This window comes from Cupriavidus sp. 05T42 (assembly GCF_056396345.1).
In genome coordinates, this window is record NZ_JBFTLH010000011.1 from 114,732 (window position 1) to 171,311 (window position 56,580).

Annotated in this window: 50 protein-coding genes (2 of these 50 running past the window's edge); 17 read left to right on the forward strand and 33 right to left on the reverse strand. The window is 68.7% G+C overall.

The window, feature by feature from the left end:
* A protein-coding gene (locus tag AC1EJR_RS16695) for a GlxA family transcriptional regulator (protein ID WP_092297267.1) crosses the window boundary here: on the forward strand, positions 1-521 show its 3' portion. It extends 466 nt beyond the left edge of the window; only the last 521 of its 987 coding nucleotides appear in the window; the start codon falls outside the window, past its left edge; the stop codon is at positions 519-521.
* On the opposite strand, the gene AC1EJR_RS16700 is transcribed toward AC1EJR_RS16695, so the two are convergent.
* From AC1EJR_RS16700 to AC1EJR_RS16735, 8 genes are all read right to left on the reverse strand, one after another.
* The gene (locus AC1EJR_RS16700; protein ID WP_477113412.1) at positions 457-1,701 is read right to left on the reverse strand and encodes an MFS transporter; all 1,245 of its coding nucleotides are present in this window, start codon (positions 1,699-1,701) and stop codon (positions 457-459) included. The genes AC1EJR_RS16695 and AC1EJR_RS16700 overlap by 65 nt on opposite strands.
* A 32-nt stretch (positions 1,702-1,733) precedes the next feature.
* Positions 1,734-2,474 (reverse strand): SDR family NAD(P)-dependent oxidoreductase, encoded by a 741-nt coding sequence (locus AC1EJR_RS16705; protein WP_441592908.1) that lies wholly within the window; start codon positions 2,472-2,474, stop codon positions 1,734-1,736.
* Positions 2,475-2,591: 117 nt separating this feature from the next.
* The gene (locus AC1EJR_RS16710; RefSeq protein ID WP_477105663.1) at positions 2,592-3,521 is read right to left on the reverse strand and encodes a LysR family transcriptional regulator; all 930 of its coding nucleotides are present in this window, start codon (positions 3,519-3,521) and stop codon (positions 2,592-2,594) included.
* A 24-nt stretch (positions 3,522-3,545) separates the two neighbouring features.
* Positions 3,546-5,378, reverse strand: coding sequence for a dihydrolipoyl dehydrogenase (gene lpdA / locus AC1EJR_RS16715; RefSeq protein WP_477113413.1), 1,833 nt, complete (start codon positions 5,376-5,378; stop codon positions 3,546-3,548).
* Positions 5,379-5,481: 103 nt separating this feature from the next.
* Positions 5,482-6,393, reverse strand: coding sequence for a substrate binding domain-containing protein (locus AC1EJR_RS16720; RefSeq protein WP_441592911.1), 912 nt, complete (start codon positions 6,391-6,393; stop codon positions 5,482-5,484).
* A 30-nt stretch (positions 6,394-6,423) separates the two neighbouring features.
* Positions 6,424-7,290, reverse strand: coding sequence for an alpha/beta fold hydrolase (locus tag AC1EJR_RS16725; RefSeq protein WP_477113414.1), 867 nt, complete (start codon positions 7,288-7,290; stop codon positions 6,424-6,426).
* Positions 7,291-7,422: 132 nt separating this feature from the next.
* Complete coding sequence (locus AC1EJR_RS16730) at positions 7,423-8,064, reverse strand: CGNR zinc finger domain-containing protein (protein ID WP_477113415.1); 642 nt, start codon at positions 8,062-8,064, stop codon at positions 7,423-7,425.
* Between the two features lie 57 nt (positions 8,065-8,121).
* Positions 8,122-9,087 carry a LysR substrate-binding domain-containing protein gene (locus AC1EJR_RS16735; RefSeq protein WP_454757702.1) on the reverse strand — a complete coding sequence of 322 codons (966 nt, stop codon included), beginning with the start codon at positions 9,085-9,087 and terminating at the stop codon, positions 8,122-8,124.
* Positions 9,088-9,177: 90 nt separating this feature from the next.
* Between AC1EJR_RS16735 and AC1EJR_RS16740 the strand changes: the two genes are divergently transcribed.
* Positions 9,178-10,506, forward strand: coding sequence for a D-serine ammonia-lyase (locus AC1EJR_RS16740; RefSeq protein ID WP_092297290.1), 1,329 nt, complete (start codon positions 9,178-9,180; stop codon positions 10,504-10,506).
* Here the strand turns inward: AC1EJR_RS16740 and AC1EJR_RS16745 are convergent.
* The 5 genes from AC1EJR_RS16745 to AC1EJR_RS16765 form a co-directional block, all read right to left on the reverse strand.
* A complete protein-coding gene (locus AC1EJR_RS16745; protein ID WP_441644251.1) occupies positions 10,494-11,477 on the reverse strand; it encodes a Bug family tripartite tricarboxylate transporter substrate binding protein in 984 nt (327 codons plus the stop codon). The two genes, AC1EJR_RS16740 and AC1EJR_RS16745, sit on opposite strands and share 13 nt — an antisense overlap.
* Before the next feature lie 162 nt (positions 11,478-11,639).
* Entirely contained in the window at positions 11,640-13,961 is a 2,322-nt protein-coding gene (locus tag AC1EJR_RS16750; RefSeq protein ID WP_441644250.1) for a caspase family protein, read from the reverse strand.
* 17 nt (positions 13,962-13,978) lie between these two features.
* Positions 13,979-14,653, reverse strand: coding sequence for a matrixin family metalloprotease (locus AC1EJR_RS16755; RefSeq protein WP_218158043.1), 675 nt, complete (start codon positions 14,651-14,653; stop codon positions 13,979-13,981).
* Positions 14,654-14,673: 20 nt separating this feature from the next.
* Positions 14,674-15,462 (reverse strand): hypothetical protein, encoded by a 789-nt coding sequence (locus AC1EJR_RS16760; protein ID WP_454757704.1) that lies wholly within the window; start codon positions 15,460-15,462, stop codon positions 14,674-14,676.
* 12 nt (positions 15,463-15,474) lie between these two features.
* A complete protein-coding gene (locus tag AC1EJR_RS16765; protein WP_092297299.1) occupies positions 15,475-16,419 on the reverse strand; it encodes a hypothetical protein in 945 nt (314 codons plus the stop codon).
* Between the two features lie 235 nt (positions 16,420-16,654).
* Between AC1EJR_RS16765 and AC1EJR_RS16770 the strand changes: the two genes are divergently transcribed.
* On the forward strand, positions 16,655-17,119 hold the full coding sequence (locus tag AC1EJR_RS16770) for a RidA family protein (RefSeq protein ID WP_092297302.1): 465 nt from the start codon (positions 16,655-16,657) through the stop codon (positions 17,117-17,119).
* A gap of 23 nt (positions 17,120-17,142) precedes the next feature.
* Here AC1EJR_RS16770 and AC1EJR_RS16775 read toward each other — a convergent pair whose 3' ends face one another.
* The 5 genes from AC1EJR_RS16775 to AC1EJR_RS16795 all read right to left on the reverse strand — a co-directional run bounded on the left by AC1EJR_RS16775 (position 17,143) and on the right by AC1EJR_RS16795 (position 23,223).
* Positions 17,143-18,438, reverse strand: a complete 1,296-nt coding sequence (locus AC1EJR_RS16775) for a CaiB/BaiF CoA transferase family protein (RefSeq protein ID WP_477113416.1) — start codon at positions 18,436-18,438, stop codon at positions 17,143-17,145.
* Between the two features lie 5 nt (positions 18,439-18,443).
* Positions 18,444-19,601, reverse strand: coding sequence for an acyl-CoA dehydrogenase family protein (locus AC1EJR_RS16780; protein WP_092297308.1), 1,158 nt, complete (start codon positions 19,599-19,601; stop codon positions 18,444-18,446).
* 27 nt (positions 19,602-19,628) lie between these two features.
* Entirely contained in the window at positions 19,629-20,609 is a 981-nt protein-coding gene (locus AC1EJR_RS16785; protein ID WP_477113417.1) for a Bug family tripartite tricarboxylate transporter substrate binding protein, read from the reverse strand.
* 26 nt (positions 20,610-20,635) lie between these two features.
* Positions 20,636-21,844: an acetyl-CoA C-acetyltransferase gene (locus AC1EJR_RS16790; protein ID WP_441644246.1), complete on the reverse strand. Its 1,209-nt coding sequence runs from the start codon at positions 21,842-21,844 to the stop codon at positions 20,636-20,638.
* 65 nt (positions 21,845-21,909) lie between these two features.
* Positions 21,910-23,223 carry an acetyl-CoA hydrolase/transferase family protein gene (locus AC1EJR_RS16795; RefSeq protein WP_477113418.1) on the reverse strand — a complete coding sequence of 438 codons (1,314 nt, stop codon included), beginning with the start codon at positions 23,221-23,223 and terminating at the stop codon, positions 21,910-21,912.
* Positions 23,224-23,471: 248 nt separating this feature from the next.
* Here AC1EJR_RS16795 and AC1EJR_RS16800 point away from each other — a divergent pair, with 248 nt between their 5' ends.
* Both AC1EJR_RS16800 and AC1EJR_RS16805 read left to right on the forward strand, forming a co-directional pair.
* On the forward strand, positions 23,472-24,638 hold the full coding sequence (locus AC1EJR_RS16800) for an acyl-CoA dehydrogenase family protein (RefSeq protein ID WP_441592924.1): 1,167 nt from the start codon (positions 23,472-23,474) through the stop codon (positions 24,636-24,638).
* 99 nt (positions 24,639-24,737) lie between these two features.
* Entirely contained in the window at positions 24,738-26,270 is a 1,533-nt protein-coding gene (locus AC1EJR_RS16805; RefSeq protein ID WP_441592925.1) for a class I adenylate-forming enzyme family protein, read from the forward strand.
* Between the two features lie 15 nt (positions 26,271-26,285).
* Here the strand turns inward: AC1EJR_RS16805 and AC1EJR_RS16810 are convergent, their stop codons facing one another.
* Entirely contained in the window at positions 26,286-27,188 is a 903-nt protein-coding gene (locus tag AC1EJR_RS16810; protein ID WP_092297325.1) for a LysR family transcriptional regulator, read from the reverse strand.
* A 428-nt stretch (positions 27,189-27,616) separates the two neighbouring features.
* On the opposite strand from AC1EJR_RS16810, the gene AC1EJR_RS16815 reads away from it, so the two are divergent.
* Positions 27,617-28,387 carry an alpha/beta fold hydrolase gene (locus AC1EJR_RS16815; RefSeq protein ID WP_092297328.1) on the forward strand — a complete coding sequence of 257 codons (771 nt, stop codon included), beginning with the start codon at positions 27,617-27,619 and terminating at the stop codon, positions 28,385-28,387.
* Positions 28,388-28,460: 73 nt separating this feature from the next.
* The gene (locus AC1EJR_RS16820; RefSeq protein ID WP_454757711.1) at positions 28,461-29,363 is read left to right on the forward strand and encodes a ketopantoate reductase family protein; all 903 of its coding nucleotides are present in this window, start codon (positions 28,461-28,463) and stop codon (positions 29,361-29,363) included.
* 40 nt (positions 29,364-29,403) lie between these two features.
* Here the strand turns inward: AC1EJR_RS16820 and AC1EJR_RS16825 are convergent, their stop codons facing one another.
* From AC1EJR_RS16825 to AC1EJR_RS16835, 3 genes are all read right to left on the reverse strand, one after another.
* On the reverse strand, positions 29,404-30,906 hold the full coding sequence (locus AC1EJR_RS16825) for a tripartite tricarboxylate transporter permease (RefSeq protein ID WP_092297334.1): 1,503 nt from the start codon (positions 30,904-30,906) through the stop codon (positions 29,404-29,406).
* A gap of 10 nt (positions 30,907-30,916) precedes the next feature.
* Positions 30,917-31,378 carry a tripartite tricarboxylate transporter TctB family protein gene (locus AC1EJR_RS16830; protein ID WP_092297337.1) on the reverse strand — a complete coding sequence of 154 codons (462 nt, stop codon included), beginning with the start codon at positions 31,376-31,378 and terminating at the stop codon, positions 30,917-30,919.
* A gap of 258 nt (positions 31,379-31,636) precedes the next feature.
* Complete coding sequence (locus AC1EJR_RS16835; RefSeq protein ID WP_477113419.1) at positions 31,637-32,608, reverse strand: Bug family tripartite tricarboxylate transporter substrate binding protein; 972 nt, start codon at positions 32,606-32,608, stop codon at positions 31,637-31,639.
* A gap of 176 nt (positions 32,609-32,784) precedes the next feature.
* On the opposite strand from AC1EJR_RS16835, the gene yddG reads away from it, so the two are divergent.
* A complete protein-coding gene (yddG, locus tag AC1EJR_RS16840; protein ID WP_477113420.1) occupies positions 32,785-33,690 on the forward strand; it encodes an aromatic amino acid DMT transporter YddG in 906 nt (301 codons plus the stop codon).
* Between the two features lie 14 nt (positions 33,691-33,704).
* Here yddG and AC1EJR_RS16845 read toward each other — a convergent pair whose 3' ends face one another.
* The 10 genes from AC1EJR_RS16845 to AC1EJR_RS16890 all read right to left on the reverse strand — a co-directional run bounded on the left by AC1EJR_RS16845 (position 33,705) and on the right by AC1EJR_RS16890 (position 46,180).
* A complete protein-coding gene (locus AC1EJR_RS16845; RefSeq protein WP_092297346.1) occupies positions 33,705-34,682 on the reverse strand; it encodes a Bug family tripartite tricarboxylate transporter substrate binding protein in 978 nt (325 codons plus the stop codon).
* A complete protein-coding gene (locus AC1EJR_RS16850; RefSeq protein ID WP_454757712.1) occupies positions 34,679-35,995 on the reverse strand; it encodes a DUF1254 domain-containing protein in 1,317 nt (438 codons plus the stop codon). The genes AC1EJR_RS16845 and AC1EJR_RS16850 overlap by 4 nt, the downstream gene beginning before the upstream one ends.
* Positions 35,996-36,025: 30 nt before the next feature.
* Positions 36,026-37,345, reverse strand: coding sequence for a DUF1254 domain-containing protein (locus AC1EJR_RS16855; protein WP_477113421.1), 1,320 nt, complete (start codon positions 37,343-37,345; stop codon positions 36,026-36,028).
* A gap of 24 nt (positions 37,346-37,369) precedes the next feature.
* Positions 37,370-39,523: an acetate--CoA ligase family protein gene (locus AC1EJR_RS16860; protein ID WP_477113422.1), complete on the reverse strand. Its 2,154-nt coding sequence runs from the start codon at positions 39,521-39,523 to the stop codon at positions 37,370-37,372.
* Between the two features lie 100 nt (positions 39,524-39,623).
* The gene (locus AC1EJR_RS16865) at positions 39,624-40,697 is read right to left on the reverse strand and encodes a porin (protein WP_441592933.1); all 1,074 of its coding nucleotides are present in this window, start codon (positions 40,695-40,697) and stop codon (positions 39,624-39,626) included.
* Positions 40,698-40,743: 46 nt separating this feature from the next.
* Positions 40,744-41,760 carry a Bug family tripartite tricarboxylate transporter substrate binding protein gene (locus AC1EJR_RS16870; RefSeq protein ID WP_441592948.1) on the reverse strand — a complete coding sequence of 339 codons (1,017 nt, stop codon included), beginning with the start codon at positions 41,758-41,760 and terminating at the stop codon, positions 40,744-40,746.
* A gap of 97 nt (positions 41,761-41,857) precedes the next feature.
* A complete protein-coding gene (locus tag AC1EJR_RS16875) occupies positions 41,858-43,015 on the reverse strand; it encodes an acyl-CoA dehydrogenase family protein (protein WP_477113423.1) in 1,158 nt (385 codons plus the stop codon).
* Positions 43,016-43,054: 39 nt separating this feature from the next.
* On the reverse strand, positions 43,055-44,251 hold the full coding sequence (locus AC1EJR_RS16880) for an acyl-CoA dehydrogenase family protein (protein WP_441592934.1): 1,197 nt from the start codon (positions 44,249-44,251) through the stop codon (positions 43,055-43,057).
* Positions 44,244-44,954, reverse strand: a complete 711-nt coding sequence (locus tag AC1EJR_RS16885) for an enoyl-CoA hydratase/isomerase family protein (protein WP_092297361.1) — start codon at positions 44,952-44,954, stop codon at positions 44,244-44,246. Before AC1EJR_RS16885 ends, AC1EJR_RS16880 begins: the two co-directional genes overlap by 8 nt.
* A complete protein-coding gene (locus tag AC1EJR_RS16890) occupies positions 44,951-46,180 on the reverse strand; it encodes a CaiB/BaiF CoA transferase family protein (protein WP_441592935.1) in 1,230 nt (409 codons plus the stop codon). Before AC1EJR_RS16890 ends, AC1EJR_RS16885 begins: the two co-directional genes overlap by 4 nt.
* A 195-nt stretch (positions 46,181-46,375) precedes the next feature.
* Here AC1EJR_RS16890 and AC1EJR_RS16895 point away from each other — a divergent pair, with 195 nt between their 5' ends.
* From AC1EJR_RS16895 to AC1EJR_RS16915, 5 genes are all read left to right on the forward strand, one after another.
* On the forward strand, positions 46,376-47,395 hold the full coding sequence (locus AC1EJR_RS16895; protein WP_477113424.1) for a LysR family transcriptional regulator: 1,020 nt from the start codon (positions 46,376-46,378) through the stop codon (positions 47,393-47,395).
* A 199-nt stretch (positions 47,396-47,594) separates the two neighbouring features.
* Positions 47,595-48,857, forward strand: coding sequence for an alkyl sulfatase dimerization domain-containing protein (locus AC1EJR_RS16900; RefSeq protein WP_477113425.1), 1,263 nt, complete (start codon positions 47,595-47,597; stop codon positions 48,855-48,857).
* A gap of 9 nt (positions 48,858-48,866) precedes the next feature.
* Positions 48,867-49,895 carry a Bug family tripartite tricarboxylate transporter substrate binding protein gene (locus AC1EJR_RS16905; protein WP_477113426.1) on the forward strand — a complete coding sequence of 343 codons (1,029 nt, stop codon included), beginning with the start codon at positions 48,867-48,869 and terminating at the stop codon, positions 49,893-49,895.
* A gap of 119 nt (positions 49,896-50,014) precedes the next feature.
* Entirely contained in the window at positions 50,015-50,632 is a 618-nt protein-coding gene (locus AC1EJR_RS16910; RefSeq protein WP_477113427.1) for an ABC transporter ATP-binding protein, read from the forward strand.
* Positions 50,629-51,426 (forward strand): ABC transporter permease, encoded by a 798-nt coding sequence (locus tag AC1EJR_RS16915; RefSeq protein WP_477113428.1) that lies wholly within the window; start codon positions 50,629-50,631, stop codon positions 51,424-51,426. The genes AC1EJR_RS16910 and AC1EJR_RS16915 overlap by 4 nt, the downstream gene beginning before the upstream one ends.
* Positions 51,427-51,524: 98 nt before the next feature.
* On the opposite strand, the gene AC1EJR_RS16920 is transcribed toward AC1EJR_RS16915, so the two are convergent.
* Complete coding sequence (locus AC1EJR_RS16920) at positions 51,525-52,244, reverse strand: GntR family transcriptional regulator (RefSeq protein ID WP_092297376.1); 720 nt, start codon at positions 52,242-52,244, stop codon at positions 51,525-51,527.
* Positions 52,245-52,437: 193 nt separating this feature from the next.
* On the opposite strand from AC1EJR_RS16920, the gene AC1EJR_RS16925 reads away from it, so the two are divergent.
* From AC1EJR_RS16925 to hydA, 4 genes are all read left to right on the forward strand, one after another.
* Positions 52,438-53,739: an MFS transporter gene (locus tag AC1EJR_RS16925; protein ID WP_092297379.1), complete on the forward strand. Its 1,302-nt coding sequence runs from the start codon at positions 52,438-52,440 to the stop codon at positions 53,737-53,739.
* A 25-nt stretch (positions 53,740-53,764) separates the two neighbouring features.
* Complete coding sequence (locus AC1EJR_RS16930; protein WP_477105680.1) at positions 53,765-54,958, forward strand: serine hydrolase domain-containing protein; 1,194 nt, start codon at positions 53,765-53,767, stop codon at positions 54,956-54,958.
* Positions 54,959-55,021: 63 nt separating this feature from the next.
* On the forward strand, positions 55,022-55,750 hold the full coding sequence (locus tag AC1EJR_RS16935) for a maleate cis-trans isomerase family protein (RefSeq protein ID WP_477113429.1): 729 nt from the start codon (positions 55,022-55,024) through the stop codon (positions 55,748-55,750).
* A gap of 27 nt (positions 55,751-55,777) precedes the next feature.
* A protein-coding gene (hydA, locus tag AC1EJR_RS16940; protein WP_477113430.1) for a dihydropyrimidinase crosses the window boundary here: on the forward strand, positions 55,778-56,580 show its 5' portion. It continues 616 nt past the right edge of the window; 803 of the gene's 1,419 nt are visible here — the first part of the coding sequence; it begins with the start codon at positions 55,778-55,780; its stop codon lies beyond the right edge, outside the window.

The following is a 56,580-nucleotide window of genomic DNA, read 5'->3' on the forward strand; positions in this document are numbered from 1 at the left end:
TCCACGTGCGCGACGGCAAGCTGCGCACGGCGGCCGGCGTGACGGCGGGGCTGGACCTTGCGCTGGCGCTGGTCGAAGAGGATCTCGGGCGCGAACTCGCCATGCGCGTGGCCAGCCAGTTGGTGATGTTCTTCAAGCGGCCCGGCGGGCAGGCGCAGTTCCGCCGCAGTGCGGCGCCCGCGCTGGCCAACCGCTCGGCCTTGCAGGAACTCCAGCGCTGGGTGGCCGCGCATCCGGCGGATTCCCACGATGTGCCCAGCCTCGCCGCGCGCGTCGGCGTGAGTCCGCGCCACCTGACGCGGCTGTTCCGCGAGGAAGTCGGCGTCACGCCGGCCAGCTGGGTAGAAGCAGCACGCGTGACTGCCGCGCGGCAACTGCTGGAGGCCGGCCACCTCGCGCCCAAGCAGGTAGCGGGTGAGTGCGGCTTTTCGAGTGTCGATACGCTGCGCCGCGCGTTCATGCGCGTGGTGGGGGTGACGCCTGCGGACTATCGCAAGCGTCACGCCTCGACCGCCGATTGACGGCAGGCGCGGTCGGTCGCCCCAGCAACCGCCACGCCAGCACCGCCGACCCCGCCACCACGACTGCCGCCGCCACGCCGATCCATGCGATGCCGGGCCCGTCGATCACGCGCCCGCCCAGGATGGCCCCGATGCCGATGCCCGCGTTCGCGCCCGAGATATTGAGCGCGGAGCCCAGCGCCTGTGCCGAGGGTGCCGCCTGCATCAGCCGGACGTTATTGACGATAAACAGCGCCGATTGCGCGATGCCCCAGACCGCCAGCACCGCGAACAGGGCGGGCGACCACGGCGCGGCCCACGCCACCAGCGCCAGGCTGAGTGCCAGCCAGCCGCTGAACACCAGCGTCGCGCGCAGGGCGCTGCGGTCCACCAGCCGGCCGCCGAAATGGTTGCCGACCAGCCCCATCGCGCCGAACGCCATCAGCGTCCAGCCCACCGCCGGCCCGGACAGCCCGCCCAGCCGCTCCAGGAAATCGGCCAGATAGGTGTAGGCGATGAACATCCCCGTGAACGACAGCACCGACAGCGCCACGTGCCCGAGGATGGCCGGCTGCCGCGCCAGCCGTAGCTGCGCCGCGAACGGCAGCGGCGGGGTGGCGGCGGCGGTGGGCGGCAGGCGCGTCAGCAGCAGCGCCTTGACCAGCGCCAGCGCGGCCAGCACGCCGAAGGCGGTGCGCCAGCCGAAGGCATCGCCGATCAGCGTGCCGAGCGGAATGCCGAACACGGTGGCACCGACCATGCCATAGGCCATGATCGACAACGCCCGCCCGGCCCGGGCCGCGCCGAGCGCCGCCACGGCGGTCTCGCAGGCGAGCGACCAGAACACGGCCACGCCGAGCGCCGGCACCAGCCGCGCGATGGCCAGCACGCCGAGGTTCGGCGCAATCGCCGCCAGCGCGTTCGAGAGCGCGGTCAGCACGAGGATGACCACGAACACGCGCCGCCGCGCGTGCGGGCCGGTGTGTGGGCCGGTGTGTGGGCCGATGTGCGCCGCCACGCGCGCGGTCAGCAGCGGGCCGGTGACGGCCACCGTGAAGGCGAACAGCGAGACCAGCAGCCCGGCCTGCGCCACGCTGACGTGGAGGTCGCGCGCAAGCCCGGGCAGCAGGCCCACGATCAGGAATTCCGTGGTCAGCACGGTAAAGCCGGCCGCAGCCAGCAGCAGAATCGGCAACAACATGGGGGAGGAAACTCCTGAGGGGGATGGCGGCGTCAGTCGGTGAAGCCGCCATCGGTAAGGATCGACCGCCCGGTGACCCAGGCCATGTCCGGAGACGCCAGCGCCACGATCACACGGGCAACGTCCTCCGGCTCGGCCAGTCGGCCCAGCGGGGTTTCGGCGGCGAGGTGCCGCCGTTCGTCGTCGGGAATGCCCGCGGTCATGTCCGTGCGCGTGATAAACGGGGCGACGGCATTGACGCGGATGCGGCGCGCGCCAAGCTCCATGGCGAAGGCGCGGGTGAGGGCGTCCACGGCGGCCTTGCTGGCCGAGTAGACACTGGTCGGCGCGGTGGGCGCGTGCGCGAGGTTGCTCGACACGTTGACGATGCTGCCGCCATGATCCCCAAACAGCGGGGCGAAGGCTTGCGTCGTCAGCATCACGCTGAGCGCGTTGTTGTCGAACTGTTCGGCAAAGAATGCCGCGTCGAGTTCCGCCAGCGGGCGGGCGCCGAACACGCCGGCGTTGTTGACCAGCACGTCGATGCGCCCGTGCTGTTGCCCCACCGCCTGCGCCAGCGCGCGCACCGAGGCCGGATCGGCCACATCGGCCTGGAAGGCGTCCGCCTGCCCACCGGCGGCCCGGATCGCGGCCACCACGGCCTCCGCCGCCGCGCGTTGCGCCTTGTAGACCACCGCCACGTGGGCGCCGCGCGCCGCCAGCGCCAGCGCCGTGGCCTTGCCGATGCCGCGCGAGGCGCCCGTGACCACCGCTACCTTGTCTTGCAGGGACATGATTGTTGCTCCGTTACCAGGTTGTCGATGACGGACAAGGTAGCGGGGCGCCCCCGGTGCGGGAAGCCGGAAGACTGGAACGTCGCGTTCCGATTCTGGAACGGGTGGGCGAGGGAGTCAGCCCTCGTCGGGCCACTGCTCCCGGAGTAGGGCCAGCAGGGCGCGCACGGCGGAGGTCATGCCGCGCCGGCTCGGGTACATCGCGTAGATCGTGGCATCGCGCGAGCGTACCGCGCCGAGCACCGGCACCAGCGTGCCGGCTTCGATGGCGTCCCGGCACATCGTCATCGGCAACTGCGCCAGCCCGGCGCCGCGCATCGCCAGTTCGCGCATTGCCATCAGGTTGTCCACGGCAATCGCAGGCGTGATCGGCCAGTCGAACGGCTCGCCGGCATCGTCGACGAACTGCCACGGGCGCGGCTGCGCCAGCGTGCCTTGCGCCAGGCAGGGGTAGCCGGCCAGGGCGTCGAGCGAGGCGGGCAGGCCGGCGTCGCGGAACAGGTCAGGATGGCCGACCACCAGCGAGCGCGACGTGGCGACCGGCGTCGCCACCACGTCCTCCGAGGCCAGCGGCACCACCGCCGCGCGGATCACGAGGTCGAGCCGCTCCTCGGTCAGGTCCACGAAGCGGTTGGACAGCGTGAGCTGCACGCGCACCTGCGGATGCGCCCGCGCGAACGCGGCCAGAATCGGCGCGAGCGTGGTCTCGGCAATCAGCACGGAGGTATGGAGGTGGATCACGCCGGACGGCTCGGTCAGCGACTGGCGCGTCAGCGCGCCAATCTCGGCCACATGGGCCGCCGCCTGGCGCGCATGGCCGGCCACGGCCTCGCCCACGGGCGTCAGCCCGAACGCCTGCGTGGATCGGTGCAGCAGCCGCACGCCCAGCGCGCGCTCCAGCTCGGCCACGCGGCGCGAGAGGCGGGATTTGGCGATGCCGGTCTGGCGCTCGGCCGCGCTGAAGCCGCCGGCCTCCACTACGTGGAGGAACAGCAGCAGGTCGTCGAGGTGGGTGGCTGGGGGCGGCGGAGCGGTCTTGGCGTCCATGCCCCGCAGCTTATCACCGGGCCGCTACATGTTCAGCGCACGCTTCTGCACCGCCAGCGCGGCCTCGCGCATCACCTCGGACAGCGACGGATGCGGATGGCTGATCATGCCGATGTCCTCGGACGCCGCCTTGAACTCCATCGCCACCACGCCCTCCGCGATCAGGTCGGACGCATTGGCGGCGATGATATGCACCCCCAGCAGCTCGTCCGTCTTCGCGTCGGCAATCATCTTGATAAAGCCGTCCGGCCGGCCCATGCCCAGCGCGCGCCCGTTGGCCGACATCGGGAACTGGCCGGTGCGGATCTCGCGGCCCTCGGCCTTGAGCTGCGCCTCCGACTTGCCCACCCAGGCAATCTCCGGCTCGGTGTAGATCACCCACGGAATGCAGTTGTAGTCGATATGCGGCTTCTGGCCGTCGATCACCTCGGCCACCATCACGCCCTCGTCCTCGGCCTTGTGGGCCAGCATCGGGCCGCGCACCACGTCGCCAATCGCGTAGATGCCGGCCACCGACGTGCGGCAGTGATCGTCCACGGGGACGAAGCCGCGCGCGTCGGCGGCCAGCCCCACGGCCTCCAGCCCGAGGTTGTCCGTGTTCGGCACCCGGCCGATGGAGACGATCAGCCGGTCCGCGTCCAGTGTCTGCGCTTTGCCGTCCTGGTCGGTGTAGGCGATGCTCACGCCCTTGCCGCTGCGCTTGATCTCGCCGATCTGCACGCCGAGGTGGATGGCGAGCCCCTGCTTCTTGAACTGCTTGGCGGCCTCCCGGGCGATGGCTTCGTCCACGGTGCCGAGGAAGGTCGGCAGCGCCTCAAGAATGGTCACTTCCGAACCCAGCCGGCGCCAGACCGAGCCCAGTTCCAGCCCGATCACGCCCGCGCCGATCACGGCGAGCTTCTTGGGCACGGAATCGAAGGACAGCGCGCCCTCGTTGTCGGAGACGATGACGTTGTCCACCGGCACGTTAGGCAAGTGGCGCGCCCGGGAGCCGGTGGCGATGATCACGTTGCGCGCGGTGTAGGTCTTGGCCTTGGCCGCCCCCTCGCCCCCGCCCCCGCCCCCGCCCCCGCCCCCATCTTCACTGGCTTCCACGGTGACCACGCCGTTGTCCGCGCGGCTCTGCAACTTTCCGTGGCCCTTGATCCAGGTGACCTTGTTCTTGCGGAACAGGAACTCCACGCCGCCCGTGAACTTGTCGACAATGGCGGCCTTGCGCGCGATCATCGTGCCGAGGTCCAGCGTCACGCCCTTGACCTGCACGCCGTGCTCGGCCAGCCCGTGCTGGGCCTGCTCGAAGTGCTCGGACGAGGCCAGCAGCGCCTTCGACGGAATGCAGCCCACGTTCAGGCAGGTGCCGCCCAGCCGGGGCTTGCCGGCCGGGTCCTTCCATTCCTCGATGCAGGCCACGGTCTTGCCGAGCTGCGCGGCGCGGATGGCGGCGATGTAGCCGCCGGGGCCGGAGCCGATCACGATCACGTCGAAGTCAGCGGTGGCGGAAGCGGCAGCACCGGCGCCGCCGCCCTGCACGGCCGGGGCGGAGGCCGCAGCGGGAGCGGGTGCGGCCTTGGGCGGCGCTGCGGCGGTAGCCGGGGCCGAAGTCACCCCCGGCTTGCCTTCCGTATCGATGGTCGCAATCACCTCGTCGGCGTGCACGGTCGCGCCGTCCGGGTGGACGATGCTGGCCAGCACGCCGCTGGCGGGCGCAGGCACCTCCAGCGTGACCTTGTCCGTCTCCAGTTCCACCAGGATCTCGTCGCGGGTCACGGCCTCGCCGGCCTGCTTTTTCCATTGGATCAGCGTGGCTTCGGAAACGGATTCGGAGAGCTGCGGCACCTTCACTTCGATCGCGGCCATGGTCTTCCTTTTCTAGATGGAGTGACAAAGACCTTCAGTCTAGGAGAGACGCGAGACAGACATGTCGCCGACGCGGCGAGCGTTGCTAGGGGTTTACCCTGGATCAAGCCGCGAACTTGTCCACGAGGAAATCGACGAAAGCCCGCACCCGGCGCGAGACGTGGCGCGCGTGGGGGTAGAGCAGCATGAAGGGCCGCGTGCAGCCACCGTAGGCCTGCAGCACCTCCACCAGCGTGCCGTCGCGCAGGTCCTGCTCCACCACGAAGCGGTAGGTCTGGAACAGGCCGGCGCCGGCGCGGGCCAGCGTGGCGCCGCCCAGTGCGTCCTCGGCCGTGCCATAGGCGCCGGCGGTCACCATCTCCAGGGTCTCGCCCTCCTGCTGGAAGATCCATGGCAGGCGCCGGCCGCTGCTCGGGACATCGAACTGGATGCATTCGTGCGCCGGCAGGTCGTCCGGCGTGGCCGGCGTGCCGTGCTTGCGCAGGTAGGCGGGCGTGGCCACCACCACCATCTCGGCGTCTTCCAGCTTGCGGGCGATCAGCGTGGAGTCGTCGGGCGCCCGGCCGCGCACGGAGAGGTCGAAGGTGTCATCGGCAAAGTCCACATTGCGGTTGCTGATATGGATCTCGACGTCCACCTCGGGATAGCGCTCGCGGAAGGCCGGCAGCACCGGCAGCACGCGATAGTGGGCGTAGGGCGTGGGCAGGCTGATGCGCAGCCGCCCGGCGGGCGTGCCGTGCTGGCCGCTGATCTGGCGCTCGGCGTCCACCAGCTGCGCCAGCGCCGGCCGGCTCTGCTCGAAATAGACCCGCCCCTCGTCCGTGAGCCGGATCTGCCGCGTGGTCCGCACGAACAGCCGCACGCCAAGGCGCTCCTCCAGCCGGGACACACTGCGGCTCACCGCCGCCGGCGTGACCCCCGCCGCCACCGCCGCCGCGGTAAAACTGCTCAGTTCCGCGGCCAGGCAGAACAGTTCGATGCTGCCGAGCTGGAGGTCGTCGAATTGGCGCTTCATAGGGCAAAGAGGGAGGGGGTTAGCGGCGAATTAGCGAGCCAGCACGTCGAGAATCCGTTGGCCGATGTGCTGGCCATGCGTCTCCAGCGCGAAGTGGCCGGTGTCCAGCAACTCCACCACGGCGGTCGGGTTGTCGCGGCGGAACGCCTCGGCGCCGGGCGGGATGAAGAACGGATCGTTGCGGCCCCAGATTACCAGTGTAGGCACCTGCGCCTGGCGGAAGAACGCCTGGAAATCGGGGTAGCGCTTCAGGTTGTTGGCGTAGTCGAGGAACAGGTCGAGCTGGATGTCCTTGTTGCCGGGCCGTTCCAGCAGCGCCGCGTCCAGCGTGTACGACTCGGGCGCCACGCTGTCCGGGTCGGCCACGCCGTGCACGTACTGCCACTTCGTGCCTTCCAGATGGAGCATGGCGTCGTGCAGCACCTGCCGGTTGGCCGCGCTGGGCTCGGCCCAGTACTGGCGGACCGGCGCCCACGCATCGCCCAGCCCATCGAGATAGGCGTTGCCGTTCTGCGAGACGATGCCCGTCACGCGCTCGGGGTGGGCCACGGCCAGCCGGAAGCCGGTGGGCGCGCCGTAGTCGAACACGTACATCGCATAGCGCTCCAGCCCGAGGGCATCGACAAAGGCGCCGAGCGTGGTGGCGAGGTTGTCGAAGGTGTAGCGGTACTGGCGCGCGGCCGGCACCTCGGTAAAGCCGAAGCCGGGCAGGTCTGGGGCGATCACCCGGAAATGGCTCGCCAGTTGCGGAATCAGGTGGCGGAACTGGTGGGACGAGGTCGGAAAGCCGTGCAGCAGCAGCATCACGGGCGCCTGCGGGTCGCCGGCTTCACGGTAGAAGACGCGCACGCCGTCGGTGTCGGTGTAGCGGATGTGGACCTGAGGGGTGGCAGTCATGGCAATTCTCCGGAAGCGAAAGCGGAAGCGGGAACGAGGGCCGTCATCGGCTTGGTTCCGAAGTGTATGCCAATCTGGTAACCTGTCAAACTTAATTTTAACGGTTACCAACGAATGCCCAATGGCATGGCGTCATGCAGCGTCTTCATCGGCAGCCGCCTCGCGCTTGCGAAAGGCGGCGACCTTGTGGCGATTGCCGCAGACCGCCATGCTGCACCAGCGGCGCCGGTGCGACTTGGTGCGGTCATAGAACCAGAGCGTGCATTCGTCGCTCTCGCATTGGCGGACCCGCCCGAAGTCGCCGTGGGCGAGCAGGTCGGCGGCGGCTTCCGCCAGCGGCACCAGGCATTGCGCGGCGTTACCGGCGGCGTGGATGCGGGCGATGCGGACGCCGCCGTCGGGCAGCGGATGCACGGCCAGATGGCTGCCGCCGGCCGCCAGCGCGTCATTCAGCGGCGCCAGATCCGGCTTGCCGCCGGCCTTGCCGTCAGCCTTGCAGGCCACGATCAGCCGGACGGCCTCGCGCAGCGCGCGTGCCGCCGTCGCCAGCCCCTTGGGCGGCGCGGCGCGATCGTCGCCGGGCCAGAGCACCACCTGCTTCAGCCAGGCAAGCACATCGGCATCGGTCTGCCAGTGGTCGCGCGGCGTGGTGTCGGCCCGTTCGATGGTATTGAGCAGGTCCAGCGCAACGTGATCGGCCAGCAGGCGGGGGCCGGTTTCCGGGTTGGCCGCGGGATTGGCAGGTTTGGGGGGAGGGATGTTCGAGGCGGGCATGGCGTTCTCCTGTGCCGATCCAATGTAACCGATTAAATGCCAGTTTCCAAGTTACGGTTATTTGGGGGCTGAACCGTTCAGCGCCAGCAGGCGCCGTCGTGCCGTGTCGAAGGTGGCACCTTCGGCCAGCAGCCAGGCTTCGACCTCCGCCACCTGCGGCGAGGGTGTCGGGGCGCGCACCAGGTGGTAGGCGGCCTCGCTGCGCACATGCAGGCCCCACAGGTCCACCAGCCGGCCCGAGGCCAGTTCGTCGAGGACCAGCGCCGTGCGGCCCATGGCCACGCCCTGGCCGGCCAGTGCCGCGCCGATGGCTAGTTGGGACAGGTTGAAGTGCTGGCCGCCCGCCATGTCGGGCAGCGTCACGCCCGCGTGCCGCAGCCAGACCTGCCATTCGTGGCTCTCGCCGGCGCCTTCCCACGGGCTGGCGTCGTGCAGCAGCATCGAGGCGCGCAGGCCGTCCGGCGAACGGAGTGCCGGGTTGGCCGCCAGATAGGCCGGGCTGGCCACCGGCAGCAGCCATTCGTCGAGGAAGGGCGTGGCGCGGAGGTCGGGGTAGTGGCCGGGGTCGAAGCGCACGGCGGCGTCGATGCCCTCGCGCAGCATCCGCGAACGATCCAGCGCGTGGAACTCGCCATGCACGCGCAGGCCGATCTCCGGGTGCTGGCGGAAGAAGTCGCCCAGGCGCGGCGTGAGCCAGACCATGGCGAACGAGGGCGAGCAGGACAGCGCCACCGGCGGGCGATGCCCGGGTTTGCGCAGTTGCGCCAGCGTGCTATCCAGCGCCTGGAACGACTCGCGCGCCACACCGCGCAGCCGCTCGCCCTCGGGCGTCAGCACCAGCGCACGCGGCGTGCGCACGAACAGTGGCCGTTCGAGCCACTGTTCCAGCTTGTTCACCTGCTGGCTGACCGCGCCCTGCGTCACGCACAGCTCCCGGGCGGCCAGCGTGAAGCTGCCATGGCGCGCCGCCGCCTCGAAGCAGCGCAGCCAGCTCAGGACGGAGGCGTTGAGGGTGTTTGTCATCAGCAAAACTAATGGATGGATCAGTACAAATCGTTTGTCGGGCGGGGCGGGGGCGTCAACAATGAGTGGTCTCCTTCTCGTCCGCCTGCCATGACGCTCCATCTGTCCTCGATTTCGGCTGCATTGCTGGCCGACCTGCAAGCCGCCCGACCGCTGATGTGGACGAATCCGCACCGCAGCGCGGAGGCCGACGTCCAGACCGTGGTGGATGGGCGGCGCATTAGTCTAGCTGATATGCGTGCAGCACAGGCGCGGTTCGCCCGCTTCGCGCCGCTGCTGGTGCGGCTGTTCCCGGAGCTGGAGGCCAGCGCGGGGCGGATCGAATCCGATCTGCTGGGCGCGCCGGACATGCAACAGGCGCTCGGCCTGCCCACCCGCCACGGCTCGCTGTGGATCAAGGCCGACCACAGCCTGCCCATCGCCGGGTCGATCAAGGCGCGCGGCGGCATTCATGAGGTGCTCGAGTTCGCCGAGTCGCTGGCGCTGCGCCACGGGCTGGTCGATGTCGATGGCGACTACGGCGTGCTGGCCGACGCCCCGGCGCGCGCGCTGTTCGGCCGCTATCAGGTGGCGGTGGGGTCCACCGGCAACCTGGGCCTGAGCATCGGCGTGATGGCCTCGGCGCTGGGTTTCCGGGCGGCGGTGCATATGTCCGCCGACGCCAAGGCATGGAAAAAAGCGCGCCTGCGCGCGCGGGGCGTGGAGGTGGTCGAGCACACGGGCGACTACGCGGCGGCGGTGGCCGCTGGCCGGCGCGAGGCGGAGGGCGATCCGCACTGCTACTTCGTCGATGACGAGCGCTCGCTCTCGCTGCTGCTCGGCTACAGCGCTGCGGCGCTGCATCTGCACGATCAGCTCGAAGCGGCCGGCCTGCGCGTGGACGCGGACCATCCGCTGTTCGTCTACCTGCCGTGCGGCGTGGGTGGCGCGCCGGCTGGCATCGCCTTCGGGCTCTGGCAGTTGTATGGCCCGCACGTGCATGCGTGCTTTGTCGAGCCGACCCAGTCGCCGTGTTTCCTCGTGGAGATGCTTGCACCCGGCGCCTCGGTCTATGACGTGGGCCTGACCAATCGCACCGAGGCCGATGGGCTGGCCGTGCCGCGCGCCTCCGAGCTGGCCGCGGAGGCCATGGGCCCGCTGCTGGCCGGGGTGTGCACGGTGCCGGACGAACGGCTGTTCCTGGACCTGCACCGGGTGCGCGAGACGGAAGGGCTGCGGATCGAGCCATCCGCCGCCGCCGGCTTCAGCGGGCCGCGCATGCTGACGGACAGCGCAGCCGGCCGCGCCTACCTCGCCCGGCACGGCCTGGACACGGTGATGCCGCAGGCCACCCATCTGGTGTGGACGACCGGCGGCCTGTTCGTGCCGCCGGACGAGTACGCCCGATTCGCCGAACGCGGCGCCGCCTACTCGGGCTGAATCCCCGCCAGCTTGATCATGCGCTGCCAGTTGCCTTGATCCTCGACGATGGCGCGGGCCAGCTGCGCGCCTGGCGCCGGGTAGGCATTGGTGCCGCGCTGGGCGTGGTGGGCGGCGGCTTCCGGCGAATTGACGAATTCGAGCGTCCAGGCCTGCAGCTTGTCCAGCACCTCGGGCGGCGTGCCCTTGGGCGCGAACAGGCCGGTCCAGCTCACCACGGTGATGGCCGGCAGGCCCGCTTCGGCCATGGTCGGCACATCGCCCATGATCGGCACGCGGCGGTCGCTCATCACGGCCAGCGCGCGCATCTTGCGTGATTCGATCATCGGCACGGCGGCGGAGATCTCCAGCACGGTGAAGTCCAGCGTGCCGCCGAGCAGGTCGGGCAGCAGGTTGGCCATGCCCTTGTAGGGCACGTCCTGGGTGCGGATGCCGGCGGCATCGTTGAAGGCGGCCAGCATCACGCGATAACCGGCGCTGCTGGTGCCGTAGTTGAGCGTGCCCGGCTTGGCGCGCGCGGCGGCGGTCAGGTCGGCCACGGTGCGGTAGGGCGAGTTTGCCGATACCACCAGCGCCACGGGCACGGTGGAGAGGCGCGCCACGGGCACGAAGTCGCGCGGGCTGTACGGCATCGACTTGAACAGGTAGGGGTTGGCCGCCATGGTGGAGGCCGACGCGAACAGCAGCGTGTAGCCGTCCGGTGCGGACTTGGCGACGTAGTCCGCCGCGATGATGGTGTTGGCGCCGGGCTTGTTCTCGACGATAAAGCTGCGCCCGGCCTTCTTGTGCAGGTATTTGGCGAGCAGGCGGGTGTAGTCGTCGATGCCGGTGCCGGCGCTGGTCACCGAGACGATCTTGACCGGCCGCTCGGGGTAAGCCTCGGCATGGGCGGGGGAGGGTGCCGTGGCGGGTAGGGCACCCAGCAGGATGGCGGCGGCCAGCCACCGCGTCGGGAAGGTATTGCGTAGCATTCCGGTCTCCGTGTCAGTGCAGTCGAGCGATGCGCGATCATGGCGCCGGAGGCCAGCTTCAGACCTCCCCGAGGCGGGGGGGCAGGGTCTGCCCGTGGTTTTGATCCTCGCCGTCATTCTCTTCCTTCCTCTCTCCCTTCCTGTTTCCCTTCCTCTTTCCCTTCAGGCCGTCAGCACCCGCAGGCCCGCAGGCGGCACGCTCGCGCGGAGTGCCCGGGCCGGCACGGTGCGCAGGCTATCGGTGGCGGTCTGGCGCACGCTGTCGTCGGCAGCCCAGACCATCAGCGGTGGCAGGGCGGTCTGCGCCACCACGCGCCGCCACATCGCCTCGGGAATCCAGTCCTCGCGCCGCTGCGCCGCCTTCACCAGCAGCTTCCAGCTCCGCTGGAACATCGGCGGGCCGGTCAGCGGGCCGAAGCGCCGCAGGCTCGCCGTCGCGCATTGCTGGCCGAGCGCGGCGACATCGGGATGGTGATCGCCCACCAGCTTGCGCAGGCGCGTCACCACCACATCGAGCCCGGACATGTCACGGCCCGGGTCGCGCTCCCGCTCCACCAGCAGCAGATGGCCGCCGATCATCCCGGCAATCGGGTTGGTGCAGTTGCGCAGCAGGATGTCCTCCAGCTCGGGGCTCAGGATGCGCCGCTCATCGGCCAGCGCCAGCCGGGCGGTCTCGATGATCTTCTCCAGCGTGGCATCGGGCTGCTGGTCTGGCCGCCGCATCATCAGCGACACCCGGGGCCGCGCGCTGGGCGCATGCTCGCCGGGCTGCGTGCGGCGCAGGACGTAGGCTTCCAGCCCCCACGATTCGCAGGCGATCAGGCTTTGTTCGATGACCGGGCCGTTGTCCACCTTCTGCCGCAGGTAGTAGGCGCCGGGCGTCACCGCCTGCACGGCGCAGGCGTGGGAGTCCGCATCGGTGTTGCGCGCGCTGCCGCGCTCCATGCTGATGACGAGGTTGTCGTCGGCATCCACCACCTGCACGTCCCGCCAGGGCGCGATGTTCTGCTGGGGCACCTCGGCGCTGCTCGCCGCGCGCGCCATGACCATCAGCGTGGCCTGTTTGCCGTCGCCCTCGCTCTGCAGGCGCAGTGCGGTGGCCAGCGCCACCTGCCGGTCGCGCTCCTGGGCGCCGTCCTCCGGCAGGCCCACCGGCGGCAGCACCGACGAGGCGGGTTTGGCGATCTGCGCGACGGCCAGCGGCGGGCGGTCACTGTCGAGCAGGATCACGTGCTGCGCCAGGCTGCGCCCGATCCGCGTCTTGATCTTGAACAGCCCGAACGGCAGCGGCGTGGAGAGCTTCGACATGCCGTTGTCGACCAGCGAGAAGCGGCTGTCGATGACGAAGATCTCGGCGGCGGGGTCGGCCGGGTCGATGTCGAGCGGGAACATCGTGCCGTCGGCGGCCTGCGTGACGGGCGGGCCGGATGCCGTGATGGCAATCGACACATCGTTGGTCACGTCGAATCCCTGCCGCAGGCCGGCTTCGGCCACCTCCACCACGTACAGGCCCGGCGACAGGGGCAAGGTCATGGCGGGCTGCGCGGTCATCGCCTCCGCGCGGGGCGGCGTGCCAGACCACAGCCGCAGCGGCTTGCCGGCGGCCTCGGGCGGCAGGGTGAGCGTGACCGTGTAGCGCGGCGGCGCCACGCCGCGCGCGAAGATCAGGCCGGCATCCTCCTGCACGATCTCCGGCTCCTTGGCCACGTCGCCATCGCGCAGATGCGCCGGCGTCATGCGGGCGCAGAGGGCGTTGCGCAGCCAGTCCGCCAGGCTGCGCCCGGTGACGCGTCCGTTGGCGTCGGATGCCGCGCCGCGCAGCCCTTGCAGCAGCGCCCAGGTAAAGGCGCCGTGGATCTTGTCGCCATCTTCGGGAATGCCGATCTCGATGGCCTTGAGCGGGCGCTGCGCGGCGAAGGCGACGAACGTGGCCGCCGGCGGGTCCGTGGCCTGCACCGGGGAGAGCTGCGGGTCGCGCGGCTGCAGGAAGGAGACCCGGTTCATGCAGCAATCCATCCACAGCACGAACTCCCGGAAGTAGCCGGCGTCCTGCAGCCAGCTCAGCCAGCCCGTGGCGTGTACGTTGAAGGTGCCGAGCGTGGCGCTGGCGTTGGCCGCGAACAGGCAGCCGCGTTCGCGGCCCGGCGAGAAGCCGTGGCCGGAGACGAAGATATACAGCCGGCGGCCCACCCGCAGCCCGCGCCGTTTGGCCTGGTTCTCCCGGGCGATGGCGTTGAGCCGGCCAAAGGCGGTTTCGATCTCGTCGGTGGTCGGCAGCGCGGTGTCGCCCGCCTCGGTCAGGCGGGACTTGATCACCTGGATCTGGTCCTCGCTGGCGAAGGCGCCGCCGTTGGGGTCCATCAGCCACGCCTTCACCGCATCGACATCGTTCGCGGGCCCGTGGAGATTCGCGTCCGCGCCCGGCTCGCCGAGCTGCGGGTAATGATTGATCCCGATCAGGATGGCTTGGTCGTCGGCATTCATGGCGCGGCGGGCAGGCCCTACTGCGGATAGGCCTGGCGGATGAAGTCCTTGTCCGACTCGGACAACGCCGAGTTCATGCCGGCCGTCACGCCGTTCAGCGTCCAGGCGGGGGGGATCGGATACATCATGATCGAGCTCGGGTCCACCGCCGTGCCGGCCACGTCAGCGGCATTGAACGCCGCGAACATATTGTTTTCGATGGTGGCCTTGTCCCAGTTGTTCGGGGGGCCGGACAGATCCTTGATCACCTGCTCGCGGTTCCACTGGATGGCATTGAGCGGGTTCTGGTGCTCGTGGATCAGCCCGATGGCGTGGCCGAACTCGTGCAGCGTCACGCGCAGGATTTCGTCTTCCTCGGTGTCGTCGGTGAACCAGCCGTAGTTCATGGTTGGCTGCGGCGCCTGGATCAGCCGGGCGTCGGTGCCGATGAACGACCACGAGCCCTTGCCCTCCAGGAAGTCGATGCGGATGTCGGTCGGGCCGCTGTCCCGCACATCGAACTGGAGGTTGGCGAATTGCAGCCAGATATTGGCGGCGTCCATCACGCGGTCCTGGAGCGCGCGGGAGCCGGACAGGAAGCTGATGGTGAGTACCGTACCCGGCTGCCACCGTTTGCCGGTCAACATGGCAATCTTGCCGGGCACGCCGTTCGTCATCGGGAAGCCGGCGCAGAAACGCTTGTCGTTGCTCATGGTGCATGCTCCATTTTTGACTACAAAATCCCACCCACAAGGTTTGTGATAACCCCCACCGCCTTGGTGGCACGGTCGATCAGTTGCGACGCCTTGGTCAGGACGTCCGTGGCCTGGCGCATTTCGCCCGCCGTGCGCGTGAGGTCGCTGGTGATGCCTTCCAGCGTTTTCAGGCTGGCGCGCACTTCGTCCGATTCCAGGATGTCTTTCAGCCGCAGTTGCGCCAGCGTGTCGAGCTGATCGGTGATGTCGACCAGACTGGCCTGGAGGCTGTTGCGCTCGGCGTCCGTGGGCGCGAGGCCGATGCGGCGCAGCAGCTCGCGCTGCGCCACGGTCAACGCGGTCAGGGTCTGGTCGCGGGCGGCGTTCAGGCGCGCGCGGGGGGATTCGGTGGATGGGCCGACCGGCTCGGGCGCGCCGAAGGCCATCGGGGCGGCGGCACTCGGCCCGGGGCGCTGGGGCGCCATGGGGGCGGTCGTCGCGCGCACGTCGCCCGGGATGACCCAGCCATCGGGCAGCGCCTTGCGGCGCCCGTCGAGGAACCAGGTGGCGTCGAACTGGTCCGAGCGCGCCACCATCAACACCAGCACCAGAAAGTAGGCGAAGAAGCCCACCGCGAGGCCCACGCCGTAGTAGCCGAACAGCGTGCCGCTGGCGCCGCCGAACAGCGCCGTCACGGCTGCGCCGCCAATCACGCCCAGCAGCGCGATGAGGTCGCTGAACTGCACATCCCCCTTGCGGTAGCGATTGGTGAAGTACACGAACCAGCCCAGCACCACCCCAAACGCGAAGGCTCCACATTCGGCCATGTCTGTCTCCGATCAGCTCGCAAAGGCTTCCTGAACCGCGCGGGCTTTCTCGCGGAACGTCTTCAGGGCGGTGACCACGGCGGCCACCTGCCGGGTGTCGTCGTTGAGCGCCTGCGCCAGCGCCGCATGCGCCTTGACCATGTCGTCAGCCGCCGCGCGCGCGTTGGTGCGCCGGAGCGTTTCGATGGCATCCGTCTTCGCCTGCAAGGTCGTGAGGGCGGCCGTGTAGTCGTCCGGGCTCATCTTGGCGTTGATCTGGCCGGCCAGGGTCGTGCCTGCCAGCAGCAGCCCGTCGGCACGCGCCTTGCGCAGGGTGTCCAGCGCCTGCCCCATGGCATCGCCCAGCACGGCAACCGGCTCGTTGGCGGCGGTCACGCCGCGCTTGAGCATGTCGAAGCGCCGCTGGTTCAGCGTGGCCACGCCCACGCTGAACGCCAGCCCGGCAATCGCGCCGAACTCGTTCGGCAGCCCCACCTTGGCCGTGTTGGCCAGCCCGGCGAGCGAGCCGGTCAGCTTGGAATTCGCGGCCTCCAGCGCCTCCTGGTCCTGGGCGTTGGTGATGGCGGCGAGGGCATCGGCGTAGTCGCGCAGCGCGTGGATCAGCGGCGCGGCGGAGGTGGACTCGCGCGGGGCCGACTGGCGCGGCGCCATTGCCGGGTCGGCCGGCTGCAGGGCACAGGGCAGCGCGTTATCCGCCGCTGGGGCGGCCGAGACCGTGGCAGGCAGCGCGCAGCCGGGGCTCAGCGCCACGCGCGTGCGCGTTGGCGTCAGTTGTGTCTGCTGGATGACAGCCCGCTCCGCCGCCACGCCCTTGGTGCCGGACTGGTAGGCCGTGGCGAGGTCATTGACCCCGGCGCGGAAGCTCTCGACTTCGGACTTGTAGAGATAGGGCGAGCAGGCGGCGAGGCCGGCGCACAGGCAGGCGGCCAGCATGCCAAGCGGCGTGGATCTGCGCATGCTGGCTCCTTTGGCCGGGAATCTCATCAGGGATAGATGATAAAAATGCCAAAGGAAACATTTCTGTGTTCGGTGGCGAACGGAAGCAAATCGGCATGTGCGCTTTGCGGGGCCGGCCCGTGCGGACTTGTTCCGCCGTGTATCAATTCAAGTTCTGCCCAGCGGGTTTATCGGCACATGGCGCGCTCCTATAGTGGCTTCCAAGGAACCGCTGTATCGATATAGGAGCTTGATCATGACCGTCGAATCCAGACTCGCCGCGCGCGGCCTGACGCTGCCGCCGCCCCCGCAGCCGCTGGGCAGCTATACCGCCGTCAGCCGTGCCGGCGACCTGCTGTTCATCTCCGGCCAGCTGCCGTTGCAGGACGGCAAGGTGGTCTGGCAGGGCCAGGTCGGCAAGGACCTGACCGTGGCGCAGGGCCGGCAGGCGGCCGAGCTGGCCGCCCTGAACGTGCTGGCGCAGATCCACGCCCATCTGGGCGGGTTCGACCGGCTCGATCACATCGTCCGGCTGGAAGGGCATGTGACGAGCGCGCCGGGGTCGTTCGACCAGCCGGCGGTGCTCGACGGCGCGTCCGACTTCTTCGCCGAGGTGCTGGGCGAACGCGCCGGCCATGCCCGCGCCGCCTATTCCCAGACCCAGCAGCCCGGCAATGCGGCGGTGATCCTGGTGGTGATCGCGCAGGTCAAGGGCGCCTGACCGGGGATTTTGTCGGCGTGCCGCTACACCACGCCCCTGGCCCGCAGCGCGGCCACGTCCTGCGGGGCGAGTTGCAGGTAGTCGCGCAGGACCTCTTCCGTATGCTGGCCCAGCGCCGGCGGCGCGTAGCGCAGCGTGGTGGGCGTGTCCGAGAGCCGCAGCGGGCTGGCGGTGGTGCGCACGCGGCTGACCGGGTCGCCGGCACGCGGTTCGTCGGCCCGATAGCGTTCCTGCTCGATCTGCAGGCCACGGTGCTGCACGTGCGGATCGGCGAACGCCTGCTCGACGTTGTTGATGGGGCCGCACGGCACGGACTTGGCTTCCAGCAGGCGGATCCAGTCGTTCGTGGGCTTGCCGCGCGTGACGGCGACCATCATCGGGATCAGCGTCTTGCGGTGGGTCACGCGGGCGCTGTTGGTGGCGAAGCGCGCGTCCGTCGCCCAGTCGACCTCGGCGGCCTCGCAGAAGCGGGCGAACTGGCCGTCGTTGCCGATGGCGAGCAGCATGTTGCCATCGGCCGTCGGGAAGTCCTGATAGGGCACCACGCTCGGATGCACATTGCCCTGCCGCGTGGGCACGTTGCCGGCGTTCAGGAAGCCGGCGCCCTGGTTGGCCAGCACCGCCATGGCGACGTCCAGCAGCGCCACGTCGATGCACTGGCCGCGCCCGGTGTGGTGGCGGGCTTCCAGCGCGCCGAGGATGGCCGTGGTGGCGTACATGCCGGTGAACAGGTCGATCACGGCCACGCCCACCTTCATCGGGCCGCCGCCGGGCTCGCCGTCCGCATGGCCGGTGATGCTCATCAGCCCGCTCATGGCCTGCACCAGCAGGTCGTAGCCGGGGCGGGCCGCGTACGGGCCGGTCTGGCCGAAGCCGGTGATCGAGCAGTAGATCAGGCGCGGATTCAGCGCGCTGAGCGTCTCGTAGTCGAGCCCGTAGCGCTTGAGGCCGCCGGTCTTGAAGTTCTCGACCACCACGTCGCTCTGCTTGGCCAGCTCGCGGATCATGGCCTGCCCGTCGGGCGTGGACATATCCACGGTCACCGAGCGCTTGTTGCGGTTGCACGCCGCGAAGTAGCTGGCCTGGGCGGTCGGGCCGTCATCGCCGGCGAGGTAGGGCGGGCCCCAGAGGCGGGTGTCGTCGCCTTCGGCCGGCTTCTCGATCTTGATGACGTCGGCGCCCATGTCGGCCAGGTTCTGGGTGCACCAGGGGCCGGCGAGCACGCGCGAGAGGTCCAGCACGCGCAGGTGGCTGAGGGCGCCGGTCTGCGGGGACGGGTGGGGTAGGTCGGGGTGGATCTGGGCTTGGGGTGTGGTCATGGGGCTCAGCCGTTGCGCGCGTCGCGGATCATGTTGCGGGCGATGATGACCTGCTGGATCTGCGTCGTGCCTTCGTAGAGGCGGAACAGGCGCACGTCGCGGTAGAAGCGCTCGATGCCGTACTCGGCGATATAGCCCGCGCCGCCCAGAATCTGCACCGCGCGGTCCGCCACGCGGCCGACCATTTCGGTGGCGAACAGCTTGCAGCAGGAGGCTTCGGTGGAGACGTTGCGGCCTTCGTCGCGGCGGCGTGCGGCGTCGATCACCATGCACTCGGCGGCGTAGAGTTCGGCCTGGCTGTCTGCCAGCATGGCCTGGATCAGCTGGAAGTCGCAGATCGGCTGGCCGAACTGCTGGCGCTCGACGGCGTAGTTGAGCGCATCCCGCAGCACGCGCTTTGCCACGCCCACGCTGACGGCCGAGATATGCAGGCGGCCCTTGTCCAGCACCTTCATGGCGGTCTTGAAGCCCTGGCCTTCCTTGAGCCCGATCAGGTTGGCAGCCGGCACGCGCACGTTCTCGAAGATCACGTCGCAGGTGTGGGCGCCTTTCTGGCCCATCTTCACGTCGCGCTTGCCGAAGCTGATGCCCGCCGACTTCGCATCGACGATAAAGGCCGAGACGCCGGCCGAGCCCTTGATCGACGGATCGGTGCGCGCCATCAGCGTGAACATGCCGGCCTGCGGCGCGTTGGTGATGAAGCGCTTGGTGCCGTTGACGACGTAGTCGTCGCCGTCCCGTACGGCGGAGGTGCGCAGCGAGCCGGCGTCCGAGCCGGCGTCCGGCTCGGTCAGCGCGAACGAGGCGAGGATCTCGCCCGTGGCCAGCCGGGGCAGCCAGGCGGCCTGCTGCTCGGGCGTGCCATCCATCAGAATGCCCTGCGAGCCGATGCCGACCGTGGTGCCCAGCAGCGAGCGGAAGGCCGGCGCGGTCTGGCACAGCTCCATCACCACGCGGGCCTCTTCCTCCATGGTCAGTTCCAGGCCGCCGAAGCGCTCGGGAATGGTCATGCCGAACAGGCCCATCTCGCGCATGTCCTGCACGATGTCCTGGGGGATTTCGTCGGTCTCGGCCACGAGTGCCTCGGCCGGGACCAGCCGCTCGCGCACAAAGCGGCGCACGCTGTCGAGCAGGGCTTCGAGGGTGTCGTTATCGCGGATCATGGTTGGTCGTCCTTTGCTTCGTCTCGGTCAGTCAAGTGTCACGCCCTGCAGCACGCTGGCCCATTGGGTGCGTTCGCGTGCGGCGGTGTTGACGAGATCCTCGGTGGTGCCGTTCCACTGCTCGTAGCCCAGTTCGGCGTAGCGCTTGCGCAGGTCCGGGTCGGCCACGGCGTGCTTCACGGCGGCGGTCAGCTTCTGGGTGACCTCGGGCGTCAGGCCCTTGGGCGCGTAGACGGCGTACCAGCCGCCGGCCTCGTAGTCCTTCAGGCCGGCAATGCCGGATTCGCGGAAGGTGGGCACGTTGGGCAGCGCCGGGCTGCGGTTGGGCGAGCCCACGGCGATGGCGCGGACCTTGCCGCCGTTCACGTAGCCGCTGGCGGTGCTGATGATGTCGAACAGCATGTCGATCTGGCCGCCGATGGTGTCCGTCATGGCCGGCGCGTTGCCCTTGTACGGGATGTGGTTCAGCTCGACATTGGCCTGCCGGGCGAACAGCGCGGCGGCCACGTGGTTGGAGCTGCCCACGCCCGACGATCCGTAGCTGAGCTTGCCCGGATGGGCCTTGGCGTAGCTGACCAGTTCCTTGGTGGAGGTGAACGGCTCGCTGTTGTTGATCACCAGCATGTTGTAGTAGCGGGCCACCGGGGCGATCGGCGTGAGGTCCTTGGCCGGATCGAACGGCATGCGCTTCATGATGTTGGGGGCGACCGTGATGCCGGCGCTGGCCGCGAACCACAGCGTGTTGCCGTCGGTCTTGGCGCGCACGACCTCGTGGCCGGCCAGCGTGGCGTTGGCGCCGGGCTTGTTGTCCACCACCACCGTGGCGTTGAGGGCCTTGCCGAGCGCGGCGGCGAACAGCCGCGCGCCCTGGTCAGCCGGGCCGCCGGCCGCGTAGCCCACCACGAGGCGGACCGGCGGGTTGGCCTGGGCCATGGCAGCGCCCGCGCCCAGCACGGCGGCGCCAACGATCAGGCCCGAAAGCAAGGTCCGTCGAAATGATGTGTGCATGGTTGTCTCCTTCATCCTTCTTGTTGTCAGTAGCGCTCGAAAACGGCCGCAATGCCCTGGCCGCCGCCGATGCACATGGTTTCCAGGCCGTAGCGGCCGCCCCGGCGTTGCAGTTCGTGCAGCAGCGTGGTCAGGATGCGCACGCCCGTGGCGCCAATCGGATGGCCGAGCGAAATGCCCGAGCCGTTGACGTTGAGCTTGCTGTCGATCTCGCCCTGGTCCTGCCAGTTCCAGCCCTTCAGCACGGCCAGCACCTGGCAGGCGAAGGCTTCGTTGAGTTCGACCAGATCCATCTGGTCCAGCCGCAGGTTCAGGCGGGCCAGCAGCTTCTTCACGGCCGGCACCGGGCCGATGCCCATGTGCGAGGGCTCGCAGCCGGCGGCGGCCCAGCCCACCAGCGTGGCCATCGGCGTCAGGCCCAGTTCGGCCAGCTTGTCTTCGGCCACGATCAGGCAGGCGGCGGAGGCGTCGTTCTGCTGGCTGGCATTGCCGGCGGTCACCGTGCCGCCCGGCATCAGCGCGCGCAGCTTGCCGAGGGATTCGGTGGTGGATTCGGGGCGATAGCCCTCGTCACGCGCGAAGCGCAGGGCCTCGCCCTTGCGCTGCGGCACGGAGACGGGAACGATCTCGGCGTCGAAGCGGCCGGCTTCCCACGCGGCGGCGGCGCGCTGGTGGCTGCGCAGCGCGAAGGCGTCCGCGGCTTCGCGGCTGATGCCGTAGTCGCGCGCCAGGTTCTCGGCGGTTTCGATCATCCCGGAGATCTCGCCGAAGCGGGACACCGGCTGGGAGCGCTCGCGGCCCCGGTCGAGCCGGTCGTAGAAGCGGACGTTGCCCGAGCGCGCGCCCCAGCGCATGTCGGTGGTGTAGTACTCGATATTGCTCATGCTCTCCACGCCGCCCGCGATGACCACGTCGGCGGCGCCGCTCTGCACCATCATCGACGCCGTGACCACGGCCTGCAAGCCGCCCCCGCAGCGGCGGTCGAGCTGCATGCCCGGCACATCCACCGGCAGGCCGGCCTGCAGCGCGGCCCAGCGGCCCACGCAGGGGACTTCGCTGTTGGCGTAGGACTGGGCGAACACCACATCGTCGATGCGCGCGGGGTCGATGCCGCTGCGTTCCACCACGGCACGCACGGTGGTGGCGGCCAGTTCCTCGACGGGCACCGGGCGCAGGCTGCCGCCGAAGGTGCCAACCGGGGTGCGGACGGGGGTAACGATTGCGGCTCTGCGCATGGTGGGTCTCCTGTGGATCTGGTCTGGGATGGAAATCGGTGGGAATCGATAGGAATCGATAGCAATCAGGCGGCGGCCGGCACGGTGACGAACGCGGCGCCGCACTGGCGCAGCAGTGCGTGGGCCTGGCGGTCCAGCGCCTCGCGGTGTTCCGGCGCGGCGATGTCGATCATGCGGCGCACGCGCTGCGACAGCGGCAGCCCGCGCAGGTCGGCCACGCCGTATTCGGTGACGATGAGCCCGGCGTCCGATCTGGCCGTGCTGACCGGTCCGGATAGCTGCGCGACGATGCGGCTGGCGCCCTTCGCGGTCGCCGGCAGCGCGATGATCGGCAGGCCGCCGTGGCTGCGCGCGGCACCGCGCAGGAAGTCCGCGGCGCCGCCCACGGCGCCCATGTAGACGCCGCCGGCTACCTCGGCATTGATCTGGCCGGTCAGGTCCACCTCGATGGCGCCGTTGATGGCCGCCAGCTTGTGCTGGCGCGCCAGTACCTCGGGATCGTGGGTGTAGGTGGTTTCGCGCAGCTGCAGCAGCGGGTTGCGATGTGCCCAGCGGCGCAGGCGCTCGCTGCCCATCAGGATGCCGCCGATGCCGACGCCGGTATCGACAGTCTTGCGTGCGTGCGTCAGCGCCCCGGACTCGGCCAGCGCCACCACGCCATCGCCCACGGCGCCGCTGTGCAGGCCCAGGTCACGGTGGCCGTGCAGCGCCGCCAGCACCGCTTCGGGCAGGTTGCCGATGCCCATCTGCAGCGTGGCGCCGTCCTCGATCCGGCCGGCGATGTGGCGGGCAATCGCCAGTTCCACCTCGGAGGGCGCGCCGCGTTCGAGGTCGATTGGCGCATATTGCGCATCGACGGTCAGGGCGATGTCGTCGGCGGTCAGGTAGCGGCTGCCATGGGTCCACGGGACGTCCGGGTTGACCTCGGCGATGATCACGCGTGCCCGATCCAGCACGGCGGGGAGGTATTCGTGCACCAGCCCGAGGCTATGGCGGCCCTCCGTGTCGGCGGGGGAGACCTGCACCAGCGCCACGTCCACCGGCAGCGTGCCGGACCGGATCAGCCCGGGCAGGTGGGAGTAATGGCTCGGCACGATGTCCAGCAGGCCGGCGCGGGCCAGTTGGCGGTGCGGGCCGCTGGCGGCGTAGCCGAAGAAGTCGATCACATCGGACTGGTCCGGCCGGAGCGTGTCTGACTGGCCGATGCCGACGAAGACACCCAGCCGCCCACCCTGGGCGATGGCGTGCCGATGGGCCACCAGCGCCCGCGTGAGCGTCAGCGGCTCGGCGGTGGCCTGGCCCCACCAGATGCGGTCGCCGGGGCGGATCAGGGCGCGCAGCGCGGCGGCCAGCGAGTGGGCATCCGAGTGGGCATCCATTTCCGGCGTGTCTCCTGTTTGTCATTTTTTGGTATGGGCTGGAGCATGTTGGCATTTGCGCGCCGGCGCTATTTGAGAATGCCAATGGCGGACTTCGCCTGTTGCGAAATCAGCGTGCCGGCGCGGGTTGGCGGGCTGCCTGGCGGGCTGCCTTCTGCTCCGGCAAAGGCCCGGTTCCGCAAACGTTGATTGCGCCACACGCCAAACCTCGCGAGCATGGCAACGCCAACAAAAGCGGGAGACGCGCCATGATCGAACAGACCCAATCGAATAACTTCCAGGAAATCCGGGACGCCGTGCGCAGCCTCTGCGCGGAGTTCCCCGACGAGTACTTCCGCAAGATCGACGAGCAGCGGGCCTACCCGGAAGCCTTTGTCAACGCGCTGACCGACGCCGGCTGGCTGGCGGCGCTGATTCCGCAGGAATATGGCGGCTCGGGGCTTGGCCTGACGGAAGCGTCGGTGATCATGGAGGAGATCAACCGCTGCGGCGGCAACTCGGGCGCCTGCCACGGCCAGATGTACAACATGGGCACGCTGCTGCGCCACGGCTCGGACGCGCAGAAGCAGAAGTACCTGCCGAAGATCGCCTCGGGCGAGTGGCGCCTGCAGTCCATGGGCGTGACCGAGCCGACTACCGGCACCGACACCACCAAGATCAAGACCCGGGCCATCAAGAAGGACGGCCGCTACGTGGTCAATGGCCAGAAGGTGTGGATCAGCCGCGTGCAGCACAGCGACTTCATGATCCTGCTGGCGCGCACCACGCCGCTGGACGAGGTGAAGAAGAAGAGCGAAGGCATGTCGATCTTCCTGGTGGACCTGCACGAGGCCCAGAAGAAGGGCATGGTGGTGCGCCCGATCCCGAACATGGTCAACCACGAGACCAACGAGCTGTTCTTCGAGGACCTGGAGATCCCCGAGGAGAACCTGATCGGCGAGGAAGGCAAGGGCTTCAAGTACATCCTCGACGGCCTGAACGCCGAGCGTACGCTGATCGCCGCCGAGTGCATCGGCGACGGCTACTGGTTCATGGACCGCGTGACCAAGTACGTGACCGAGCGCCAGGTCTTCGACCGGCCCATCGGGCGGAATCAGGGCGTGCAGTTCCCGATTGCCGAGTCGTTCATCGAACTGGAAGCCGCCAACCTGATGCGCTGGAAGGCCTGCGAACTGTACGACGCGCACGCGGCGATGGGCGCGCAGGCCAATATGGCCAAGTACCTGGCCGCCAAGGCGAGCTGGGAGGCGGCCAACGTGTGCCTGCAGTTCCACGGCGGCTTCGGCTTCGCCTGCGAGTACGACATCGAGCGCAAGTTCCGCGAGACGCGCCTCTATCAGGTGGCGCCGATCTCCACGAATCTGATCTACTCCTATGTGGCGGAGCACATCCTGGGCCTGCCGCGCTCGTTCTGAGCGGCAATCGACCTTGTCCGTTGCACGCCAGATGCACCGCCCCTACACTGGCGGCACTCAAGCCAAAGCCAGCCTTCATTGATCGAGGAAGACCCAGACATGTGTTCGGACCGAACCCCCGCCCAACGCATCAGCGACATCCCCCGTCACTGGGCGCTCGCCACGCCTGACCGCCCGGCGGTGGTGGAGGAAGGGCGCGCCGTGTCTTATGGCGAACTCTGGGCCGATATCGAGGCCGCGCAGCAGTACCTGCGCACGCAGGGCGTGGCCGGCGGCGACCGGGTGATGATCGTCGCCGAGAACTCGCTGTCCGTGGTGACGCTGCTGTTCGCGCTGTCGGAGATCGGCGCGTGGCCGGTGGTGGTCAATGCGCGGCTGTCCGAGCGGGAGGTGGAGGTCATCCGCGCGCATTGCCGGCCCCGGCTGATGCTGTTCACCCATGGCGCCTCGCCCGATGCCCTGCGGCACGGCGTGACCTACCGCGCCCGGGAAACTGCGCCGCCGGGCCTGGGCCCGCTGATGGCCGGCGCGGTGGACCCGACCAGCGAGCGCGTGCCTGAGGCACTGGCGCAGGAAGTGGCGGCGCTGATCTACACCTCGGGCACCACCGGCCAGCCGAAGGGGGTGATGGTGTCGCATCGCGGCCTGCTGCACTTCGCGCGGGTCACCGTGGCGTCGCGGCGCATGGTGCCGGACGACTGCGCCTACGCGGTCATGCCGATGTCGCACATCTTCGGCATGGGCACGGTGCTGCTCGCCACCTTCCAGGCGGGCGCCAGCCTGTACCTGTCGTCCCGCTTCAATGCGGCCGATGTGACGCAGGCCATCGAAGCCGGGTCGATTTCGATCCTGCAAGGCGTGCCGACGATGTTCCACCGCATCCTCGCCCATCTGCGGGCGGCCGGGGTGCAACGGCTGGCCTCCACCCGGCTGCGCTATTTGTATACCGGCGGCGGGCCGCTCGACCCCACGCTCAAGCAGGAAGTGGAGGGCATGTTCGGCCAGCCGCTGCATCATGGCTACGGCATGACCGAGTACGCCGGCTCGCTGTTCGTCACCCATATGGATCGCCCGCGCACCGATTGCGCGGCGGGGGAGATCGTGGAAGGGGCCGAAGTGCGGTTGATCGGCGCGGATGGCCAGCCGGTGGAGACGGGCACGCCGGGCGAAATCTGGGTCCGGGGGCCGGGCGTCATGCTTGGCTACTATCTCGCGCCGGAACTGACCAGGCAGGTCATCAGCGAGGACGGCTGGCTCAATACCGGCGATATCGGCCGGCTCGGGCCGGACGGCGCGCTATACATCGTCGGCCGGACCAAGGACCTGATCATCCGCTCGGGCTTCAACGTCTATCCGATCGAGGTGGAGTCGGTGCTGAACGCCCATCCGGCGGTGCTGGTGTCGGCGGTGGTCGGCGTGCCGACGTCGGACGGCAACGAGGAAGTGGTGGCCTTCGTCGAGATCAAGGAGGGGGAGAGCTTCGACGCGGACGCGCTGCGTGCCTTCGTGATGGATCGGCTGTCGCCCTACAAGCGGCCGGAGCGCTACCTGCGCCTGGGCGCGATTCCGAAGACAGCCAGCGGCAAGCTGCTCAAGCACCAGCTAAGGGAAATGCTGGCCGTGCAGGGGTAGGCGCCCGCCGCCACGTTAGTCCTGGCGGCCCTGGCCGTCCTCGACCAGCAGATCGACCAGCTTGCGGGCGAACAGCGGCAGCGCGGCCAGGTCCGCCACGCAGATCTGGAGGCGGCGCTCCGCCCAGTCGTCCTCAAGCTGGACGATGCTCAGCGCCATCGACTTGGCGTGCCGGACGGCCGTGCTCTCCGGCAGCACGCCAATGCCCACGTTCGCCTCGATCATCCGGCAGGCCGTCTCGAAATTGCTGACCTGCACCCGCCAGCGCAGCGAGCGCTGGAGGTCAGCGGCGGCGCCTTGCAGGAAGGTATGGATGGCGCTGGCCTCGGGCAGGCCGATGATGTCGTACTTCAGCGCCTCGATGAAGCCCACGCGCTTGCGCTGCGCCAGCGGGTGGCTGAGTGCCACCGCCAGCACGAGGCGGTCATTCCGGTAGGGCATCATCTCCACCCCTTCGGCACGGAGATTCCCCGCGACGATGCCGATATCGACGGCGCCTTCCTGCACGGCACGCAGAATGTGCGGACTGAGGCGCTCCTGCATGTCGATCGTCACATCAGGATGATTCACCAGATAGGTCCGCAGCACGGCGGGCAGGTACTCGCTCATCGCCGTGGTATTGGCGAACACGCGCACATGGCCCTTCACGCCGGACGCGTACTCCTGAAGGTCGCCACTGAGCTGTTCGAGCTGGCGAATCACGCGCCGCGCGTGGGCCAGCAGCGTCTCCCCGGCGCCGGTGACCTTCACCCCATGGCTGCTCCGGCTCAGCAGTTTCACGCCTACGTGTTCCTCCAGATTCTTGATCCGGGTACTGGCCGCCGCGAGCGAGAGGTGGGAGCGTTCGGCGCCGCGAGTGAGGCTGCTGGCCTCCGCGATATGGGTGAAAAGCTTCAGGTCAACGAGATCAAAGCGCACGAGCGGGTCCCTGGCGGCGGGGCCGCGTCCAGGATCGAAATATGAAGTGGGGGGATTTTGCGCTTGCATCCCGCCCAATGCAAAGGCGCGGAATGCCTGTTCTGCCTTGCAGTATGTCGCGCCGAGCCCCCGCAACCTTTGTAGCGAATCAGGCACCTTTCGCGGAGGCGCCTGCTGCAAAAGGCGCTTCAGCGCATCGCGCGGCGGATTCCGGTAGCATCCGGCTCGCTGTGGATCGGGCACTGCGGATGCGGGGAGCCGAGCCTTTGTATCGGCATGTATCCGGGCTGTCCGCCGATACATCCGCATACCCATCCACGCATTCATCACACGGGGGCGATACATGGGCGCGATTCAATGCATGCATGGCAGACGGCAGCCACGCAACGCCCGCCGCCTGTGTCCCATCACCCATTGAAAGGATCGACATGTTGACTCGCACGCTTGCATCGCTGGCCGTCGCGGCCCTCGCTTTCTCGGCCGGTTCGGCCGCCTACGCAGCAGAGAAGGCCCCCACCTCGGTCGTGATCGTGCACGGCGCGTTTGCCGATGGCTCCGACTGGGCCAAGGTCATTCCGCTGCTGCAGGCCAAGGGTGTCAGGGTGCAGGCCGTGCAGAACGGGCTCAACTCGCTGGCGGACGACGTGGCGGCCACGCGCCGCGCCATCAACAACCAACCCGGCAAAGTCGTGCTGGTCGGCCATTCGTGGGGCGGTACGGTGATTACCGAGGCGGGCGCCGTCGACAAGGTGTCCGCGCTCGTCTACGTGGCCGCCTTCGCACCGGATGCGGGCCAGTCCACGGAGGAAGCGGGCAAGGCTCACCCGCCCGCGCCGGGTATCGGCAAGATCGTCGCCGATGCGGAGGGCTACCTCTCGCTGCCGCCCGAGGCGCTGGCCAGCGATTTCGCGCAGGACGTGCCGGCCGCCCAGGCGCGCGTCATGGCCGCCACGCAGGGCCCGATCCAGGCGAAGGCGTTTGGCGAGAAGACCACCGTCGCCGCATGGACCACGCGGCCTTCCTGGTACATCGTCAGCCAGAACGACCGGATGATCCCGCCCGCGCTGGAACGTGAAATGGCCAAGAAGATCGGCGCGAAGGTGACGACGCTGCCGACCAGCCACGTGCCGCAGCAGTCCCGGCCGGCCGATGTGGCGAAGGTCATTCTCGACGCCGTGCAGACGGTGCAGAAGCAGTAAGACAGGTTGCAGTAAGGCAGGCGGCAGGGCAGTCCGCTGCGCAGGCATTCCCAAACCATGCGAGGAACGACACATGAAAATCGCGGTGATTGGCGCAGGTGCGGTGGGCTGCTTCTATGGCGGGATGCTGGCGCGGGCCGGTCAGGATGTGGTGCTGATTGGCAGGCCGCGGCATGTCGATGCCATCCGGGCGCGTGGCCTGCGATTCGAATCCAGGCTGTTCGATGAACAGGTGGCCATCGCGGCAAGCGCCAACGCGGCGTCCGTGGAGGACGCCGATATCGTGCTGGTCTGCGTGAAATCCGTCGACACCGAGCAGGTTGCCGACGAGATCCGCAGCCACTTGAAGCGCGAAGCGCTGGTCGTGTCCCTGCAGAATGGCATCGACAACGCAGGACAGCTGGAGCAGGTGCTGGCACGCCCAGTGATACCCGCCGCCGTCTACGTCGCCAGCGAGATGGCCGGCGATGGGCACCTCCGGCATCACGGCCGGGGTGACCTGGTGATCGGGCAGGAGCAGGGCAGCGAGCTGGTGGCGCGCCTGTTCCACGACGCCGGCGTGCCCACAGTGGTCTCGGCCAATGTGGCGCGCGCACTCTGGGAGAAGCTGATCCTGAACTGCGCCTACAACGCGCTGTCCGCGATCGTCAACCTGCCCTACGGCGAGATTCGCGGCGTGGCGTCCGCCGAGGAAGCGATGCGCAACCTCATCGCGGAGTGTCTTGCGGTAGCGCACGCCGAAGGCGTCGACATCGACCTCGATGCGGATGGCCAGCTTGAACGGATTCGCCGCACCATCCCTCTTGGCCAGTACTCGTCGATGGCGCAGGACTTCACCCGGGGCCGCGCCAGCGAGATCGCGGCCCTGAACGGCGCCATCGTCCGGCGCGGCAACGCGCGGGGCGTCCCGACACCGGTCAACCAGATCATCGTGGCATTGGTGGAACTGCTGGAAAGCCAGCACCCCCAGAAGTGACAAACGCGGACAGCGCCTGACGGCCTGTCCGCGTTCGCGTTTACTCCTCCTGGAATGCCTCCTCGCGCTTGGCCTTGATCGCGGGCAGCGCCACTACCGCCACCAGCGCCGCGGCCGCTATCAACAGCCCGAGCGACAACGGACGCGTCGTGAACACCGTGTAGTCGCCGCGCGACAGCAGCAAGGTGCGCCGGAAATTCTCCTCCATCATCGGCCCGAGCACAAAGCCGAGCAGCAGCGGCGCCGGCTCGCACTTCAGCTTATGGAACACATAGCCGATGAGGCCGCAAGCCGCTGCGGCGAAGACATCGAACACCGTGTTGTTGACCGAGTACACGCCGATGCTGCAGAACACGAGGATGGCCGGATAAAGGAAACGATACGGCACCGTCAGGAGCTTGACCCAGACGCCGATCAGCGGCAGGTTCAGCACCACCAGCATCAGGTTGCCGATCCACATGGAAGCAATCAGGCCCCAGAACAGCGCCGGGTTGCTGGTCATCACCTGCGGGCCGGGCTGGATGTTGTGGATCGTCATCGCGCCCACCATCAGCGCCATCACGGCGTTGGGCGGAATACCCAGCGTCAGCAGCGGGATGAAGGACGTCTGCGCCGCAGCGTTGTTAGCCGATTCCGGACCCGCCACGCCTTCGATCGCGCCCTTGCCGAACTCATGGGCGTACTTCGATGTCTTCTTCTCCAGCGAGTACGCCGCAAACGAGGCCAGCGAAGCACCGCCGCCCGGCAGGATGCCCAGCGCCGAGCCCAGCAGGGTGCCGCGCAACACCGCCGGGATCATGCGCCGGAAATCCTCCCTGCTCGGGAAGAGTCCGGTGACGCGGTCCGTGAAGGTCTCGCGGTGTTCCTTCTGCTCCAGGTTGGCGATGATCTCGGCAAAGCCGAACAGTCCCATCGCCAGCGCGGTGATGCTGATGCCATCGGTCAGCTCGGGCACATCGAACGAAAACCGCGCGGCGCCGGAGTTCACGTCGGTGCCCACGAGGCCGAGCAGCAGGCCAAGGACGATCATGGCCACTGCCTTGACGAGCGAGCCCGATGCCAATACCACCGCACCGATCAAACCGAGCACCATCAGCGAGAAGTACTCCGCCGGCCCGAACTTGAACGCCAGCTCGGAGAGCGGCGTGGCAAACGCGGCCAGGATCAGCGTGGCGACGCTGCCCGCGAAGAACGAACCCAGCCCGGCGGTGGCCAGCGCCACGCCGGCACGGCCGCGGCGCGCCATCTGGTAGCCGTCCAGCGTGGTCACCACGGCGGACGACTCGCCCGGCAGGTTGACCAGGATGGCCGTGGTGGAACCGCCGTACTGCGCGCCGTAGTAGATGCCGGCCAGCATGATCAGCGCGGCCACCGGGGGGAGCGTGTACGTGATGGGCAACAGCATGGCGATGGTCGCCAGCGGCCCCAGACCCGGCAGCACGCCGATCAGCGTGCCCAGCACGCAGCCCAGGAAGGCATAGGCCACGTTCTGTAGCGAGAGCGCCGTGGAAAAGCCGAGCGCGAGATGACTGAGCAACTCCATTCCATGGCTCCTAGTTGGTCAGGAACGCCGGCCACACCGGCATCTGCAGGTTGATGCCGTAGACGAATGCCACGGTACTGATCACCACGAGCACCACGGCATTGAGCGCGGCACCCTTCCACGTGAATTCATGGCTGGCCATCGACGAGACGAGCACCAGCGCCAGCACCGACAGCACCATGCCGAGCGGCTTCAGCAGCAGGCCGAACAGGACCACGGAGCCCAGGATCCACAGCAGCGTCTTGATGTCCCAGCGCGCCATGCGATCCGCTTCACCTTCGCGGGACATGGACCCGGCCGCCACCACGGCGCCGAGCAAGGCCAGCACGATGCCGAGCCAGAACGGGAAGTAGCCCGGCCCCATCTTGGCGGCTGTGCCCATGGAGTAGCCACGGGCAACGAAGGAAAAGCTGAGTCCGACGATGACGAACATCAGCCCGGAAAGTAGGTCTGTCTGCCTGCGTATGCGCATGCGAGGTCTCCTTGGGGGCGCGCGGATCGGACGACGCGCAACGCGCCGACACAACCGACTCTGTTTTTGGAGTTCCGAAAGATACATCATGTTGTGATGTATTTTGGTGAAGACAAGGGTTATTCCCTAGAAATCCGTGGGGCCGGTTCCTGCGGTGGTGTCCGGGGCGCCACAATGAAAAAAGCCCGGCAGCCTGATGGGCTGCCGGGCTTTTGGCCGGGCTTTTGGGGGGGTGGCCGCATGGGGCGGCCAGGTCTGTCAGTCCGCCGTCGCCCCCGACCGCTTCACCACCGTCGACCACTTGCGGATCTCGCTGTCCACGAACTTGCCGGTCTCGGCCGGGGTCATCGGCATCGGCTCGGAGCCGCGGTCGGTGATGAATTTGCGCAGTTCTGGCGATTGCAGCGCTTTCACCGTCTCCGCGTTGAGCTGGTTGACGATGGCCGGCGGCGTGGCTGCCGGCGCCATTATCACCGCCCAGCCCAGCGCCTCGAAGCCCGGCACGCCTTCTTCTCGCACGGTCGGCACCTGCTGCAGCTGGGGCACGCGTTTCGCCGTGGTCACGGCCAGCGGCACGGCCTTGCCGGACTGGATCAGCGGCATGGCGGCGGTCACGGAATCGACCATCAGCGGGATCTGGTTGCCGAGGAAATCCGCCTGCGCCGGGCCGCTGCCTTTGTAGGGAATATGCACGATGAACACGCCGGTCTGCGCCTTGAGCATCTCGGCGGACAGGTGCTGCGTGCCGCCGATGCCGGCGCTGGCATAGCTGTACTTGCCCGGGGCCGCCTTGGCCTTGGCGATCAGTTCATGCAAGGACTGGAAGCCCGACTGCGGCGTGGCCAGGAAGACCAGCGGCACCGAAAACACCCCGGAGATCGGCGCGAAATCCTGGCGCGGATCGTAGTTGATCTTCTTGTAGAGCGTCTGGTTGATGGCCATCGCACTGCCGCCCATGACCAGCGTGTAGCCATCGGCCGTGGCTTTCGCGGCCACTTCCATGCCGATATTGCCGCCGGCGCCGGCGCGGTTTTCCACCACGATGGACTGGCCGAGCTGCTTGCCGAGCTTCTCGGCCAGGGCACGCGCGAAGATGTCGGTGGCCTGTCCGGGCGGGAAGGGCACGATCAGCTTGATGGGACGGTCCGGGTAGGCGGCGTGGGCGGTGCTGGCGATGCTGAGCAGCAAGGCGAGAAGGGTAGTGTGCGGGGTAGTGCGCGACGGCTTCAACGGAATCTCCTCAAATGATGGGCAATGACGTGACGTCTCTCGGTGGCGTCTACGGGCGAGATTCTACGCTCCCGTGCCCGCTCCGTGCCTGCTACCAGTCGACCCAATTTCGGGAAGCCACTGCCCGGGACGATTAGAATGCCGCTCCAACCGTCCACATCGTTGTATCCGAACACATGGCAGTCACGCATAGCAGAAAACAGGCCACGCTGATCGGGCTGCTCGCGATCCTCCTCTGGAGTTCGATCGTTGGCCTGATCCGGGGCGTCAGCCAGAGCTTTGGCGCCACCGGCGGGGCGGCGCTGATCTACACGGTGGCCTCGGCCCTGCTCTGGCTGTCCGTCGGCGCCGTCAAAATCCGGACGCTGCCGCGCGCCTACCTGATCTGGGGCAGCCTGCTGTTCGTGTCCTACGAGCTGTGCCTGTCGCTGTCCATCGGCTACGCCAACAGCGGCAGGCAGGCCATCGAGGTCGGCATGGTCAACTACCTTTGGCCAAGCTTCACGATGCTGGCCGCCATCGTCTTCAACCGGCAGCGCGCCAACTGGCTGATCGTACCGGGCTTCCTGATGGCGATCCTGGGGATTGCATGGGTGCTCGGCGGCGAGCAGGGCTGGGATCTGGGCGAGATGGCGCGCAACGTGCAGGACAATCCGCTCAGCTACGGCCTGGCGTTCGTCGGCGCCGTGATCTGGGCCGGCTATTGCACGGTGACCAGCCGCATCGCGCAAGGCAAGAACGCCATCACGCTGTTCTTCATGCTCACGGCGCTCGCCCTGTGGGGCAAGTACCTGTTCACCCATGGGGAGACGATGGTGTTCAGCTATGCCGGCCTGATCTACCTGGCGCTGGCGGCCTGCGCGATGGGCTTCGGCTATGCGGCGTGGAACGTCGGCATCCTGCATGGCAACGTGACTGTGCTGGCCGGCGCCTCGTACTTCATTCCGGTGCTCTCGGCGGCGCTGGCTGCCGTGCTGTTGCAGACGCCGCTGTCCCTCGCGTTCTGGAAGGGCGCGTCGATGGTCTGTGGCGGGTCCATCCTCTGTTGGCTGGCCACGCGACGCGTGGGCCAGCCTAAGTAGCCCCGACAGCGCCCTTACTCCAGCACAATCCCCCGCGCCTTCACCAGCGCGCCCCACTTGGCCACTTCGCTGTCGATGAATCCGGCAAAGTCGGCGCTGGTGCCGGGCGCCGGCTGCAGCCCGAGCGCCAGCAGCCGCTTGGTGACCTCCGGGTCGCCCAGCGCCTGCGTCGCATCCCGGTTCACCTGCTGGACGATGGCCGCCGGCGTGCGCGCCGGGGCGACGATTCCGAACCAGCCGTGCCCCACCACGCCGGGCACGCCCTGCTCGGCGAATGTCGGCGCATCCCGATAGACCGGCGTGCGGGCCTCCGCCGCCACGGCAATCACGCGCAGCTTGCCGGCCTGGATGAACGGCAGTGCCGTGGTGATCGCGGTGAGGGTGGCATCGACGCGGCCGGCCAGCAGTTCCGTGTAGGCGGTGGCGTCGCCCCGATAGTGCACGTTCAACGCCTTGAACCTGGCCTGCTGCGCGAACAGTTCCGCCGTCAGGTGCGGGCCGGAGCCGATGCCGGGCGAGGCGAACGTCACGCCATCGGGCTTCTTCTGGGCCAGTTTCACGAAGTCCGCCACCGTCTTGACGGGCGAGCTGGCGTTGACGATCAGGAAGATCGGCCCGAGCACACGCGGCCCCACGGCGACGAAGTCCTTGTGGATGTCGAACCGCTGCGACAGCCCCGCGCCCGTGTTGATCGCGAACGGCGCGGCGGCCCAGAGCAGGGTGTAGCCGTCAGGCGCGGCATGGGCCACCGTCTCGCTGGCCAGCCGCGTGCCGGCGCCGGGCTTGTTCTCCACGACCACCTGCTGGCCATACTTGCGGCTCAACGCCTCGGCCAGCACGCGCGCCGAGGTGTCGTTGGACCCGCCGGCCCCGTAGGGCGAAATCAGCCGCACCGGCTTGGCGGGGTAGGTCTCCCCGAACGCAGCGGGCGCCACGCCCGCCAGGGCCATGGCGCCGAGCAGGCGGCGGCGCGTCAGTTGTCGTGGCGTCACGCGGCACCTCCCGTGCGCTGGATGACCGGATACCGGTAGGTCTTGTCGAGGTGGGCGGCCTGCGGCACGTAGAGCCGCAGCGCCACGTAGAACGGCCCCGGCGGTGCCGGCAGCCAGTTGCCGTGCCGCGCCGGATCGGCCGGCGGCTGCGCGGAGAGCCACAGCGTGAGGCCCCCATCGGCACCGCGCTGGAGCGATGCCGAACGGTCCCCGAGCGAATAGCGGCCGATCGCGTTCGGCACCAGCATGCAGTCCTGTTTGTCGTACATCGTCAGCGACCAGAAGGCGCCGACCTGCGGCGGATTGTCGGCGGGGAAGTCGAGCCGGTATCCGTGCCGGCCGTCGAGCGGCTCGCCATCGCCGCTGCGGTCCGCAATCACGTACATCGCCTCCTGCACGCCCAATGCGCCGATATAGTTGCGCGCCACGTGCGCACGCTGTGCGAAGTTGTCGCCATACGAGTCGCGGACTTCGACCGACATCGCCCAGCCGCCGCCCATGTCCGAAGACTGGGGCACGGCCAGCGCCTCAAGCACGTTGTGCAGCGCCGCGCCCAGCCCATCGCGCTGGCTGGCATTGGGCACGACATCCGGACCGAGGCCGACGCTGGCGAAGCTTGCCACCAGCCCCGCCTCGGCAGCCGGGGGAGGATTCTCGCGCAGCGCCCGCGCGACGACTTCGGCGAAGCGTTGCGGATCCCCGAGCTGCTCGGCCGGATGCATGCCGGTATCGAACGGCTGCGCGGCGTCGGCGCCATCGAGCGTGGTCAGGTGCATGGCGTCCTGCAGCGCGTGCACCACCGGCAGGTCCGCATCGCCATCCACCAACAGGCGGCCGATCATCCAGACGCCATCGGTCGGGCAGGGCACGGCCTGCATGTCCGCCGGCACCTCGCCACGCCACGACGGCCCGTGCAGCAGGAAGCGTCCCGCCGCCGTGCCCGTGGTGCGGCTGCCGATATAGCCGAACGGGTTCGTGTAGAAGTCGAGCAGGCCAAGCACGTAGTAGCGCCCGTTGAAGTCCGGCACATGCAGCACAACGGGCCCCTGCGAGAGATCGAGCCACGCGTTGGTGTAGAGCGTGTCGTTGTTCGGCGTGACGACTTGCCGGTGCTGCGGGCCCAGCAGCTCGCGCGTGTGGATCACGTGGTTGATCCAGCGCAGCGTGGATTCGGGGCCGTCGCCAGCGAACTTGCCGGCGCGGTTGCGTCGCGGACACGTGGCCGCACGCATGCGCGCCATCTCGTACAGCGGCAGCGTGTAGATCACGGCATCGCGCGCCAGCGCGGGTGTGCCGGTTACCTCTTGGGGCATGGTGTCTCCTGTCTTGTTCTGATGGACTGCTCAGCCGGCGCGGCGCACGGCGGGAATCGTGTACTGGCCTTCCATGAATGCCTGAGCCGGATGATAGAGCCGCAGGATCAGGTAGAACGGGCCTGCCGGCGCCGGCAGCCAGTTGTCATCCTGCGTGGGCCGCGCGTGGCCCACCGGTATCACCAGCGTGCCATCGGCCTCCATGCGCAGGCCCGGCGTGCGGTCGCCCACGGCATAGCGGCCGATGGCGTTGGCAGTGAAGAAACGGTCCTCGCCATAGAGGGACACCGACCAGAACGCATCGGCCGGCGGCAGCATGCCCGGCGCAAAGCGCAGCTCGTAGGCGTTGCGGCCATCGAGCCGCTCGCCATCGGCGTCGAAGTCTGCCATGGCATAGACCGCTTCGTCCGCGCGCAGCGCGCCCAGCCCCTTCATGGCCGTGCAGGCGCGCAACAGCCAGTCGTCGCCATAGGTGCCGAGCCGCATGCTGTAGCCCCAGGCCTTGTGGCCCTGGCTGCGCGTGTGTGCCTCGATGATGGCCAGGCCCTGCTGGTAGGCGCTGCGCAGGCCGGCGACGACCGACGCCCGCAGCGAGGCGAAGTCGACATCCTCCCCGAGCCGCAGCCCCGCCTTGCGCAGCAGCGTGAACAGTCCCTGTTCGGCCGGCGCGGGCGGGAAATCGCCCATCGCGCGGTACAGGTTCTGGAAGAAGTCGATGGCCGCGTCGCCGCTGTCCTGCCATTGCTGAACGCTTGCGGGGCGCGCCGGCCCCGCGCTGCGCAGGATCTCGAAGCCCTGTTCGAACGCATAGGCGCGCGGGAGGTCGTCGGGGCCCTGCACCAGCACGCGGCCGATCAGCCAGACCAGCGAGGTCGGCGCGTGTACGACCTGCGCGTGCGCGCCCGAAGGCTGCTGTCCGGGCCCGAGCAGTTCCACGTCCGCACCGGTGAGCGGCACGTTGCGCGGCCCGAGGTTCGTGAAGTTGTTGGTGTGGGCGTCGAGCAGTTCGATGACGTAGTAGCGGTCGGCATCGGGGAGCGGCGGCACGCGCAGCGTGACGGGACCATCGGCCAGATTCAGCCAGCCGCAGAAGTAGAGCAGGTCATTGGCGGGGGTCACGATGTCGCGGTCTTCGTGCGTCCACTGCCGCGCGCTGGCGGAGAGCGTGTTCATCGGCGCGCGGCCATAGCGCGTGGGCGCATCGACGGAAGTTTGCAGGCGGCAGGTGCGCAGCGTTTCGATCAGCGGATAGCCGTAGATCACGAGCGGCAGCGCGGCGGCGGCGACCAGGGCCTCCTGCGGGCTGGCATGGACGGGCGCGGCGAAGACGGGCGGTGCGGGATGGTTCATGTCGTTGGGCAAGGGGGAATGGAGTCAGCCGGGTTGGCGGAGCGTGATGACGGCGTCGGCGGCGCAGAGGCCATCGGCGCCGACGATGAATGGGTTGATCTCCAGCGTATCGAGCCGGTCCCCGAGGGCGGCAGCGGCGCGGGAGACCTTGACGAGCACCTCCGCCACCGCGTCGAGATCGAGGGGCGGGTGGCCCCGATGCCCGGTGCAGAGCGCCTCCGCCCGGCTCTGTGCGAGCATGGCGCGCGCGCGGGCGCGGCTCAGCGGGGCGAGTCCGAACGCCATCTGCCGGAAAATCTCGACGGCCGTGCCGCCGATGCCGGCCAGTGCGACGAGGCCGAACACGGGATCGCGCCGCACGCCGACCATGATCTCGCCCCAGCCGCGCACCATGCGGGCGATGATGGCGCCTTCGAAGTGCGCGGGCTGGCCATCGGGATCGCGCGACTGCAGCACGGCGGCTTGCACGCGCGCGAAGGCGTCGCGCACGGCGGCTGCGTCCTTGAGGTTGAGCACCACGCCGCCAATGTCGCTCTTGTGCAGGATGGTGCGCGAGCACAGCTTCACGGCCACCGGATAGCCGAGCGATTCCGCGATGCGCACGGCTTCGTCGGCGTCGTGCGCCACGCCATGCGCGGCCACCGGTACGCCGGCTTCGGCCAGCCACGCCATCGCTTCGGCTTCTGACAGCGCGGTAGCGTCATCGGGGAAATCGGGCGGGGCGATGGCAGCGGGCTTCGAGCTGTCCTCAGCCGGGACGCCAGCCAACGCTTCCATTGCCGCCGCCTTTGCGAGCGCAGCCACCGCTTCCATCGTGTGAGCCGGTTCGCGGAACACCAAACATCCACGGGATTCGAGCCAGGCGCGCTTCTCGTCGTCCATCACGCCCGATACCAGCAGCGGGGCGGACTCCGGTTCCGTGGCCAGCGTGGCCACGGTCTGCTGCAATTCGGTCCACAGGCGGGGCGCGTTGGCGCCGCCGGCCAGGAACGCCGCCACGCTGCCGTACTCGCCGCAACGCGCCACGCCGGCCAGCGCATCGAGAAAGATCTTCGGCTGCGACACGACCTGTCCGGTCACGTCGATCGGATTGGCGGTGCTGGCGAACGGAATCGCGGTGCGCAACGCGTGGGCGGCTGCGTCGGGCATGGGCGGCAGCGGTAGCCCCAGCGACTCGGCGCTGTCCGCCATCATGATGCCGACGCCACCGGAGACCGTGACGATGGCCACCGGCGCCACGGCATCGGCCGGCAAGCCGCCGCGCGCGTGCCAGCGCGCAGGCCGGCGCCCACGCGCCAGCGTGTAGCCGAGGCGGAAGAACGCTTCCAGCGTTGGCGCGCGGTGCACGCCGTATTCGTCGAACACGGCCTGATAGACCGCATCCTCTCCCGCCAGACTGGCGGTGTGAGATTGCGCGGCGCTGGCGCCGGCAGCTGTGGTGCCGACCTTGGTCATCACCACCGGCTTGCCGGCGTCACGCGCGGCTGCCAGCGCGCGGCGCAGCCGTGCGCCGTCGCGGGCGCCTTCCATATAGGTCAGGATCACCCGGGTGTCGGGGTCGTGCGCCAGCCATTCGATCACATCGGCTACCTGCACGCCGGCTTCGTTGCCGGTGGTGACCCAGTGGCTCAGGCCAAGCCCGGCCTCGCGCGCCAGCGCAAACGCATACGCGCCGAACGCGCCGCTCTGGCTGACCAGACCGACTTCGCCCACGGGCGGCACGCCGGTCAGCGGGATGGGCGAGAACGTGGCGAACATGCGCGCGCGCAGGTTCATCGCCCCGAGGCAGTTGGGGCCGAGCAGTTGCACGCCGTGCGCCCGGGCGTTCGCCGCCAGCGTTTCTTGCAGCGCCGCGCCGCCGGCGACTTCCGCGAAGCCGGAGGTGAACACCACGGCAGCGCGGGTGCCGGCGCGGCCAAGCTGCGTCATCACGTCCGCCGCGCTGGCGGCGGGCACGGCCACGATGGCGAGGTCCACCGGCTCGCCGATGGCGTCGATGGTGGGATAGGCGCGCAGCCCCTGCACCGTGTCCGCGCCGGGATTCACCGGATAGACGCGGCCGGCATAGCCGAGTTCGCCGAGCAGGCGGATGGGCATGCCGCCCACCTTCTCGGGTTGTGTGGAGGCGCCGATGACCGCAATCGAGCGTGGACGCAGCAAGGGTTCCAGATCCAGCATGTTGTCTCCGTATGGCGCGGCGTGGGGCACCGCTTTTGCAGAAATATAGACCGATCGCCGGCGTTCCGACACCGGCCCGCCGACGTGCCTGCCGCTGGCGTCAGAAGCGGTGCCGCAGGCCCACGCTGATCGAGCGCGCGTCATCGCCGCTGCCCGGATCGATCGCGATGCTGTTGTTGGAGACGCTGCCGCCCGGGCTGTTGTGGACGTAGACCGCGCGCAGGTAGGCGGTGGTGCGCTTGCTCAGGTCGTGGTCCCAGCCGATGGTCATCGACCATGGCCGCTCACCGCCGCCGAGCACCTGCCGCTTGAGCGCGGCGGCCTTGAAGGTGTCGCTCGCGGTGACGTTCCAGTTGAACGTGACGCCATAGTGGCGTGCCACGCGGGTATTGGGCAGGCGGCTGTTGGCGGTGCTGAACAGCACGCCGACTTCCACCGGCTTGAAGCGGTAGGAGCCGCCGACGAAGTGGTTGGACGTCAGCGCCGTCTCCACCTGCGGCGTGGCCGCGCCGGTGTACATCCCCTGATAGCTGTAGAACGCGTAGGCGTTGCCGGCCTCATAGGCCACGTTCATGCCGAAGTTCGTCCCGGAGCGCGGCGCCCCGGGCACTTCCCCCGGCGCCACCGCGGCGCCGAACGAGAACCCGCCCCAGGTGGGCGAGAAGTACTGCACGGCATTGTCGAAGCGCGCGCCGTAGGCCACCTGGCCCGTGCCCTGCGACGCCGTGGCGCTGAGCAGGTTGAACGGCGACACCATGCCGTTGAGCAGGAACGGGTCCAGCCGCAGCAGCGCGTAGAACGATGGCGTGTACTGGCGGCCGAGGCGGAACTCGCCCCATGTCTCGTTGGACAGGCCCATCCACGACTGGCGGCCGAACAGGCGGCCATTGCCGAAGAACTCGACGCCGGTGTCGATATTGAAGCCCGATTCGACCAGGAAGTTGGCCTTGGTGCCGCCGCCCAGATCCTCGATGCCGCGCAGGCCCCAGCGCGACGCGGCCTGCTGGCCCTCGCGCATGCGCACCACGCTCTCCGACCCCTTGGCGTACTCGATCGATGCATCGACCACACCGAACAACTGCACGGTCACCGCAGATGCGCTGCCGCATCCCACGGCCAGCCCCATGCCGATGGCACGTTGCACGCTTCGCCAGCGGCTCGACTTCTCTCTCATTGCTGTCTCCCGTTCTTTGTTTTGGATGTTGTGCTTTGACGTTCGGTTACTGAGGCGTTACGCCGGACACCTTCACCACCTCGCCCCAAGCCCCAAGGTCGGCGCGCACCAGCTCACCGAGTTCGCCGGGCGTGGAGGGCTTGCCCGGCTTCAGGTACATCGCGGCAAAGCGCTGCTGTTCCTCGGGGGACTGGAGGATGCGGTTCACCTCGGCGTTGAGGCGATTGACGATCGGCGCCGGCAGGTTCTTCGGGCCGAACAGCGCTAGCCAGCTGGCCTGATTGAAGGGCGTGCCCTGTTCGCCCATGGTGGGCACGTCCGGCGTGGTCAGCCCCCGCTCCGGGCCGGAGGCGGCCACGGCCCGGATGCGGCCCGATTTCAGGTGCGGCACGGCAGAGAGCGAATCGGTGAAGGCAATCGTCACGTGCCCGGCCGCCAGGTCGTTGGTGCACTGGACGGCGCTCTTGTAGGGCACGTGCCGGAGGCGCATGCCGGTCTTGGCCTTCAGGTACTCCATGGTGAGGTGGCCGCCCGAGCCCACGCCCCAGGAGCAGTACGCCAGCTCCGTGGGGCTGGCCTTGACGTAGGCGATCAGCTCCTTGAGGTTGTGCACGGGCAGGGTGGACGTGACGACGAGCAGGTTGCCCCCGGGGGCGCTGGGCCGGGCGATCGGCGTGAAGTCCTTGAGCGGATCGTAGGGCAGGTTGGCCGTGATCCACGGGTTCACGGTCAGCGTGGCCGAGTAGGTGAAGAGCAGCGTGTAGCCGTCGGGCTCGGCGCGGGAAACCATCTCGCTGGCGATGATGCCGTTGGCGCCCGGGCGGTTATCCACCACCACCGGCTTCTTCAGCGCAATCGACAGTCGCTCGGCCACGAGACGTGCGGTCTGGTCCGTCACACTGCCGGCCGCAGACGGCAGGATCATGCGAATGGGCCGATTGGGGTAGGGCGCCGTTTCGGCATGGCCCAGCGCGGGGCCCAGGCCGGACAACGTGGCGAGCGTGGCGAACGTTGAGGCAAGGGTCGGTAACACCCCGCGCGTGCCAGTGTGCTGGCTTTTCATCATGCTGTCTCCGTCGCGGCGCATTGGCCGCGCAAGCCGGTACGTTGCCGGCATGTCGTGGTTGGGCCCACATGCAGTGGGCCCGGGTGAATGCCGCTCAGGCGGATGCCGGGGCGGCGGATTCGAGTGCGTCCAGCCGGGCGAGGTGCCAGTCGGCATCGCCGAACAGGTTTGCGTGCGCGGCCAGCCGCTTGTAGCAGTGGCCGACCTCCATCTCGTCGGTCATGCCCACAGCGCCATGGAGCTGCACCGCGTCTTCGCCGAGCGCGCGCCCGGCCGTGGAAACGAACGCCTTCGCGCAGGACACCGCGCGCATGCGCGTGGCATCATCGGCCTGCAACGCGGCGGCAGCGGCTTCCGTGATGGCGCGGGCCTGCTCGATGCTGACGAACAGGTCGACCAGCCGGTGCCGGATCACCTGATTGGCGCTGAGCGGGCGGCCGAACTGCTGGCGCGTCATCACGTACTCCCGTGTCAGGGCGAAGGCCCGCGTCATCGCGCCCACCGCTTCGGCGCAGGCCATGACCGTGGCGCGGTCGATGGCGGCCTGCACCATCGGCCAGGCCACGCCGGCGGGGCCGATGCGCGTGTCGTCCGCCACCAGCACGCGTCGCAGCGTGACGGTGGCGGTCTGGCGGCCGTCGTAGGTGGGTAACGCCTGCACGCTGACGCCGCGCGCGCTGGCCGGCACCGCGAACAGGGTCAGCCCCTGGCGGTCGCGGCGCGTGCCTTCGGTACGGGCCAGCACCAGCAGCACATCGGCACATCCGCCCCCGAGCACGAGCGTCTTGCTGCCGTCGAGCACCCACTGCGCCGCGCCGCGCGGTTCGGCCTGCGTGGTGACGTCGAAGGCGTCGTGGCGGCCCTGCACCTCGAAGGCGGCCAGCGCGGCGAAGCTCTCCCCGGCGGCGATGGCCTCGGCCATGGCGAGATGCGCCGCGCTGCCGGCGTTCGCCAGCAGCGGCGCGCACAGGGCGACGTTGGCCAGCCACGGCTCGGCCGGCATGGCCTGCCCCAGCGCCTCGGCCAGCAGGGCCTGATCCATGTCGTCACCGAGTCCGCCGCAGGCTTCGGGCAGGCCGAGCGCCAGCCAGCCCATCTCGGCGAAGGTGCGCCAATGCTTGCGCGAGAATCCATCGGGCTCTGCCAGCGCGGCCCGGCGCTGGGCGAAGTCATAGCCGCGCGCCACAAAGCGCTCCACGCTTTCCTGCAGCATGCGGCGCTCTTCGATGCGCGCGTCGTCGCGGTCTTCCATGCTTGAGTGTCCTGTCATGTCGTGTGGAGGTGCCGTCCCTCAGAGTCCGAGTACCTGCTTGGCGAGCAGCTCGTGCTGAATCTCGCTGGATCCGCCGGCGATGGTGTAGCCACGCGTCACGAAGCGGCGCGCCGAGGCGGCGGGCGCGTACTGCGAGCGATCCGGCTGCGTGGCGGGCGGTTCGAAGTGCGCGGCGCGGTCATAGGCCAGCGTGTCCGGGCCGAGCGCATCCACCGCAAGGTTCTCGATGTCCTGGATCAGCCGGCTGCCGATCAGCTTGAGCATGCCGGTCTCCGGACCGAGTGCGCCGCCGGCCCGTTCGAGCCGCCGGAAGCGCAGCACCGTGGCGGCCAGCGTTTCCAGCCGCACTTCGAGTTCCCGCAGCCGCCGCGCGAACCACGGGCGGCGCATCAGCGGTTCGCCGGCTTCCTCCACCTCGGCGCCAATCGCCCGCACCTTGGCCAGCCGCCGGCGATTCTCGGCCACGCGGGCGAGGTTCAGCCGCTCATGTTCCAGCAGGGACTTGGCGATCGACCAGCCCGCGTTCTCCTCGCCGACGCGCATGTCCACCGGCACTTCCACGTCATCGAGAAACACCTGATTGAACAGGTGCCAGCCGTGAATGCCGATCAGCGGCCGTACGCTGACGCCGGGGCTGCGCATGTCGATCAGCAGGAAGCTGATGCCCTGCTGGGCGCGCGCCTCGGTGTCGGTGCGCACGAGGCAGAACATCCAGTCCGCGTACTGGGCGTAGGACGTCCAGATCTTGCTGCCGTTGACCACGTAGACCTCGGTGCCGTCCGGGCGCGTGCGGCGCACCGCGCGGGTGCCCAGCGAGGCGAGATCCGAGCCGGCATTCGGCTCCGAGTAGCCCTGGCACCACCAGTGTTCGAGATTGAGGATGCGCGGCAGGAAGTGCTGCTGCTGCGCGGGCGTGCCGTAGCGGATCAGGATTGGGCCGATCATTTCGATCGAGATGCCACCGGTCTCCGGCGCGTGGGCCAGCACCAGCTCTTCCTGCAGCACGGCGCGCTGCGCGGCGCTCCAGTCAGCCCCTTGCCAGGCTTGGGGCCAGTGGGGCGCGAGCCAGCCGCGCGCGGCCAGCCGGCGCTGCCAGTCGATCATCTCGTCCTTGCTGACTTCCAGCCCGAGGCGCACTTTCTCGCGCACGGGCGGCGGCAGGGCTTCCGCCACGAAGGCGCGGACCTCGTGACGCAGTGCTTCGAACTCAGCCATGAGGGGTCTCCTTGTCGGCGCAGGCATCGAACCATTCGGCTGGCGGTCGGCGCGTGCTGGCGGCGCGCAGGCTGCCCTTGATGGCGGCCACCGCTTCGGCGGGGAAGCCGGCAATCGTGGTGGCCAAGGTCTGGGCGCGAGCGACGACGTCCGCGTCGGCAATGACTTCCGTCGCGATGCCCAGCCGCAGCAGGTCGCTGGCCGGCACGCGCTCGCCCAGCAGGCACAGCCGGGCCGCCACGGCCTCGCTGTGCCGCAGGGCCAGCCACGCGATATTGCGCGGCGCATTCATGCCGATGCGCACCTCCGCGATCTGCAGGAATGCGCGCTCCCCGCAGACGAGCAGATCGCCAGCCAGCGCCAGCGCGGCGCCGCCGTTCACCGCGTGCCGTTCGAGCGCCACGATCCACGCCTTGCGGCTGCGCATCAGGCCGCCATGCACGCGGTCCCAGCGTGCTGCGAAGCCGTTCATGCCGGCCGGATGGGCCTGCAACGCTTTCAAGTCGAGGCCGGAGCAGAACGCGCCATTGGCGCCGCGCAGCACCACCGCCCGCAAGCCGGGCTCGCGTTCGAGCGTTTCGATGGCCTCGCCGAGCGCTTCGGCGGTGGCCATGTCGATGGCGTTGCGGGTTTCCGGCCGGTTCAGCGTGATCTCGGCCCAGCCCTCGTGCCGGTCGATCAGGATGGGGGTGTCGGCTGTCATGCGCTGGCCTCCGTGGTGTCGAGCGATTCAATGGCGATGGCGCGTGCCTGCGCCATCGTGCGGATCGCGACGTCGTCATAGCCGAGTTCGCGCAGCACCGCTGCGGTGTGCTCGCCCAGCCGCGGCACGGCGGGCGTGGCGGCGGGAGGCAGGCTGGCCATCGTGAAGGGCAGGCCCGGGAGGGCGATCTCGCCCCCAAGGCCGTCGCCGACGCGCATCAGCAGGCCGCTCGCCAGCACATCGGCGCTGCGTTCCACCTGCTGGTAGTCGCGCACCACGCCCACCACCACCTGATGGCGTTCCAGCAGCGCGCGCGCTTGTTCACCGGTGTAGCCGCGCAGGGCGGCGTGCAGCACGTCCAGCAGGGCAGGGCGGTTTTTCACCCGCAGCGGGTTGCTCGCGAAACGCGGATCCTGGGCCAGCGCGGGTTGTCCGATGGCATCGCACAGCCGCGCCCAGTGTTCGTCGAGATAGGCCGACAGCACGATATGGCCATCGGCCACGGCGATAACATCCGCCGCCGGCGCCGCCTTCGGCTGGCTGTTGCCGCTGCGCACCGGCAGGGCGCCCGAGCACTGGTATTCGGACCAGAGTTGCGCCTGGAGCTGGATGCCCACGGTCAGCAGCGAGGTCTCGATGGTTTCGCCCTGGCCGGTGCGCAGGCGCCGGAACAGCGCGGCGAGGATGGCGTTCGAGGTGGCGAGCGCCGTGGCGGCGTCGATCAGGGCGAAGCCGGCCTTCAGGGGCTGGCCGCCCGCTTCGCCTGTCACCGACATCATGCCGCTTTCGGCTTGGGCCGCGATGTCGAGCCCGGGCCGCAGGCGCGACGGACCGCGCGTGCCAAAGCCGGTGACGGAGGCATGGATCAGCGCCGGTTTCGCGGTGCGCAGCGTGGCGGCGTCGAGGCCGATCGATTCCATCGTCCCCGGCCGCGCGTTGTGAAGCACCACGTCGCAAGACAAGGCGAGCCGGCGGGCGGCTTCCGCGCCGGCCGGCTGGCGCAGGTCCAGCGCCATGCCGCGCTTGCCACGGTTGTAGGCCAGGAACATCGGGCTTTGCGAGCTGGTACCGTCGAAGCGCCGCGCGCTGTCTCCGCGCAGCGGTTCCACCTTGATCACATCGGCGCCCAGGTCGGCCAGCATCATCGCGGCGCCGGGGGCGGCAATGAACTGGCCGAACTCGGCCACGCGGATGCCTGCCAGGGGCAGGTCTTCTGGAATTGCCATCGATCTCTCGTTTCATGACGATGCGGGGCATCGATGGAAGGGGATGATGGGCCACGCATTGCAATGCCAATAGCCTCCGCAACACGCGGTGTGTGAACCCACGGTTAGCACCTCGGGTTATCACTGATGCCCGCAAATCCCGCTATGCTCGCGGAGCAGGGCGTTATCACACGGTCTTTCGGGAGGAGGCGAGTCATGCGTCTGAGCCAATTGCAGGATTTCATTGCCGTGGCGGAAAGCGGCAGCATTCGCGCCGGCGCCAAGGTGCGCGACGTGTCGGCGCCGGCCATCACCAAGAGCATCCGGCAGCTCGAGGAAGAGCTGCACGTGCCACTTCTGACGCGCACCACGCGCGGCGTGGTGCTGTCCCGCTTTGGCGATGCGTTCCTGCGCCGGGCGCGCCTGATCGCCACCGAGGCGCGCAAGGCCACGGACGAGATGACCCAGATGCTGGGCACGCGCAACGGCACGGTGCGCATCGGCGCCACGGGCGGGCCGGCCAACCTGCTGCTGCCGGCGGTGCTGAAGCGCTTCCGCACCCAGCATCCGGACGTGCAGGTCTGCATCGACAGCGGCGTTTATCCCGAGCATCTGGCCGACCTGCGCGCCGGCGTGATGGACATGGCGGTGAGCCCGATTCCCGATGAAGGCATCGAACGCGAATTTGTCTGCGAGACGCTGTACCACAACGATTCGGTGGTGGTGGCGCATCAGGAGCATCCGCTGCGCCATGCGCGGACGTTGCGCGAGCTGGTCAATTCCGACTGGGTGCTGACCGGTCGGCGCATGCAGGGCCCGGGCGCGGCGATCCTGGACGCCTTCCGCGCGCTCGACCTGCCGCTGCCCCGCGTGGCGGTGCGCTGCGACACCATCGGCATGATCCAGACGCTGCTGCAGGACCGCTCGCTGCTGTGCCTGCTGCCGCGCCAACTGGTGCCGGGGCGCCTGGCCACGGCTGGTCTGGTGGCGTTGCCGATCGAAGACCCGCTGCCGAGCCATGCGGTCAGCCTGATCTACCGCGCCGATTCGCCGATGACGCCGGTGGCGGAGCAGTTCGCCACCCTGCTGCGCCGCGAGGTGCATTACATGAGCAAGATGCCGGACAGCCCGCTGCGGCGACAGGTGCCGCACCCGGCACCTGCGGCCCGCGCCACCCCGGCCCCGATCGCCCCGATCGCCCCGATCGCCCCGATCGCCCCGATGGCGGCTGGCTAGCGCAGCCACCGCGCGCCGGGAACTCCCTGCGCCACGCAGGTGATAACCGGCGGTTCACAGCGAAAATTTCCGATCCATCGCCAGGGCGCCCCGGCGCTGGCGCCGCAGGCTGCGCGCCGTGCCGGCCGGGGACTTTCCCCACTGACGATAGTGCGCCGTCTGCGCGTGAATATCCCTTCGCCAAACTGGAAGGGATGCCATGAACGAGATCGAGGATCGTCCGGCCGCACTGATCACCGGCAAGGGGATCGACCGCATTGCCGAGGGTGTCTGGCTGCTGCATGGACAGGGCCAGACCTTCGTCGCTGACGTCGGCGACGGCCTGCTGGTGGTGGACAGCGGCCCCGGCGGGTCCGTGACGGCCGGCATGATCGAGGCGCTGCGCACGCAGACCGAACTGCCGGTGATCGCGCTCTGCTACAGCCACGGCCACCTCGGCTACAACGCCGGCGTGCAGCAGTGGATCGACCATGCCGCGCAGCGCGGCGAACCGGCCCCGCGTGTGCTGGCCCATGTGAACGTGCTGGCGCGCCAGAGCCGCTACCGCGAAACGCAGCGGCTGCAGGAGCGCATGGCCGAGATCCAGTTCCGGCATCGCGCCGGGGCACTCGCTGGCAAGCTGCGGCATACCACGCCGTCCGAGACGTTCCGGGACGGCATGACCGTGGGCCATGGCGAACAGCGCGCGGAGATTCTTTGGGCACCCTCCGAGACCGACGACGCCGTGGCGGTCTGGCTGCCCGGCCGGCGGCTGCTCTATGGCGGCCCGGCCATCATCGATTCCATTCCCAATATCGGCACCCCGTTCCGCACCATGCGCGACACCGTGCGCTGGGCCGAGACGCTGGAGCGGCTGGCCGGCCTGCGCCCGCAGACCGTGGTGCGCGAGTTCGGCGCCACGCTGGAAGGGGAGGACATCTGCCAGCACGTGCTGCTGCACACGGCGCGGGCCTTGCGCTGGATGCGCCAGGAAGTCGTCCGCCTGATGAACGCCGGCTGCAACGAGCGGGAGATGCTGGCCGCGCTGCGGCCGCCGCCGGACCTGTTCGAGCAGCCGTGGATGCGGCCGACCTACGGCGACCCGAGCTATATCGCCCGCGATATCTATCGCTCCGAAAATGGCTGGTGGGACCGCAACGCCACCACGCTGCATCCAGCCCCGCCGCAGCAGGTGGCCAGCGAGATCGCGGCGGCCATCGACAACCATGGCGCGGTGGTACGGCATGCCCAGGCGCTGGCCGCGCATGGCGACCTGCAACTGGCGCTGCATGTGATCGACCTGCTGGCGCAGGTGCCCGGCGATGCGCCGCACGTGGTCGAGGCGCGCCAGCTCAAGGCGGAATGGCTGCGCGCACGGGCCAAACAGGTGCAGAGCTACGTGTCGCGCAGCCTGTACGTGGCTGCGGCCACGGTGCTGGAGGCGGGCGCGACGGCTGTGGATGACAACTTCGGCATGCATTGAGGGATGGCGATGACACGACTCCTCTTCCTTCCCGATGACGACGAGACAGACGCCGGGCGCCGCAGGCTGCTGAAGTCGATGGCGATGCTTGGGCTCGCCGCCGCCGTAAATCCGATCCGAGCGACCCGTGCCGCCAACCCGTGGCCGTCCCGCCCGGTGCGGCTGGTGGTGCCGGGGTCCGCCGGCAGCGGTCCGGACCTGTTCGCCCGGCCTATCGCCGACCAGCTCGGCAAGGTCCTCGGCCAGTCCTTCGTGATCGACAACAAGCCCGGCGCCACCGGCATCATCGGCAATGACATCGTGGCCAAGGCCGCGCCGGACGGCCATACGCTGCTGTTCACCTACGCGGCGACGGTGGTCATCAACCAGACCCTGCAGCCGAAGATGCCGTATGACGGGCTGCGCGACCTGATCCCCGTGGTGCAGGTCGGCGGCGGCGGCAACTTCCTGGCGGTAACGCCGGACTTCCCGGCGCGCGACCTGAAGTCCTTCGTCGAGCACGTGCGCTCGCGGCCGGACGCCTACGACTACGCGTCGTGGGGCATCGGCTCCGGCGGCCATCTGACCATGGAGGCCCTGAAGATGCAGACGGGCATCCGCCTCCGGCATGTGCCGTACAAGACCGTGCCGCAGATCCTGAACGACATGCAGGGTGGCATCGTGCGGGTGGCCTTTGTCGATACCTCCTCGTCGGTGCCGCTGATCCGTGCCGGCAAGCTGCGCGCGCTGGCCATCAGCGGCACCCGGCGCGGGCCGGCCACGCCCGAGGTGCGGACCATGACCGAGCAGGGCTATCCATTCGAGACGAATAGCTGGTACGGCATGTTCGCGCCGGCGGGCACCAGCGCCGCTATCGTGCAGCGGCTGAACGCGGAGGTGAACCGGATCCTGACCAGCCCGGACATGCGCGAGCGCTTCCTGCTGCTGAATATGGCGATGCCGCCGGTCAAGACGCCGGAGCAGTTCGCGCAGACCGTGCGCGACGATGTCTCGGTCTGGGGCAACGTGATCCGCACCAACCACATCACCGTCGACTGACCAACAAAAAGGGCGGGTGGGCGATGAGAGCAAGACCGCGCGGACCGATAATCTGCGCTTAAGGAAATCGCGGTAGGCTGTGGTCCCCACAACTGTGCCGACGCTCACCCGTGCGCCCGATGGACGGTCATCTTCATATCCACAACCTGACCGGCCATGGCCGGGGTCCCTATACCTTCGACGTGCCGCCGGGCAAATGCACGGTGCTGTCTGGCGCGTCCGGTAGCGGCAAGAGCCTTTTGCTGCGCATGATTGCCGACCTCGACCCCAATGACGGCGACGTGCGGCTCGGCAATCTGTCGCGCGAGGCCCTGAGCGGGCCGGCCTGGCGGCGCGAGGTCATCTATGTGGCCGCCGAGTCGGGCTGGTGGGCCGACGATGTGCGCGCCCATTTCGGCGAAGACGACGCGATCGACCCCCGGCTCGACCAACTGGCCCGGCATCTTTGCCTGCGCGCGGACATCCTCGCGGCCCCCGTCAGCCATCTCTCCACCGGCGAGCGGCAACGCCTGGCGTTGCTGCGGGCTGTCATGCGCCGGCCGCGCTTCCTGCTGCTCGATGAGCCCACGTCCGCGCTGGACCGCGATACCACGCTCGCCGTGGAAGCGGTGCTGAAGCGGGTGATGTCCGAAGGCATCGGCCTCCTGGTGGTCTCCCATAACGAGGAACAGGCGGCCCGGCTGCGCAATGCGCAGTTCCGGCTGTGCCAGAACGGGCTGGAGGCCGTGTCCCCATGAGTCCGATCCTGTTGACCACGGGCGATCTGCTGCTCGCCAGCCTGCTGATCGTGGCGGGCGCCGCGCTGTCGCTGGCGATGTCCCTGCACATCCATCGCACCCTGCTGTGGGCGGCGGTGCGCATGGTGGTGCAGCTGATGCTGGTGGGGTTGATCCTGCGGGCGGTATTTGAGCTGTCGTCGCCGTGGGTGACGCTGCTGGTGGTGCTGGCCATGATCCTGGCCGCCGCGCGCGAGGCCGGCAGCCGGCAGGAGCGCCGCTTCGATGCGCGCTGGCAGTTCATCATCGGGCTGGCCACGGTGAGCGTGCCCACGCTGGTCATCACGGTGCTGGCGCTGGTCACGGCGCTGCGGCCTTCGCCGTGGTACGACGCCCGCCACGCCATCCCGCTGGCCGGCATCATCCTCGGGAATGCGATGAATGCCGCCAGCCTGACGCTGCAGGCCACCTTCACGGCCGCCTGGCACCAGCGCCAGGCCATCGACGCGCGGCTGGCACTGGGCGACGACCGCCACACGGCCCTGCGCCCCATCCTTCGCCAGGCCGTGCGCAGCGGGTTGCTGCCGACCGTGAACACCATGGCGGCGGCCGGCATCATCACGCTGCCCGGCATCATGACCGGCCAGATCCTCGCGGGGATGGACCCGATCGACGCCGCACGCTACCAGATCCTGCTGATGTTCCTGCTGGCCGGCGGCAGCCTGCTGGCGGTGGTGCTGGCCGCCTGGCTGGCCGCGTGGCGGCTGACCGACGCCCGGCATCGGCTGCGGCTGGACCGCCTGCAGGTGCGGTGAAGCCTGCCGCGCCGGCTTACCAGCGCGTGCTCACCGTGGCAATCACCGTGGCAATCACCGTGCGGCCGTTGCCGTAGTAGCACTGGATCGTCGAGGCGCTAGCGCGAGGCGCCGGCCACCCGCGCGGCAGGTTCGGCCAGGGTCTGCTCGAGTACCCGCAGGACTTCCTTCGCGGTATTTTCGGAATGCTCGCGCAGGATCTGCGGCAGTCGTGGGCGGCCCGCTTCGCGCAGGGCGGCCATGATGGCCTCGTGTTCCTCGTGCGATTCCTGCCAGCGCAGCATTTCGGTGTTGGCCGCGCCCCGGGCGCGATGCACCTTGCTCATCAGCGTGGCGTAGATGCCGGACAGCACGGCGTTGTCCGCGCTATCGACGATCAGCTGGTGGATTTCCTGGTTGATGCGGAAGTAATCCGTGCGCCGGCCGGCCGCATGCGCGTCGATCATGGACTGGTGCTTGCGCTCGATCTTCGCCAGCGCCGCATCGCTCATGCGCCGCGCCACCAGTCCCCCGGCGTGGGCTTCCAGCCCGTGCAGGGTTTCAAAGGTCTCGCGCAGTTCCTCGAGGTCCAGCGGCGCCACGCGATAGCCGATGTATTGGCGATGCAGCACCAGCCCTTCGGACACCAGCACCTTCAGCGCCTCACGCAGGGGCGTCTTCGACACGTCGAACGCTTCGCAGAACGCTTTCTCGTCCATGCGGACCCCGGGCGGCAGCTCGCCCTCCTGAATCATCGTGCGCAGCCGCGCCGCGATTTCGGCGGACATGCCAAGTGTGCGGAGTCGGGCAGTTTTGGGCAGCGCTTGTGTCACGGACATCACCAGAATGGGGAAATTGCACTGAAGCGAAGCGTATCACACCCGGAATTGGTGCTTACCCTGTGCATATAAATCAATGACTTACGCGCGTTGTAATTACAGATTACGTATCCTATACTCCGTCACAGTTGCGCGACACCCGGATTAGAAACGCCTCGACAACGCAGCACCAAGGAGCAAGGAGACCCCCGTCATGCCATCCACGAGCCAGGCCGCCGCCACCATGCCGGCCCCGCGCAGCACCGTCCGCTGGAAGATCTTCCTGATGATGCTGTTCCTGATCGCGATCAACTACATCGACCGCGCGTCGTTGTCCGTGGCCATGCCGCTGATCGCGAAGGAGTTTGACCTCAGCCCCACCATGCAGGGCCTGATCCTCAGTTCGTTCTTCTGGACTTACGCCCTGATGCAGGTGCCGGGCGGCATGCTGGCGGACAAGTACAAGCCGCGCATCGTGATTGCCTGCGCCACCGTGTTCTGGGGCGCGTTCCAGGCCATGGCCGCCGTGTGCACCAGCGCCACGACGTTGCTGCTGACCCGCCTGGGCCTCGGTGCCGCCGAGGCGCCGATCTATCCGGCCGGCGGCAAGCTCAACGCCATCTGGATGACGCAGAACGAACGCGGCCGTGGTGCCACGCTGCTTGATGGCGGCGCGCCGCTCGGTGCCGCGCTGGGCGCCATCATCATCACCTGGCTGATTGCCGCGCTCGACTCCTGGCGCCTGGCCTTCGTCGTCGCCGGCGTGGGCACCGTCATCGCCGGCGCCGTGGCCTGGTGGTACATCCGCAATTCCCCGCGCCAGCACCCGGGCGTCAACGAACTCGAGGCCCGCTATATCGAGGAAGCCCAGGCCAGCGAGCATCGCGCCGAGCCGGCCAACCTGTCGGGCCGTTCGCTCGATTTCTTCAAGTACCGCTCGGTCTGGTGCATGGCCATCGGCTGGATGTGCTTCAACACCGTGTTCTACGGCCTGCTCACCTGGATGCCCAACTACCTGAACAAGGTGCACGGGTTCGACATCAAGGCGATGGGCGGTGCCAGCTTCATCATTTTCTTCAGCGGCTTCGTCGGCGAACTGATCGGCGGCTGGATCGCGGACAAGTGGAAGGAGGCCGGCGGCCGCCCCAACGTGGTGATGCGTACGCTGTTCGGCATCGCCGCCGTGGTCGCCACCGTGTCGATTTTCTCCGTGGCCTATGTCACCAACGCCACCGTGGTCGTGGCCCTGCTGTCCTCCACGCTGTTCTTCCTGCGCTGGTGCGGCCTGTTCTGGTGCATCCCGTCGATCCTGGGTACCCGTGACAAGATCGGCTTCCTGGGCGGCGTGATGAATCTCGGTGGCAATATCGGCGGCATCTGCGTGCCGATCATCGTCGGCATGATCGTGCAGTTCACCGGCTCGTACTTCCTGGCGCTGATGTTCTTTGCCGCCGCCGGCGTGGGCCTGCTGCTGTCGTCCACGGCTATCGACTACGAAAAGAAGATCCCGGTCTGACGGGCATCGGCTGGAGGAGACCATCATGCAACGATTCCACCCTGTCGTGGCGGCGCTGCTGGCCGCTGGCGCCTTGCTGGCCCAGCCGGCCATGGCCGGCACCGCCACTGCCACCGTCGAAGGCATTCCCACGGCACAGCCCGAGTCGGTCGGCGTGGATTCCACGCGGCTCGTCGCCTTGTCCGAATGGATCCGGCGCGACAAGCTCGACGTGCGCAGCCTGCTCGTCATCAAGGACGGCAAGATTGTGTTCGAGCGCTACGGCGACGGCCTCTCGCGGGACTACAACCACGAGCTTTACTCCGTCACCAAGTTCATCAGCGCGCTGCTGGTGGGCACGCTGGTCGGCGACGGCAAGCTCAGCGCGAGCGACGCGCCGGCCCCCAGGCTGGCCGCCGCGCGCCCCGACCTGGCCCCGTCACTGGCGGACAAGCAGCAGATCCAGCTCCGGCACCTGATGTCGATGTCGAGCGGGCTGTCGTACAAGCTGGTGGAGGGCACCGACACGCTGTACTACGGCGTGCCGGACCGCCTCAAGGTGGCCGCCTCGGCCAGTGTGCGCGCCAGGCCCGGCACGGAGTTCGACTACATCGACGTCAACCCGGTGCTGGTCGGCGCCACGATCAGCCAGGTCACGGGCATGCCGGAGCAGCAGTACGCCGCGCAGCGCCTGTTCAAGCCGCTGGGGATGTCGCACTACCGCTGGGACGGTGCCGACGGCAAAGGCGCGGTGTCCGGTGGCTGGGGGCTGCGCCTGCGCTCGCTCGACATGGCACGGCTCGGCATGCTGATGCTGAACCAGGGCCGCTGGAACGGCCAGCAGATCGTGCCCGCCTCGTGGGTGGCCCAGATGACCACGCCGTCCGGCCCCGCCGGGGACTATGGCTACTACTGCTGGGTCAACAACATCGTCAAGAGCGAGCGCGAGTTCAGCGCGATGGGCTACAAGGGCCAGTTCATCACGGTGCTGCCCAAGCAGAACGCGGTGATCGTCATGAACAGCATCATGTCGACGCAGGGCGGCCTGCGCGATGCGAAGTACCTGGACCTCTATCGCCAGATGGTTAACGACTACGTGCTTCCCGCGCTGCAGGCCGGCAACACCGTCAAGCCGGACGCCGCGCGACAAGCCGCGTTGAAGCGGGAACTGGAGCTGGCGCGTACCAGCCAGGGCGTGCCCGGCACGCAGCTCGCCTTCAACGACAAGCCCGAACAATAAAACCAATACAACCCGCAGAGGCGCCGCTCCCAGACGGTGCCCGCAAACTCCTGAGAACCAACCATGAGCAAACAGATTCGCCTTGGCATGCTGACGCCGTCTTCCAACACCGCGCTGGAGCCTATTACCAGCGCGATGGTCAGCGGCTTGCCCAACGTCAGCGCGCATTTCTCGCGCTTCACGGTCACCGAGATTTCGTTGCGTGACCAGGCGCTGGGTCAGTTCGACCTGGAGAAGATCCTCGCGGCGGCCCGCCTGCTGGCCGATGCCCGTGTCGACGTGATTGCGTGGAACGGCACGTCGTCCGGCTGGCTCGGCTTCGACCGTGACCAGGCGCTGTGCAAGCAGATCACCGAAGCTACCGGCATTCCCGCCACCACTTCGGTCCTGGCCCTGAACGAGATCCTCGAGAAGACCGGCGCGCGTCGCTTCGGCCTGGCCACGCCCTATCTCGATGACGTGCAGCAGCGCATCATCGCCAACTACCAGCGCAGCGGCATCGACTGCTCGGCGGAGCGCCACCTGGACCTCCACGTGAACTACAGCTTCGCCGAGGTCGAGGAAGACACCATCCGCACGATGGTGCGCGCGCTGGCGAAGGAGAACGTGCAGGCCATCTCCACGTTCTGCACCAACCTGCACGCCGCCCATCTGGCGGAGGAACTGGAAGCCGAGACGGGCATCCCGCTCTACGACACGATCTCCACGGTCGTGTGGAAGTCGCTGCGCCTGGCCGGCGTGGACACCCGCACCCTGAAGGGCTGGGGCCGGCTGTTCCGCGAAGTCGAGTAAACAAGGCCGCGTAACGGAGGGATGACCATGCCTGCAGACAACATTCTTGACCTCGTGATCCGCAATGCGGACGTGGTCACCGCTTCGGACCGCTTCCGCTGTGACATCGGCGTGCGCCACGGCCGCATCGTGGCGCTCGGGCACGACCTGCCCGCCGCCGCAACGGAAGTCGACGCCACGGGCCTGCTGGCCTTGCCCGGCGGCGTCGACGGCCATTGCCACCTGGACCAGCCCATGCCGGAAGGCATGCGCATGGCCGACGATTTCTTCACCGGCACGCGCGCGGCGGTGTGCGGCGGCACCACCACGGTGATCCCGTTCGCCGCGCAGGAGAAGGGCCATTCGCTGCGTGCGGCGGTGGCCGACTACCATCGCCGCGCCGAGGGCCGCGCGGTGATCGACTACGCCTTCCACCTGATCGTGGCGGACCCGACGCCCGCCGTGCTGCAGGACGAACTGCCGGCGCTGATCCGCCAGGGCTACAGCTCGTTCAAGGTCTACATGACCTACGACGACCTGAAGCTGTCGGACCGCGAAATGCTGGAAGTGCTGGACGTGGCCCGCCAGAACAAGGCGCTGGTGATGGTGCATGCCGAGAATGCCGATTGCATCTCGTGGCTGACCGACAAGCTGGTCGGCGAAGGCCGCATCGCGCCGCGCTTCCACGGGCTGGCGCGCCCCGCCGTGGTGGAGCGGGAAGCCACGCATCGCGCGATCTCGTTCGCGGAACTGGTCGATGTGCCGATCCTGATCGTGCACGTGTCCGGCAAGGAAGCCATCGAGCAGATCCGCTGGGCGCAGGGCCGTGGCATGAAGATCCTCGCCGAGAC

Bases quoted from the DNA above. Each gene is read 5' to 3' on its own strand.
- AC1EJR_RS16780 (WP_092297308.1), bottom strand. From the start codon at position 19,601: ATGATCCGCGATAACGACACCCTCGAAGCCCTGCTCGACAGCGTGCGC.
- AC1EJR_RS16815 (WP_092297328.1), top strand. From the start codon at position 27,617: ATGTTGACTCGCACGCTTGCATCGCTGGCCGTCGCGGCCCTCGCTTTC.
- AC1EJR_RS16830 (WP_092297337.1), bottom strand. From the start codon at position 31,378: ATGCGCATACGCAGGCAGACAGACCTACTTTCCGGGCTGATGTTCGTC.
- AC1EJR_RS16805 (WP_441592925.1), top strand. From the start codon at position 24,738: ATGTGTTCGGACCGAACCCCCGCCCAACGCATCAGCGACATCCCCCGT.
- AC1EJR_RS16930 (WP_477105680.1), top strand. From the start codon at position 53,765: ATGCAACGATTCCACCCTGTCGTGGCGGCGCTGCTGGCCGCTGGCGCC.
- AC1EJR_RS16820 (WP_454757711.1), top strand. From the start codon at position 28,461: ATGAAAATCGCGGTGATTGGCGCAGGTGCGGTGGGCTGCTTCTATGGC.
- AC1EJR_RS16730 (WP_477113415.1), bottom strand. From the start codon at position 8,064: ATGCCCGCCTCGAACATCCCTCCCCCCAAACCTGCCAATCCCGCGGCC.
- AC1EJR_RS16710 (WP_477105663.1), bottom strand. From the start codon at position 3,521: ATGGACGCCAAGACCGCTCCGCCGCCCCCAGCCACCCACCTCGACGAC.
- AC1EJR_RS16750 (WP_441644250.1), bottom strand. From the start codon at position 13,961: ATGAATGCCGACGACCAAGCCATCCTGATCGGGATCAATCATTACCCG.
- AC1EJR_RS16860 (WP_477113422.1), bottom strand. From the start codon at position 39,523: ATGCTGGATCTGGAACCCTTGCTGCGTCCACGCTCGATTGCGGTCATC.
- AC1EJR_RS16865 (WP_441592933.1), bottom strand. From the start codon at position 40,697: ATGAGAGAGAAGTCGAGCCGCTGGCGAAGCGTGCAACGTGCCATCGGC.
- AC1EJR_RS16785 (WP_477113417.1), bottom strand. From the start codon at position 20,609: ATGCACACATCATTTCGACGGACCTTGCTTTCGGGCCTGATCGTTGGC.
- AC1EJR_RS16855 (WP_477113421.1), bottom strand. From the start codon at position 37,345: ATGAACCATCCCGCACCGCCCGTCTTCGCCGCGCCCGTCCATGCCAGC.
- AC1EJR_RS16925 (WP_092297379.1), top strand. From the start codon at position 52,438: ATGCCATCCACGAGCCAGGCCGCCGCCACCATGCCGGCCCCGCGCAGC.
- AC1EJR_RS16705 (WP_441592908.1), bottom strand. From the start codon at position 2,474: ATGTCCCTGCAAGACAAGGTAGCGGTGGTCACGGGCGCCTCGCGCGGC.
- AC1EJR_RS16825 (WP_092297334.1), bottom strand. From the start codon at position 30,906: ATGGAGTTGCTCAGTCATCTCGCGCTCGGCTTTTCCACGGCGCTCTCG.
- AC1EJR_RS16770 (WP_092297302.1), top strand. From the start codon at position 16,655: ATGACCGTCGAATCCAGACTCGCCGCGCGCGGCCTGACGCTGCCGCCG.
- AC1EJR_RS16720 (WP_441592911.1), bottom strand. From the start codon at position 6,393: ATGAAGCGCCAATTCGACGACCTCCAGCTCGGCAGCATCGAACTGTTC.
- AC1EJR_RS16755 (WP_218158043.1), bottom strand. From the start codon at position 14,653: ATGAGCAACGACAAGCGTTTCTGCGCCGGCTTCCCGATGACGAACGGC.
- AC1EJR_RS16760 (WP_454757704.1), bottom strand. From the start codon at position 15,462: ATGGCCGAATGTGGAGCCTTCGCGTTTGGGGTGGTGCTGGGCTGGTTC.
- AC1EJR_RS16900 (WP_477113425.1), top strand. From the start codon at position 47,595: ATGAACGAGATCGAGGATCGTCCGGCCGCACTGATCACCGGCAAGGGG.
- AC1EJR_RS16870 (WP_441592948.1), bottom strand. From the start codon at position 41,760: ATGAAAAGCCAGCACACTGGCACGCGCGGGGTGTTACCGACCCTTGCC.
- AC1EJR_RS16735 (WP_454757702.1), bottom strand. From the start codon at position 9,087: ATGACAAACACCCTCAACGCCTCCGTCCTGAGCTGGCTGCGCTGCTTC.
- AC1EJR_RS16725 (WP_477113414.1), bottom strand. From the start codon at position 7,290: ATGACTGCCACCCCTCAGGTCCACATCCGCTACACCGACACCGACGGC.
- AC1EJR_RS16775 (WP_477113416.1), bottom strand. From the start codon at position 18,438: ATGACCACACCCCAAGCCCAGATCCACCCCGACCTACCCCACCCGTCC.
- AC1EJR_RS16935 (WP_477113429.1), top strand. From the start codon at position 55,022: ATGAGCAAACAGATTCGCCTTGGCATGCTGACGCCGTCTTCCAACACC.
- AC1EJR_RS16765 (WP_092297299.1), bottom strand. From the start codon at position 16,419: ATGCGCAGATCCACGCCGCTTGGCATGCTGGCCGCCTGCCTGTGCGCC.
- AC1EJR_RS16875 (WP_477113423.1), bottom strand. From the start codon at position 43,015: ATGGAAGACCGCGACGACGCGCGCATCGAAGAGCGCCGCATGCTGCAG.
- AC1EJR_RS16910 (WP_477113427.1), top strand. From the start codon at position 50,015: ATGGACGGTCATCTTCATATCCACAACCTGACCGGCCATGGCCGGGGT.
- AC1EJR_RS16740 (WP_092297290.1), top strand. From the start codon at position 9,178: ATGACGCTCCATCTGTCCTCGATTTCGGCTGCATTGCTGGCCGACCTG.
- AC1EJR_RS16850 (WP_454757712.1), bottom strand. From the start codon at position 35,995: ATGCCCCAAGAGGTAACCGGCACACCCGCGCTGGCGCGCGATGCCGTG.
- AC1EJR_RS16905 (WP_477113426.1), top strand. From the start codon at position 48,867: ATGACACGACTCCTCTTCCTTCCCGATGACGACGAGACAGACGCCGGG.
- AC1EJR_RS16700 (WP_477113412.1), bottom strand. From the start codon at position 1,701: ATGTTGTTGCCGATTCTGCTGCTGGCTGCGGCCGGCTTTACCGTGCTG.
- AC1EJR_RS16880 (WP_441592934.1), bottom strand. From the start codon at position 44,251: ATGGCTGAGTTCGAAGCACTGCGTCACGAGGTCCGCGCCTTCGTGGCG.
- AC1EJR_RS16895 (WP_477113424.1), top strand. From the start codon at position 46,376: ATGCGTCTGAGCCAATTGCAGGATTTCATTGCCGTGGCGGAAAGCGGC.
- AC1EJR_RS16915 (WP_477113428.1), top strand. From the start codon at position 50,629: ATGAGTCCGATCCTGTTGACCACGGGCGATCTGCTGCTCGCCAGCCTG.
- AC1EJR_RS16920 (WP_092297376.1), bottom strand. From the start codon at position 52,244: ATGTCCGTGACACAAGCGCTGCCCAAAACTGCCCGACTCCGCACACTT.
- AC1EJR_RS16795 (WP_477113418.1), bottom strand. From the start codon at position 23,223: ATGGATGCCCACTCGGATGCCCACTCGCTGGCCGCCGCGCTGCGCGCC.
- AC1EJR_RS16745 (WP_441644251.1), bottom strand. From the start codon at position 11,477: ATGCTACGCAATACCTTCCCGACGCGGTGGCTGGCCGCCGCCATCCTG.
- AC1EJR_RS16890 (WP_441592935.1), bottom strand. From the start codon at position 46,180: ATGGCAATTCCAGAAGACCTGCCCCTGGCAGGCATCCGCGTGGCCGAG.
- AC1EJR_RS16885 (WP_092297361.1), bottom strand. From the start codon at position 44,954: ATGACAGCCGACACCCCCATCCTGATCGACCGGCACGAGGGCTGGGCC.
- lpdA (WP_477113413.1), bottom strand. From the start codon at position 5,378: ATGGCCGCGATCGAAGTGAAGGTGCCGCAGCTCTCCGAATCCGTTTCC.
- yddG (WP_477113420.1), top strand. From the start codon at position 32,785: ATGGCAGTCACGCATAGCAGAAAACAGGCCACGCTGATCGGGCTGCTC.
- AC1EJR_RS16790 (WP_441644246.1), bottom strand. From the start codon at position 21,844: ATGCGCAGAGCCGCAATCGTTACCCCCGTCCGCACCCCGGTTGGCACC.
- AC1EJR_RS16800 (WP_441592924.1), top strand. From the start codon at position 23,472: ATGATCGAACAGACCCAATCGAATAACTTCCAGGAAATCCGGGACGCC.